This is a genomic window from Halomonas korlensis, from assembly GCF_900116705.1.
GTDB lineage: Bacteria > Pseudomonadota > Gammaproteobacteria > Pseudomonadales > Halomonadaceae > Halomonas > Halomonas korlensis.
Map to the genome: position 1 here is coordinate 513749 of NZ_FPBP01000001.1, position 57671 is coordinate 571419.

The 57671-nt window shown below is 61.9% G+C and carries 49 protein-coding genes and 1 other RNA gene (2 of these 50 running past the window's edge); 12 read left to right on the top strand and 38 right to left on the bottom strand.

Annotated features, from left to right (window positions below; translation table 11 throughout):
• The 8 genes from BM341_RS02320 to BM341_RS02355 form a co-directional block, all read right to left on the bottom strand.
• Window positions 1–334 carry the 5' portion of a metalloregulator ArsR/SmtB family transcription factor gene (locus BM341_RS02320; protein WP_089792493.1) on the bottom strand. 17 nt of this gene lie to the left of the window's left edge, so the window shows 334 of its 351 coding nt (coding positions 1–334); it begins with the start codon at window positions 332–334; its stop codon lies off the left edge, out of view.
• A 60-nt stretch (window positions 335–394) separates the two neighbouring features.
• Window positions 395–1627, bottom strand: a complete 1233-nt coding sequence (arsJ, locus tag BM341_RS02325) for an organoarsenical effux MFS transporter ArsJ (RefSeq protein WP_089792495.1) — start codon at window positions 1625–1627, stop codon at window positions 395–397.
• The gene (locus BM341_RS02330; RefSeq protein WP_089792496.1) at window positions 1620–2648 is read right to left on the bottom strand and encodes an ArsJ-associated glyceraldehyde-3-phosphate dehydrogenase; all 1029 of its coding nucleotides are present in this window, start codon (window positions 2646–2648) and stop codon (window positions 1620–1622) included. The genes arsJ and BM341_RS02330 overlap by 8 nt, the downstream gene beginning before the upstream one ends.
• A 137-nt stretch (window positions 2649–2785) precedes the next feature.
• Window positions 2786–3625, bottom strand: a complete 840-nt coding sequence (gene pstB / locus BM341_RS02335; RefSeq protein WP_089792710.1) for a phosphate ABC transporter ATP-binding protein PstB — start codon at window positions 3623–3625, stop codon at window positions 2786–2788.
• A gap of 79 nt (window positions 3626–3704) precedes the next feature.
• The gene (pstA, locus tag BM341_RS02340) at window positions 3705–4871 is read right to left on the bottom strand and encodes a phosphate ABC transporter permease PstA (RefSeq protein WP_089792499.1); all 1167 of its coding nucleotides are present in this window, start codon (window positions 4869–4871) and stop codon (window positions 3705–3707) included.
• A gap of 17 nt (window positions 4872–4888) precedes the next feature.
• Window positions 4889–6145, bottom strand: coding sequence for a phosphate ABC transporter permease subunit PstC (gene pstC / locus BM341_RS02345; RefSeq protein ID WP_089792712.1), 1257 nt, complete (start codon window positions 6143–6145; stop codon window positions 4889–4891).
• Between the two features lie 108 nt (window positions 6146–6253).
• The gene (locus BM341_RS02350; protein WP_089792501.1) at window positions 6254–7282 is read right to left on the bottom strand and encodes a substrate-binding domain-containing protein; all 1029 of its coding nucleotides are present in this window, start codon (window positions 7280–7282) and stop codon (window positions 6254–6256) included.
• Between the two features lie 119 nt (window positions 7283–7401).
• Window positions 7402–8586, bottom strand: coding sequence for a Bcr/CflA family multidrug efflux MFS transporter (locus tag BM341_RS02355; RefSeq protein WP_089792503.1), 1185 nt, complete (start codon window positions 8584–8586; stop codon window positions 7402–7404).
• 144 nt (window positions 8587–8730) lie between these two features.
• On the opposite strand from BM341_RS02355, the gene tal reads away from it, so the two are divergent.
• On the top strand, window positions 8731–9669 hold the full coding sequence (tal, locus tag BM341_RS02360; RefSeq protein WP_089792505.1) for a transaldolase: 939 nt from the start codon (window positions 8731–8733) through the stop codon (window positions 9667–9669).
• Window positions 9670–9719: 50 nt separating this feature from the next.
• Here the strand turns inward: tal and BM341_RS02365 are convergent, their stop codons facing one another.
• From BM341_RS02365 to BM341_RS02405, 9 genes are all read right to left on the bottom strand, one after another.
• The gene (locus BM341_RS02365) at window positions 9720–10229 is read right to left on the bottom strand and encodes an STAS domain-containing protein (RefSeq protein ID WP_089792507.1); all 510 of its coding nucleotides are present in this window, start codon (window positions 10227–10229) and stop codon (window positions 9720–9722) included.
• Window positions 10216–11409, bottom strand: a complete 1194-nt coding sequence (locus BM341_RS02370; protein WP_089792508.1) for a PP2C family protein-serine/threonine phosphatase — start codon at window positions 11407–11409, stop codon at window positions 10216–10218. Before BM341_RS02370 ends, BM341_RS02365 begins: the two co-directional genes overlap by 14 nt.
• Before the next feature lie 12 nt (window positions 11410–11421).
• Complete coding sequence (locus tag BM341_RS02375; protein ID WP_089792510.1) at window positions 11422–12183, bottom strand: MlaA family lipoprotein; 762 nt, start codon at window positions 12181–12183, stop codon at window positions 11422–11424.
• A 38-nt stretch (window positions 12184–12221) separates the two neighbouring features.
• On the bottom strand, window positions 12222–13343 hold the full coding sequence (locus BM341_RS02380; RefSeq protein WP_089792512.1) for a beta-ketoacyl-ACP synthase III: 1122 nt from the start codon (window positions 13341–13343) through the stop codon (window positions 12222–12224).
• Window positions 13340–17293 (bottom strand): ATP-dependent RNA helicase HrpA, encoded by a 3954-nt coding sequence (gene hrpA / locus BM341_RS02385; RefSeq protein WP_089792714.1) that lies wholly within the window; start codon window positions 17291–17293, stop codon window positions 13340–13342. Before hrpA ends, BM341_RS02380 begins: the two co-directional genes overlap by 4 nt.
• Before the next feature lie 311 nt (window positions 17294–17604).
• Window positions 17605–19281, bottom strand: a complete 1677-nt coding sequence (locus tag BM341_RS02390; protein WP_089792514.1) for an AMP-binding protein — start codon at window positions 19279–19281, stop codon at window positions 17605–17607.
• 68 nt (window positions 19282–19349) lie between these two features.
• A complete protein-coding gene (locus tag BM341_RS02395; RefSeq protein WP_089792515.1) occupies window positions 19350–20129 on the bottom strand; it encodes a class II glutamine amidotransferase in 780 nt (259 codons plus the stop codon).
• Entirely contained in the window at window positions 20122–22017 is a 1896-nt protein-coding gene (locus tag BM341_RS02400; RefSeq protein ID WP_175507775.1) for a VWA domain-containing protein, read from the bottom strand. The genes BM341_RS02395 and BM341_RS02400 overlap by 8 nt, the downstream gene beginning before the upstream one ends.
• Window positions 22018–22063: 46 nt before the next feature.
• Window positions 22064–22492, bottom strand: a complete 429-nt coding sequence (locus BM341_RS02405) for a hypothetical protein (RefSeq protein ID WP_089792519.1) — start codon at window positions 22490–22492, stop codon at window positions 22064–22066.
• 77 nt (window positions 22493–22569) lie between these two features.
• Between BM341_RS02405 and BM341_RS02410 the strand changes: the two genes are divergently transcribed.
• A complete protein-coding gene (locus BM341_RS02410; protein WP_089792521.1) occupies window positions 22570–24690 on the top strand; it encodes a S9 family peptidase in 2121 nt (706 codons plus the stop codon).
• A gap of 18 nt (window positions 24691–24708) precedes the next feature.
• On the opposite strand, the gene BM341_RS02415 is transcribed toward BM341_RS02410, so the two are convergent.
• The 7 genes from BM341_RS02415 to BM341_RS02445 all read right to left on the bottom strand — a co-directional run bounded on the left by BM341_RS02415 (window position 24709) and on the right by BM341_RS02445 (window position 31188).
• Window positions 24709–25158 carry a YcgN family cysteine cluster protein gene (locus tag BM341_RS02415; protein ID WP_089792523.1) on the bottom strand — a complete coding sequence of 150 codons (450 nt, stop codon included), beginning with the start codon at window positions 25156–25158 and terminating at the stop codon, window positions 24709–24711.
• Window positions 25159–25268: 110 nt separating this feature from the next.
• Window positions 25269–25580 carry a YcgL domain-containing protein gene (locus tag BM341_RS02420; RefSeq protein ID WP_089792525.1) on the bottom strand — a complete coding sequence of 104 codons (312 nt, stop codon included), beginning with the start codon at window positions 25578–25580 and terminating at the stop codon, window positions 25269–25271.
• Window positions 25580–26704: a ribonuclease D gene (gene rnd / locus BM341_RS02425; protein ID WP_089792527.1), complete on the bottom strand. Its 1125-nt coding sequence runs from the start codon at window positions 26702–26704 to the stop codon at window positions 25580–25582. The genes BM341_RS02420 and rnd overlap by 1 nt, the downstream gene beginning before the upstream one ends.
• A gap of 23 nt (window positions 26705–26727) precedes the next feature.
• The gene (gene recR, locus BM341_RS02430; RefSeq protein WP_089792528.1) at window positions 26728–27333 is read right to left on the bottom strand and encodes a recombination mediator RecR; all 606 of its coding nucleotides are present in this window, start codon (window positions 27331–27333) and stop codon (window positions 26728–26730) included.
• A gap of 21 nt (window positions 27334–27354) precedes the next feature.
• Window positions 27355–27681: a YbaB/EbfC family nucleoid-associated protein gene (locus BM341_RS02435; RefSeq protein WP_089792530.1), complete on the bottom strand. Its 327-nt coding sequence runs from the start codon at window positions 27679–27681 to the stop codon at window positions 27355–27357.
• An 89-nt stretch (window positions 27682–27770) separates the two neighbouring features.
• A complete protein-coding gene (gene dnaX, locus BM341_RS02440; RefSeq protein WP_089792532.1) occupies window positions 27771–29693 on the bottom strand; it encodes a DNA polymerase III subunit gamma/tau in 1923 nt (640 codons plus the stop codon).
• Between the two features lie 181 nt (window positions 29694–29874).
• On the bottom strand, window positions 29875–31188 hold the full coding sequence (locus BM341_RS02445; RefSeq protein ID WP_089792534.1) for a sensor domain-containing diguanylate cyclase: 1314 nt from the start codon (window positions 31186–31188) through the stop codon (window positions 29875–29877).
• A gap of 230 nt (window positions 31189–31418) precedes the next feature.
• Between BM341_RS02445 and BM341_RS02450 the strand changes: the two genes are divergently transcribed.
• Window positions 31419–32873 carry a DNA recombination protein RmuC gene (locus BM341_RS02450; protein WP_245784121.1) on the top strand — a complete coding sequence of 485 codons (1455 nt, stop codon included), beginning with the start codon at window positions 31419–31421 and terminating at the stop codon, window positions 32871–32873.
• An 11-nt stretch (window positions 32874–32884) separates the two neighbouring features.
• On the opposite strand, the gene ffs is transcribed toward BM341_RS02450, so the two are convergent.
• An RNA gene (gene ffs / locus BM341_RS02455) (signal recognition particle sRNA small type) lies at window positions 32885–32981 on the bottom strand.
• Window positions 32982–33190: 209 nt separating this feature from the next.
• Here ffs and BM341_RS02460 point away from each other — a divergent pair.
• Both BM341_RS02460 and BM341_RS02465 read left to right on the top strand, forming a co-directional pair.
• Window positions 33191–34414 (top strand): ATP-grasp domain-containing protein, encoded by a 1224-nt coding sequence (locus BM341_RS02460; RefSeq protein WP_089792539.1) that lies wholly within the window; start codon window positions 33191–33193, stop codon window positions 34412–34414.
• Between the two features lie 46 nt (window positions 34415–34460).
• Complete coding sequence (locus tag BM341_RS02465; RefSeq protein WP_089792541.1) at window positions 34461–36506, top strand: hypothetical protein; 2046 nt, start codon at window positions 34461–34463, stop codon at window positions 36504–36506.
• Between the two features lie 30 nt (window positions 36507–36536).
• On the opposite strand, the gene BM341_RS02470 is transcribed toward BM341_RS02465, so the two are convergent.
• Window positions 36537–37571: an AbrB family transcriptional regulator gene (locus tag BM341_RS02470; RefSeq protein ID WP_089792543.1), complete on the bottom strand. Its 1035-nt coding sequence runs from the start codon at window positions 37569–37571 to the stop codon at window positions 36537–36539.
• A 101-nt stretch (window positions 37572–37672) separates the two neighbouring features.
• On the opposite strand from BM341_RS02470, the gene BM341_RS02475 reads away from it, so the two are divergent.
• Complete coding sequence (locus BM341_RS02475; protein ID WP_089792545.1) at window positions 37673–38440, top strand: TlyA family RNA methyltransferase; 768 nt, start codon at window positions 37673–37675, stop codon at window positions 38438–38440.
• 8 nt (window positions 38441–38448) lie between these two features.
• On the opposite strand, the gene mscK is transcribed toward BM341_RS02475, so the two are convergent.
• Complete coding sequence (gene mscK / locus BM341_RS02480) at window positions 38449–41859, bottom strand: mechanosensitive channel MscK (protein ID WP_089792547.1); 3411 nt, start codon at window positions 41857–41859, stop codon at window positions 38449–38451.
• Between the two features lie 159 nt (window positions 41860–42018).
• Between mscK and BM341_RS02485 the strand changes: the two genes are divergently transcribed.
• The 5 genes from BM341_RS02485 (at window position 42019) to BM341_RS02505 (ending at window position 44770) form a co-directional block, all read left to right on the top strand.
• Window positions 42019–43080 (top strand): phospholipase A, encoded by a 1062-nt coding sequence (locus tag BM341_RS02485; RefSeq protein WP_089792550.1) that lies wholly within the window; start codon window positions 42019–42021, stop codon window positions 43078–43080.
• A 101-nt stretch (window positions 43081–43181) separates the two neighbouring features.
• The gene (locus tag BM341_RS02490) at window positions 43182–43514 is read left to right on the top strand and encodes an ElaB/YgaM/YqjD family protein (RefSeq protein ID WP_089792552.1); all 333 of its coding nucleotides are present in this window, start codon (window positions 43182–43184) and stop codon (window positions 43512–43514) included.
• Window positions 43514–43906: a phage holin family protein gene (locus BM341_RS02495; RefSeq protein ID WP_089792554.1), complete on the top strand. Its 393-nt coding sequence runs from the start codon at window positions 43514–43516 to the stop codon at window positions 43904–43906. Before BM341_RS02490 ends, BM341_RS02495 begins: the two co-directional genes overlap by 1 nt.
• Window positions 43896–44228 (top strand): YqjK-like family protein, encoded by a 333-nt coding sequence (locus BM341_RS02500; RefSeq protein ID WP_245784123.1) that lies wholly within the window; start codon window positions 43896–43898, stop codon window positions 44226–44228. Before BM341_RS02495 ends, BM341_RS02500 begins: the two co-directional genes overlap by 11 nt.
• An 86-nt stretch (window positions 44229–44314) precedes the next feature.
• A complete protein-coding gene (locus BM341_RS02505; protein ID WP_089792557.1) occupies window positions 44315–44770 on the top strand; it encodes a CopD family protein in 456 nt (151 codons plus the stop codon).
• Between the two features lie 181 nt (window positions 44771–44951).
• On the opposite strand, the gene BM341_RS02510 is transcribed toward BM341_RS02505, so the two are convergent.
• Window positions 44952–45488 (bottom strand): phasin family protein, encoded by a 537-nt coding sequence (locus BM341_RS02510; protein ID WP_089792559.1) that lies wholly within the window; start codon window positions 45486–45488, stop codon window positions 44952–44954.
• A gap of 340 nt (window positions 45489–45828) precedes the next feature.
• Window positions 45829–47010: a BaiN/RdsA family NAD(P)/FAD-dependent oxidoreductase gene (locus BM341_RS02515; protein ID WP_089792561.1), complete on the bottom strand. Its 1182-nt coding sequence runs from the start codon at window positions 47008–47010 to the stop codon at window positions 45829–45831.
• Window positions 47011–47391: 381 nt separating this feature from the next.
• On the opposite strand from BM341_RS02515, the gene BM341_RS02520 reads away from it, so the two are divergent.
• Entirely contained in the window at window positions 47392–48312 is a 921-nt protein-coding gene (locus BM341_RS02520) for a helix-turn-helix transcriptional regulator (RefSeq protein ID WP_089792563.1), read from the top strand.
• 26 nt (window positions 48313–48338) lie between these two features.
• On the opposite strand, the gene BM341_RS02525 is transcribed toward BM341_RS02520, so the two are convergent.
• The 9 genes from BM341_RS02525 to BM341_RS02565 all read right to left on the bottom strand — a co-directional run.
• Window positions 48339–49559, bottom strand: a complete 1221-nt coding sequence (locus BM341_RS02525; RefSeq protein WP_245784124.1) for a pilus assembly protein TadG-related protein — start codon at window positions 49557–49559, stop codon at window positions 48339–48341.
• Between the two features lie 68 nt (window positions 49560–49627).
• Window positions 49628–50083 (bottom strand): TadE/TadG family type IV pilus assembly protein, encoded by a 456-nt coding sequence (locus BM341_RS02530; protein ID WP_089792567.1) that lies wholly within the window; start codon window positions 50081–50083, stop codon window positions 49628–49630.
• A 25-nt stretch (window positions 50084–50108) separates the two neighbouring features.
• Complete coding sequence (locus BM341_RS02535) at window positions 50109–51053, bottom strand: tetratricopeptide repeat protein (RefSeq protein WP_089792570.1); 945 nt, start codon at window positions 51051–51053, stop codon at window positions 50109–50111.
• Window positions 51054–51114: 61 nt separating this feature from the next.
• A complete protein-coding gene (locus BM341_RS02540; RefSeq protein WP_089792573.1) occupies window positions 51115–52101 on the bottom strand; it encodes a type II secretion system F family protein in 987 nt (328 codons plus the stop codon).
• A 12-nt stretch (window positions 52102–52113) separates the two neighbouring features.
• Window positions 52114–53109 carry a type II secretion system F family protein gene (locus BM341_RS02545; protein WP_089792574.1) on the bottom strand — a complete coding sequence of 332 codons (996 nt, stop codon included), beginning with the start codon at window positions 53107–53109 and terminating at the stop codon, window positions 52114–52116.
• The gene (locus BM341_RS02550; protein WP_089792576.1) at window positions 53100–54479 is read right to left on the bottom strand and encodes a TadA family conjugal transfer-associated ATPase; all 1380 of its coding nucleotides are present in this window, start codon (window positions 54477–54479) and stop codon (window positions 53100–53102) included. The genes BM341_RS02545 and BM341_RS02550 overlap by 10 nt, the downstream gene beginning before the upstream one ends.
• 117 nt (window positions 54480–54596) lie before the next feature.
• Complete coding sequence (locus BM341_RS02555) at window positions 54597–55790, bottom strand: CpaE/TadZ family protein (protein WP_089792578.1); 1194 nt, start codon at window positions 55788–55790, stop codon at window positions 54597–54599.
• 100 nt (window positions 55791–55890) lie between these two features.
• The gene (locus BM341_RS02560) at window positions 55891–56220 is read right to left on the bottom strand and encodes a hypothetical protein (RefSeq protein WP_089792580.1); all 330 of its coding nucleotides are present in this window, start codon (window positions 56218–56220) and stop codon (window positions 55891–55893) included.
• A 25-nt stretch (window positions 56221–56245) separates the two neighbouring features.
• On the bottom strand, window positions 56246–57671 hold the 3' portion of the coding sequence (locus BM341_RS02565) for a type II and III secretion system protein family protein (protein WP_245784125.1). The gene runs 167 nt beyond the window's last position; the window shows 1426 of its 1593 coding nt (coding positions 168–1593); the start codon falls outside the window, past its right edge; it ends in the stop codon at window positions 56246–56248.

Consider the following 57671-nt stretch of genomic DNA (forward strand, 5'->3'; position numbering starts at 1 on the left):
GACGATCAGGCCGATTGCCCATGCCGGCCAGGCGGACCTGAAGGCTCGACAGGCGCTCGGTCTGGCCCTTGTCAGCAGCCAGCAACACATCGTTGACCCACTTTGGCACCGTGTCGGAGAGGCGATAGTAGACCCATTGGCCCTCACGACGATCGTTGAGCAAGCCGCAGTTGCGCAGTTGGGCCAAGTGACGAGACACCTTGGGCTGGGAGACCTCCAGAGCGTGGGTCAGCTCGCAGACGCAGAGCTCCCCCTCGTGCAGGATCAGCAGGGTCAGCAACAGGCGAGTCTCGTCACTCAGACACTTGAACAGGCGCAGCGGATCCAGCGACATCGGGTTTTCCTTGAACGGGTCTTGTGACCATTCTACGCAACTGTCCACCAGAGGCGAAGTTCAGGCCTTTGCCGTTACCTCCCGCGGCAGAGCCAGCGCCATCAGCGCACTCACGGCTACCAACGCCGAGGAGACCAGCAGGCAGGCGGCGAGGCCCTGGGCCATGTAGAGCCACCCCGACAACAGGGTACCCAACAGGCGCCCCATGGCGTTGGCCATGTAGTAGAAGCCAACGTCCATCGACACCCCATCGGTGCGCGCATAGTGGACGATCAGGTAGCTGTGCCAGCTCGAATTGATGGCGAACAGCACCCCGAAGACAAGCAGTCCTGCCACCAGCCAGCCCACCTCGGCCAGGGGTAATAACGCCAGCAGCGCCGGCAGGCCGGCAAGCGCCAGCGCCCAGAACACCGTGACGCCGCGCGCCCCACCCTTGATCAACCCCGTCAGGCGCGGCGCCTGGGTCTGGACGCCGCCGTAGCCGATCACCCAGATCGCCAGCAGTCCGCCGACTGTCCAGTGGCTCCAGCCGTGCTGGTCGTAGAGGAACACCGGCAAGGCGACCACGAACCACACGTCCCGCGAGGCGAACAGGCAGAGCCGCGCCGCCGACAGCACGTTGATCGCCCGCGACTTGGAGAACACCTCGGAGAACTTGGGCTTGACCTTCTGACGGCCTAAATCGGCCTTGAGCCGCCACATCGACAGTCCCAGCACCACCGCCAGCAACGCGGCCATGATCACCATCGCGCCACGAAAACCGATCAGCGTCAGCAGCACGCCGCCGAGGAAGAAGCCGGCGCCCTTCAGCGCATTCTTCGAGCCGGTGAGTATCGCCACCCAGCGGTAGAGCGCGCTCTGGGCACTGGCACTGTCCTTGGGCACCAGCACCTTGACCGCGCTCTTGGCGCTCATCTTGTTGAGGTCCTTGGCGATACCCGAGAGTGCCTGGGCGGCCATTACCCAGGGCACGGTCAACGCCGCAGATGGCACCATCAGCATCGCCAGGGCCAGGATTTGCAGCGCCAGGCCAGCGTTCATGGTGCGATTGAGGCCCAGCCTCGCGCCCAGCCAGCCGCCGACCAGATTGGTGACCACACCGAAAGCCTCGTAGAAGAGGAACAGCATGGCCACTTGCAACGGCGAGTAGCCGAGCTGGTGAAAGTGCAGCACCACCAGCATGCGCAGGGCGCCATCGGTGAGCGTGAAGGCCCAGTAGTTGCCGGTGATTAGCAGGTACTGGCGTACCTCGAAGGGCAGCCCCTTGAGACGGGCAACGAGCGATTCAACCACGCCCCACCTTCAGCGCCAGCTCGGCGGTGCGGTTGGCATAACCCCACTCGTTGTCGTACCAGGCATAGAGCTTGAGCTGGGTGCCGTTGATGACCATCGTCGAGAGCGCGTCGATGATCGAGCTGCGCGGGTCGGTGCGGTAGTCGATGGACACCAGCGGGCGCTCCTCATAGCCGAGGATGCCGGCGAGCTCGCCCTCGGCGGCGGCCTTGAGCGCCGCATTGACCTCCTCCACCGTCACCTCGCGCTCGAGCTCGAAGACCATATCGGTGAGCGAGGCGTTGGCCAGCGGCACGCGGACGGCATGACCGTTCAGCTTGCCGGTCAGCTCGGGAAAGATCGCCGTGATCGCCTTGGCCGAGCCGGTGGTGGTCGGAATCAGGCTCATCCCGCAGGCCCGCGATCGGCGTAAATCGGGTTTTCGGGGAGAGCTGGGGGCATCAAGGATGACTTGGGTGTTGGTGATGTCGTGCACCGTGGTCATCGAGCCGTGGCGAATCCCGTAGGTCTCGTGGATCACCTTGACCACCGGCGCCAGGCAGTTGGTGGTGCAGCTCGCCGCAGTGACGACGCGGTGCCGCACCGGATCGTACAAGTCGTCATTGACGCCTATCACCACATTGAGCACGTCTTCGTCCTTGAGAGGCGCGCTGACCACCACCCGCGCCACGCCCTGATCGAAATAAGACGCTAGCTGCGCGCTCTTCTTGACGGTGCCCGAAGCCTCGATCACCACGTCGCACTGCGCCCAGTCGCTGTCACCGAGGCCGCGATTGGCGCTGAAGGCGATCGCATGGCCATCGATCACAATGGCGTCACCCTCGGCACGGATACCCTGCCCCGGCGACCACCGGCCGTGCACCGAGTCGAACTCAAGCAGATGCGCAAAGGTGGCGGCATCGCCACCCGGATCGTTGACGCGTGTCAGTTCAACATCGCCAGCCTCGACGCGGGGCCAGAGGCTGCGCAGCGCCAGGCGGCCGATGCGCCCGAAGCCGTTGATGCCGATATGAAGGGCCATGGTGCTCTCCTGGTAGGCGTTTTTGATATCTGGGATCCCATATATACCCGGAGAGAAAGTCAATCCTGTGACAGCCATACAAGACGACGGGGAGGACAAGGCCTCCCCGTATACATCATTAGGCGCACAGATAGACCTCAGCCATAGCGTCCGGTGATGTAATCCTCGGCCTTCTTGGTATGCGGGTTGGAAAACATCGTCCGGGTGTCGTTGTACTCAATGATCTCGCCCAGATGGAAAAACGCCGTGTAGTCGGCCACGCGGGCGGCCTGCTGCATGTTGTGGGTCACGGTAATGATCGTGAACTGCTTCTTGAGCTTGTCCATCAGGTCTTCGATGGTCGCGGTGGAGATCGGGTCCAGCGCCGAGGTGGGCTCGTCCATCAGGATGACATCGGGCTGCACGGCGATCGCCCGCGCGATGCACAGGCGCTGCTGCTGGCCACCGGAAAGCGAGGTGCCCGGCTGGTGCAGCTTGTCCTTGACCTCGTTCCATAGGCCGGCCTCTCGCAGGGCATGCTCCACCAGTTCGTCCTGTTCGGCCTTGCGGCTGACCAGGTCGTGCATACGCGGGGCGTAGGCGACATTCTCGAAGATCGACTTGGGAAACGGGTTGGGCTTCTGGAAGACCATGCCCACGCGCTTGCGTAGCGCCACTTCGTCCATCTTGGCGGCATTGACATCGCGGCCGTCCATTTCGACCAGCCCCTCGAGCCGCACACCAGGAATCAGGTCGTTCATGCGATTGAGGCAACGCAGAAAGGTCGATTTCCCGCAGCCGGAAGGCCCAATCAGGGCCGTCACGTTCTTCTGGAAGATATCGATATTCAGCTTATTCAGTGCCTGGCTCTCGCCATACCAGAGGCTGAGGTCGCGGATGCGAATGCTCAGCTCATGGCCGGCATGGGGATTGCGGGTCACCGGCTGGCCGGCTTCTTGAGAGGAACTTTCATGGCGTGACCTTTCGTGACCTGACATGGGCGCGGGTCTCCGCTCGTCAACGTGCATGTTCATCAGTGGATATCCTTTATCGGTACGGTGACTGTCGGTGCAGTCGCTACCAGCGACGCTCGAATTTCTTGCGCAGGATCACCGCCGTGGCATTGAGAAAAATCAGGATCGACAGCAGCACCAGGATCCCGCCGGCGGTCTTCTCGACGAAGGCGCGCTCCGGCTCGCCCGCCCAGGTGAAGACCTGTGCCGGCAGCACCGTGGCCGCCTGGGTAAAGGACGCACTCACATCCGGAATGAAGGCCACCATGCCGACGATGATCAGCGGTGCGGTTTCGCCCATGGCCTGAGCCAGGCCGATGATCGACCCCGTCATGATCCCCGGCATGGCCAATGGCAACACATGGTCACGCACCACCTGCCAGCGCGAGCAGCCCACGCCGAAGGCGGCATGGCGGATCGAATCGGGTACGCTGCGCAATGCCGTGCGCGTGGCGATGATGATCACCGGCAGGGTCATCAGCGCCAATGTCATGCCACCCACCAGTGGGGATGAGCGCGGCACGCCGAAAAAATTGATGAATATCGCCAGGCCCAGCAGACCGAACAGGATCGAGGGTATCGCCGCCAGGTTGTTGATATTGATCTCGATGAGCTGCGTCAGACGATTGTCGGGCGCAAACTCCTCGAGGTAGAGCGCCGTCATCACCCCGATCGGAAAGGCGATCGCCAGCGTAACCAGCATGGTCAGGATGGTGCCCACGACCGCGGAAAGAATGCCCGCCCGCTCCGCCATCTTGGAATCGCCATTGGTAAAGAAGGTGGTATTGAACTTCAGCGCCACCTGGCCACTGTCGACGAGCTCGTCGATGGCGGCTTGCTCGGCCTCGTTCAGCTGATTACGGTGCCCCTTGAGGTACTGATCCACCTCGCTGTTGGCCAGCACCCAGCGCTGCTCGGTGGTGCCCAGCAAGTCGGGATTGTCGCGGATCATGCCCGGAATCAGACGCTCGAAGCTGCGGCTGACCAGGGGCGCGATCTCGCGATCCATCGCCGCTCGCCCCATCCGCTGGGCGTCCTCGTTGTAGTCGAGCTCGACCTGGACGTAGGCCTGCTGGAATGCCGGCAGCCCCTTGTTGAGCATATCGGCGAAGAAAAGCACCAGGAAAAGACCGGCCAGCCCCAGCGAGCCCATGGAGATCCACTTCAGCCGTGCCGACCTGCGGTGACGGCCCTTGAGCTGGGCGCTGATGTCGTCGAAGGATTGACTCATCTGCGGGTTCCTCGGCATTACAGGTTGTTGACGCGATATTTATCGCGAAAGCGACGAATCATGATGACCGACACCAGGTTGAGACTCAGCGTGACGGCGAACAATACCAGCCCCAGCGCGAAGGCCGAGAGCGTCTCGGCGCTTTCAAACTCAAGATCACCGGTCAAGGCGGCAACGATGCGCACCGTGACGGTGGTCATGTCTTCCAGCGGGTTGGCGGTCAGGTTGGGGCGCATGCCGGCCGCCATCACCACGATCATGGTTTCGCCCAACGCCCGCGACACCGCCAGCAGCGAGGCGGAGATGATTCCCGGCAACGCCGCCGGAATGACCACGTCGCGAATCGTCTCGCCCTTGGTCATGCCCAGCGCCAGGGAGCCCTGACGCATGCTGTCGGGAACCGAATTGATCACATCGTCGGAGAGCGACGAGATGAAGGGGATGATCATGATCCCCATGACCACTCCCGGCGCCACGGCGTTATTGAATGACGCATCAAGACCCAGAAAACCCGCCACGTTGACGATGATCGGCGCCACGGTGATCGCGGCAAAGAAGCCGTAGACCACGGTCGGAATGCCGGCCAGCACTTCCAGAGTTGGCTTGGCGAGGGTGCGCACGCGCGATGGCGCAAACTCGGACATGTAAATGGCCGACAGCAGCCCGATCGGAATCGCGACCAGCATGGCGATGCCGGTAATCATGAAGGTACCGGCGAACAGCGGCACCGAGCCGAACTGGGCAGCACTGCTCGCCTCGTCACCTCGACCGGCAGCGGCCAGGAAACTGGCGCCCGGATTCCACACCGTCCCGGTGATGAACTCCCAGAAGCTGTGCATCTGGAAAAAGCGCAAGGCCTCGAAGACGATGGAAAAAAGGATCCCGAACGTGGTGAAGATCGAGATCATGGCCGCAGCGACCAAGATCCAGCGAATCACTCGCTCGATGGCCTGGCGGGCATGGAAATCAGGGCGTACTTGCATCATGCCGACCAACAAGCCGGCTGCGGCGACCACCAGGCTCGCCGCCAGCAGATAAGGCGTGGGAATCTCGGCGCCCAGCATCAGCATCAGGAAGGCACCGACTGCGCTGACCACCAGCGCCGGGCCGGCCGTGGCGAGCACGGCAAACCAGGCGTACTGGTCGGGCTGGGCAACCATCGCGGTGCCTTCGGCACGCACGCGCGCTGCCTTGGCACGACCCAGGAAGAAGGCTACCAGACCCAGCAGCAGCACGGCGCCGCTGAATAGTGCAAGGAGTTGATTGGTCTGCATAGGATTCTCTTGATGAATGTCGATGGCAGCCGAGCTGCCGGAATGTGATTCGGCCGGCAGCCTGAAGCTGTCGGCCGAATCAGGCATCCCTGCCCGTCATGTCACGACCTACTGCAGATCGGAAGGCTGCAGGCTGGCGCGCTCCTCAACCTTGCGACGCGTCTCTTCACGCTCGGCTTCGGGCAGCGGAATCAGGCCGAGGTCCATCAGATAGCCCCCCTCACCGATCATGGTTTCGGAGACAAACATGTCGACATAGTCGTACAGCGGCGGTACCTCGTCAGCATGCTGATTCTTGACGTAGAACCACAGCGAACGGGCAATCGGATAATCACCGGCACTGATCGCCTCGACTTCGGGTTCGACGCCGTTAATGCTGGAGGCGATCAGCGTATTGGGGTTCTCGACCAGGAAAGAATAGCCGAAGATGCCGAAGGCGCCGGTATCTTCGCTGAGGCGCTGAACGATCAGGTTGTCGTTCTCGCCGGCATCGATGTAGACGCCGTCGGAGCGAATGTCAGTGTAGCCTTCGCCGCCGTAGGCCTCCATGTCCTCGGAAGGAACTTCCATGGCGAGTTCTTCGAAGGCGTCGCGGGTGCCGGAGGTGCTCGGCGGACCGTAGATGGAGATCTCGCGATCCGGCAGCTCTGAATCGATGTCGCTCCAGTTGGTGTAGGGGTTGTCGACCAGCTCGCCATCGACCGGTACCTGGGCGGCCACGGCCAGGAAGAGCTGCTCGAGGGTAAGATCCATCGCCTCGTTGGTGCTGGACTGGGCGAATACGATGCCATCGGAGCCGATCTTGACTTCGGTGACGTCGTTGACGCCGTTTTCTTCGCAGCGCTCGAGCTCGGAGGCCTTGATACGACGCGAGGCATTGGAGATGTCCGGGGTGCCTTCGCCAACGCCGTTACAGAACAGGCGAATGCCACCGCCTGAACCGGTCGACTCGATGACCGGGGTCGGATACTCGGTAATCGCGCCGAACTCCTCAGTCACATAGCTGGCGAACGGGTAGACGGTGCTGGAGCCCACGATGCGAATCTGATCGCGTGCCTGGGCAACACCGACGACGCCGATCACGGCGGCAGCAATGGCCGTGGTCTTTAACGTACGGCTCTTGAGGATGCGGTTCATGCGGGTCACTCCTGTCGATGAAAGGTGTCTGGCCTTCGCAGGACACACATTGCCGCAGGAAAGTGACAGCTTCATGACAGGCAAAACGAAATTCTCGTCTCCGGCATGACCGCCAACGATCAGTCGGTACTCGCCCGGCCCGCCAACCAACGCAGCCCGATATTACCGACCAGCGCCGTCGCCAGCATGGTCAGCACCATCGGCCAGGCGCTGTCGATCTCGAAGGCGCCGACCACCACCCCGGCGAGAGCACCACAGGTAAACTGGATGCTGCCCAGCAGCGCCGTAGCCGTGGCACTCATGTGGCTGAAATGCTCAAGTACCGAGGAGATGGCGTTGGGCGCAATGAGCCCGATCACGCCCATGAACAGCATGATCAACGGCACCACCGTGACCAGGCTGTCCTGCCCGGTCGCCACCAGGCCCACCAGGCAAAGCGCGGTGAGAAACTGCACGGCGAGGCCCAGCCGCATGTTCTGCTGGGGACTGCGGCGATGCAGCAGACGAATATTCAGGCGATTTGAGGCAGCCATGACCACCACATTGCCGCCGAACACCAGCGGATAGACAGCGGGCGACAAGCCGTAATATTCCAGATAGAGAAACGGTGAGGCCGTCACGAAGGCGAACATGCCGGCGAAGGCCGAGGCCACTGCACAGATGTACCCCATGGCCTCGCGATGTCTGAGGACGCTTGCATAGTTACGCAGGATCTGGCGCGGCGAGGCGACAGGCGAATCGGCTGGCCGCGTCTCGGGCATCCGGGTTCCCATCAGCCACATCAGAAAGGCGGCATAGACGGCGAGAAAGACGAAGATCAACCACCAATCGGCGAGGTAGAGCAGTCCGCTGCCCACGGCCGGTGCTACCAGGGGAGCGAGCATCATGATCATCGCCATCGTCGACATCACCCTGGCCGCTTCACGCCCCCTGAAACAGTCACGCACGATGGCCGCCGAGTTGACCACGCATGCCCCGCCGCCTAGGCCTTGCAGGAATCGCCATGTCCAGAGTTGATGCAGGCTCGTTACTTGAGTAATCGCCAGGCTGACCACCAGGAAGAACCCCAGCCCGATAAGGAGAACCGGCTTGCGGCCCAGGCGATCCGACAAGGGACCACCGGTCAACTGGCCGAGAGCGAAGCCTACCAGGAAGACGCTGATCGAGAGTTCAGTGTGATGCACGCTGGCCCCGACACTCTCGGCCAGCGCCGCCATGGCGGGCAGGTAGGCATCGATGGCAAAGGGCGCCAGCGCGGTATTGGCCGCCACCAGCAACGCGACGCGGCGGGCGTTCAGGGGCAAATGACCTCCTCGGCAAGCATTGTGACAGGGGACATTAGATAGGCCGCTAATTGTACGTCATTCCCCTTCGCCTGTCGGCGCCTATCGGCCGTCACCTGCCCTTGCTACCATCAACCCTTTCCCGCCAACGAGAAGAGCCTTTTCATGGAAGACGACCTGCTGTCCCAACTCAAGCAGATGACCACGGTGGTAGCCGACACCGGAGATATCGAGGCAATCCGTCGATTCCAGCCCACCGATGCCACGACCAACCCATCGCTGATCCTGCAGGCTGCCCAACAGGACACACGGCGCCAACGCCTCGCCGAGATCGCCCGTCAGGCCGCCGACATCGATGATGCCCTCGATGCCGTGGCCGTGGAGATCGGCAGCGAGATCAGTGCCTTGGTGCCGGGTTACGTCTCAACCGAAGTCAGCGCTCGGCTCTCCTTCGACACCGACGCGACCCTGGCACGTGCGCACTCGTTGATCGAGCGTTATGCCCGCCATGACGTGGCCCCCGAGCGTATCCTGATCAAGGTCGCCTCCACCTGGGAAGGCATTCGCGCTGCCCGCCAGCTCGAACGCGAAGGCATTCATACCAATCTTACCCTGCTGTTCGGCCTGACACAGGCGCGCGCCTGCGCCGATGCCGGGGTGACGCTGGTGTCGCCGTTCGTCGGGCGTATCCTCGACTGGTACAAGGCCCAGGAGCCTGAAGCCGACTTCAGCGGCGAACGCGATCCGGGGGTGCAGTCGGTGAAAGCCATCTACGAACACTACAAGGGGCACGGCTACCAGACCATCGTCATGGGGGCAAGCTTTCGCAACGCCGGCGAGATCGTGGCGCTGGCCGGGTGCGACCGACTGACCATTTCCCCCCAACTGTTGGGTGAACTGGCAGAGACTCGCGCGCCACTGACGCGTCAGCTGGTACCGCTTGACGCCGAAACGCGAGCGCCCGAACCCCAGGATGAAGGTGATTTCCGCTGGGCGATGAACGAGGACGCCATGGCGACCGAGAAGCTGGCCGAAGGCATCCGTAAATTCATGGCGGATCAGCGCAAGCTGGAAACCCTGCTGGGCACGTTGCGCAGAGAATGAGAAGAACCTAGCCTCTCCCCGTCAGTGCGACAATGCGTCAGGACGATGCGTCAGCGAGGGGGAGAGGCCACTTCCTGGGACTCGAGCATTTCGACCAACGGCTGAAATTCTTCGCGGTTGTGTTCGCTCATGCGCATGAGGATTCGATGGGCCTCCAGAATGCGCTGACGAAGCCCATCCTCATCGGCCGGAATCTCGTCCAGCACGCTCAGCTCGCTGGGTTCGGTGATCGGCGCTTCCACCAGCGTGAAATAACGGGAAAACCCCATGACATCCAGCATCCGCTGGACATCGGGGTTATCGGCAACGATGGTCGGCGGCTGTTCCAGCCTACCCTGCACTGCCATCGCAACTTTGGCGAGAAAGCCAAGGGCGGTGGAATCCACATTAGTGGTCTTGCGCAAGTCGATCATCACCGCCTTGAGCCCCGGCACGTCGGCGAGTCGCTTGGCCTGATTATCCAGCGTGGCAGACAGGGTCAAGCGCACGTCACCGCAGAGTCGAAGCACGAAGACGCCAGAATCGAACGCAGCTTTTATACGGCCTTCATGAATTTGCATCGCCAAATCCGCTTAACATCATGATCGTCAGATCGTCGGGGAGTTTTTCACGCCCCGAACCACTCTCGGCGACACTTTCATCGTCATCAGAGAGATCCTCAAGGAGCAAGTTACTACGCAGGTCTTCCAGTGTTTCACTGTCCAGTACCCGCGTCTCGAGCTCCTTGAGGCGCTTGTCGAGCGTCTCGCCCGGCAAGCATTCCAATATTCCATCCGAACACAACCAAAGTCGAAAGTTCTTGGGCAACTCACACCCCAGCTCGGGATAGGTAACACCGGGGAACAACCCCACCGGCATCCCCTCACCTGGCAGCGAATGAACCGTACCGTTTGCCACCATCATCGGCATGGGTAGCTGCGCGCCAAGCGAATAGTGAAGATAGCGACGTTGCTGGTCAATTACCCCGACGAAAAGGGTGGCATGCTTGCCGATACCTGTATCGATCAGTTCGCGGTTAAGCTCTCCCAGCCAGTGGGGCGCCAACGTCTCGGGGCGGCTGCCATCCCATTCGTTCTGCCATCGGTTGGAGAGGTATTTCAGCAGCACGGTCACGAAGGCCGATGACGCTCCATGGCCCGACACATCGGCAAAATAAAACAGCGTATAGCGCTCATTGAAGCGCTGAAAGTCCAGAAAGTCACCGGAAAGATACAATGAGGGAGCCAGCCAATAGTCGCAGGTGATCTGACCCACGGTCTGCGGCCGTGGTGGTAGCAGCTTGCGCTGTATCTGACCGCCGGCTTGCTGATCAAGGCGAAGCATCGCCAGGTGCGTCTCCAGGTTGTCGTTCAGCTCGGCCAGGTGTTCCCGATCACGCGCCCGCTCCAGGGCTAGCTCGCGTAGTTCGATGGCCTTGTGGATCATCCGCCGCAGCAAGTGGCCATGACGCAACGGTTCGACAATGTAATCCACCAGGCCCGCATCCACGGCCTTCAACAGGTCGGTATCGAGTCGATCATCACTGACTACCAATGTCGGCAAGCGAAGGGCCAAGGTTGCCCAGTCGCGGCTCGGTACCGCCCTGACGTGCGCGACCACCAAGGCGGTTTCCGCCGGCAACTCCTCGACATTGTCAACGGCGAAGACGGCCAGGCCATCTCCGGCAATGGTCTCGGCCAACGCATCCCTGTCCCTACCAGGAAAATCGATCACACCGATCAGCTGCTTGGAAGGCTGCATTCCGTCATTGCCTCATTCGTCGAAGGCATCATCGAAATCGGAATCATCGAAATCAAAGTCTTCTCCGGCGAAGGGATCATCACCCTGTTCGCCGTCGCTGACTTCGAAGCGACGTTGCTGCAGCCAGGTATCGCGGATGAAGCTGTAGCGGTCCCCGCGAATCAACGCTTCCTGATCCAGCAAGCCGGCACGAGCATCAATGATCCGCAGCGCTGTCAGGGCGAGGCGCACCGAATCATCTTCCACGTAGGTCAACGGATAGGTATACATGTCGACCGGCAGACCTGCCGTGTCACGCACCGTGCTCGGACCCAGCAGCGGCAACACCAGGTACGGGCCGGACTCAAGGCCCCAAGCCCCCAAAGTCTGTCCGAAATCTTCATCGCGACCGGTAATGTCCATGCGGGTGGCGACGTCCCATAGCCCGACGATCCCCACGGTGCTGTTGATCAGAAATCGCGAGGTGGCAACGCCGGCGTTGCCGGGCTTGCCCTGAAGTACGCTGTTCAACGCGGTACGAATCTCACCGAGATTGGAAAAGAAGTTACCTACCCCGGTCTCGACCGGGGCCGGCGTGATGAAGCGATAGCCACGTGCCACCGGCTTGAGGGCATAGCGGTCCAGGGTGTCATTGAACACGAAGACCTTGCGGTTGAAGCCTTCCCAGGGGTCATCGGGATGGCGCTCTTCCACCTGCCCGCTTGTCGCACAACCGCTCAATAATGACAGGGCCAGCACACCCGGCACGGTGATTCGTAGAAGACGATGTTTCATGGGCTTTCCTGTCTGACTGCGGAACGGAATCATGATACTCATTGGCGACGCAGCACAACGCTGCCGGCACTGTAGCCCGCGCCGAAGGAACAGACCACCCCGAGCGCGCCGGGGCGCAGGTCGTGTCGATGTAGATGCAGGGCGATGATCGACCCTGCCGAACTGGTGTTGGCGTAGCGGTCGAGAATGATCGGTGCCTTGTCGGGAGGAGGGTCCGCCCCCAGCACGCGCCGCGCGATCAGATCGTTCATGTGACGGTTGGCCTGATGCAGCCACAGCCGCGACAGGTCCGCCCCCTGAATTTCCAGGCTCGCCAGATGCCCGTCGATCAATGAGGCCACCAGCGGGCAGACCTCCTTGAAGACACGCCGCCCTTCCTGCACGAACAGCTTGTCGCTTGCCAGCGGGTCGGTGTCGGTGACCCGGTTCAAAAAACCAGTATTATTACGAATGGCATTGGAAAAGCGAGTCACCAGGCGGGTACCAAGGATCTCGAAGCGGCTCTCGGCAGTCGCGATGGCGGCATTTTCCAGAACTACGGCGGTACAGGCATCACCAAAGATGAAATGACTGTCGCGATCGCGGAAATTCAGGTGCGCCGAGCAGATTTCCGGACTGACCACCAAGGCCCGTTTCACGCTGCCACAGCGGATGGCATTGGCGGCAGCATCGATGGCGAAGGTCGCCGAGGAGCAGGCGACGTTCATGTCGAAGGCGTAGCCACCGGCACCCAGCGCCGCCTGCAGCTCGACGGCCACTGCCGGGTAGGCGCGCTCAAGATTCGAGCAACCAACAATCACCAGCTCGATGTCAGCCGCCTGCACCCCTGCAGCCTCGAGGGCCTGTGACGCGGCCTTCATGCCCATCTCGCACTGAATCGAAGGTTCGTCATTGGAGCGCTGCGGAAGTCTGGGGCGCATGCGCTCAGGGTCGAGAATGCCCTCGGCATCGAGTACGTAACGATTATGGATGCCCGACGCCTTGACGATGAAGTCCGTGCTGGAAGGCGCGATGGCCTCCCGCTCGCCAGCGGTGATAGCGGCGCCGTGGCGCGCATTCTCGGCGTCGGCCCAAGCATTGAACGAGGCGACCAGCGTGTCATTGTCGATGGCATGCTCGGGCGTAAACAGCCCCGTCCCGGTGATGGCTACCTTGATCATGCCGTCCTCCTCGTGATGTCCGCCCAGTGTTTCTCCAGCCGCTTGGTGGATACCGGCATTCGCGTGCCCAGCTGCTGGGCGAACAGCGAGACGCGCAGCTCCTGGATCCACCAGCCGAACTCGACCAGCGCCGGGTCCTCCACCTCGCCGCGCCGCTCACTGGCGCGTCGTGCGTCGAGACGTGCTTCCAGCGCCTGGATTTCCTGCATGTGCATCTGGTCGCGCATGCGCTCGCGGGGTGCCTTCTCCAGGCGAATCAGCGCCGCTTCCATGTAGCGCGGGTATTCCTCCAGCCATTCTCCGGCACGAGCGACGAAACCGGGGTATACCAGGCGCTGCATCTGGGCCTTGAGATCACTGTACACCAACGTCAACGCCAGGTTCAGGTTGCCCTTCAGCGCCTTGGTCACCGCCAGGTGGCCCTTGAGCGCGGCCTCGAGATGGGTGACCAGTGATTCGGCGCGCGGTCGCAAATCACCCTGCGTGTCGGCGAGGCGACGCTCCAGTTCGACACGCGAGCGCGGCAGGGGATCCACGGCTACGACCTGTCGAAATACCGCATCCACCACATCCTCGACGAGCTGACGCTTGCTGCCCACCTTGGCGAACAGCAAGGCGCAGGTCGAAAGCCCCGCGAGGCGTTCGATGGCGCGGACCTGGTCACTCTGCTGCGCCATCGCGGCGCGCACCACGCCCTGGCGATGCGCCTCGCGCGCCTTGTCGGGATGGTCGAACAACTCGACGCGGAAGGCTTCACCGGCAGGCACCAGTGCCGGGAAGGCCTCCACGCGGATGCCGGCCTGAGTAGTCACGCGGGATTCAGGCAATGGCGTCTCGGGCAGGGTAGCGATCTCGCTCGCGCCACTGGCCTCCTGCGCCAGGGCGCGGGCGCCCTCGCCCGCCGCCTGTTCGAACTGTCGCTCCAGCTCGCGGACGTCACGTCCCTGCCCCAGCGTCTTGCCCCGATGGTCCACCACGCGCAGGTTCATCACCAGATGCGGTTCGAGCTGGTCGAGACGCCAGTCGTCGGGATGCAGGCGTACCCCGGTGCGACGCCGCAGGAATTCACCAAGCGCCTCGGTGAGCGGCACGTCATCGGGCGTCATGGCCTCGAGTGCGGCATCGACCCAGTCGGGAATCGGCACGACCTGGCGACGAATCGCCTTGGGCAACGACTTCATCAGCGCAATACACTTCTCGCGCAACAACCCCGGTACCAACCACTCCAGGCGCGCCAGCGGCAGCTGGGGCAGCATTGCGGCAGGCACAGTGAGCGTCACGCCGTCATCGATGGCGCCGAGCTCGAAGTGATAGCTGAGCGGATAGCGCACCCCATTCAGGTTGAGCTCATCGGGGTAGTCGGTTTCGGTGATCTCCCCTGCTTCGCGAGCCAAAAGGGCCGCCCGGTCGAACTTGAGGATGTCGGGGTTCTCACGCTCGGCCTTGCGTCGCCAGGCCTCGAAGCCTTTGCCGTTGACGATATCGGCGGGGATACGCTCATCGTAAAAAGCGAACAGGGTATCTTCGTCGACCAGGATGTCGCGCTTGCGGGCACGGTCCTCGAGGTCCTCGACTTCCTCGATGAGCGCGCGGTTATGCGCAAAGAATTCACCCTTGGTACGGAATTCGCCCTCGACCAGCGCCCGACGGATGAACAGCTCCCGCGACTCCTGCGGCGCGATGGGCCCATAGTGCACCTTGCGCCCGACGATGATCGGCAGGCCGAACAGGGTGACCTGTTCACTCGCCACTACCTGAGCGCGCTTCATCTCCCAATGCGGCTCGGCGTAGGAGCGCTTCACCAGATGCCCGGCGATCGGCTCGATCCACGACGGGTCGATCCTTGCCACCGTGCGGGCGAAAAGCTTGGAGGTTTCTACCAGCTCGACGGCCATCAGCCATTTCGGCGCTTTCCTGGCCAGCCCCGAGCCCGGATGGATCACGAACTTGCGGTTACGCGCGCCCAGGTATTCACGGTTTTCGAGCAGGGTCCCCAGGTGCGAGAGCAGCCCGGTGAGCAGCGCCTTGTGAAGTTGTACGGCGCTCTCGCGACGCTGCGTAGCGAGTGCTGCCGCATCTCGCTCGCCTTGTTCACCGTCGCCGAGCTGCGGGGATGGCGACGGCGGCGGCACCTCGATCTCCATCTCGCGCAGTAACTGGCGTAGCTGGCGAAAAGTATCGTGCCACTCGCGCAGGCGCAGGTAATTGAGGTAATGGTCCTTGCACCAACGACGCAGGCGATTGCCGGAAAGCTCCTCACGGGCGGCCTCGAAGCCGTTCCAGAGGTTGAGCAGCGCCACGAAGTCGGAGTCCGGGTCGTGCCAGCGGCGGTGGGCCTGGTCGGCCGCTTCCCGCTTGTCGGAGGGCCGGTCACGCGGGTCCTGTACCGCCAAGGCCGAGACAACGATCAACACCTCGCGAAGCCCGCCCTGGTCGGCGCCGGCAAGCACCATTCGTGCCAGCCGGGGATCGATGGGCAGCCTTGCCAACTTGCGTCCGGTAGGGGTCAGGCGGTTGTCCGCATCCACCGCCCCGAGTTCGAACAGCAGGCGAAAGCCATCGGTCACGAAGCGTGAATCCGGCGGGTCGACGAAGGGAAACGCCTCGATGTCACCAAGCTTCAGCGACAGCATCGACAGGATGACCGAGGCCAGGTTGGTGCGGCGAATCTCCGGGTCGGTGAATTCGGGCCGGGAGAGAAAATCCTCTTCATCGTAAAGGCGAATACACACGCCTTCGGCCACCCGGCCGCAGCGGCCCTTGCGCTGGTCGGCGCTGGCCTGGCTGATCGGCTCCACCGGAAGGCGCTGGATCTTGGTCTTGTAACTGTAGCGGCTGATGCGCACCAGGCCAGGATCGATCACGTAGCGGATCCCCGGCACCGTCAACGACGTCTCGGCCACGTTGGTGGACAACACAATGCGTCGACCGGCATGCGGCGCGAAGACGCGATTCTGCTCGGCATTGGAGAGTCGGGCATAGAGCGGAAGGATTTCGGTGCCCTTGAGGTCGGCGCGGCGCAGGGTATCGGCGGCCTCGCGGATCTCCCGCTCCCCTGGCAGGAACACCAGAATGTCACGCGGTCCATGGAACCAGCGCTTCTCGCGCTCGATAGCCTCGACTTCTTCCACCGCCCGGAGAATCCCCTCCTGAAGGGTGCGATCCTCCTCGTCATCGGCTTCTCGTACCAAAGGCCGATAGCGCGTCTCGACCGGATAGGTGCGCCCGGAGACCTCCACCACCGGCGCCGGGCGCGGCGTACCATCGGGCCCTGGCAGGGCGAAATGCGCGGCGAAGCGCTCCACATCGATGGTCGCCGAGGTGATGATCACCTTGAGATCCGGGCGGCGTGCCGTCAGTCGCTTGAGATAACCCAGCAGGAAGTCAATGTTGAGGCTGCGTTCGTGAGCCTCGTCGATAATGATCGTTTCGTAGCGAGTCAGGTCAGGGTCATGGCGGGTCTCGGCCAGCAGGATGCCATCGGTCATCAGCTTGACCAGGGTGTCGTCGCCGGTCTGGTCGGTAAAACGCACCTGGTAGCCCACCTGGCCGCCCAGGGGCACCTGCATTTCCTCGGCCAGCCGCGTAGCCACCGAACGTGCCGCCAGGCGGCGCGGCTGGGTATGCCCGATCAACCCGCGACGCCCCAGCCCCAGCTCCAGGCAGAGCTTGGGCAACTGGGTCGTCTTGCCGGAGCCGGTCTCCCCCGCCACCACTACGACTTGATGCTCACGCAATGCATCGAGAATGTCGGCACGCCGCTCGGCTACCGGCAATGCCTCGGGGTACGCCAGGGTTACCGGGATGGCTGCACGTCGTTCCGCAATTTCCCGTGAGCGCTGAAATGCCCCGCTGAGTTGGGCGAGGCCTCGATCCACCGGCTTATTTTCCTTCAGCCGCCGGGAGAGGCCTCGCAGACGCTTCTCGAGCGTCAAGCGATCACGCAGCATGGTGCCGTCGAGTTCCAGGCGCAGCGCCTGAAGTGCCTCGGCACCCGATAGATGGGGACGTTCATGTGGTCGAATGGCGGTCGTCACGTCAGGTTCGAGGACTCCAAAAAGTGAAGAATAAGATGAAAATGCGTAAGGCAGCGAAGAGGGGGTGAATCCTGACTAGCGACAGCCAACCAATAAAACCCCATCGCCCGCCCCGGGGTGCCGGGACGGGCGATGTATTGTAGCGCCGCCAGGCGTTTGGCGCCTAATTACCCTCATTGATCCTGCTGATAGGTACCCTTGGCCCAGGCTATGGCGACGCGCACTCAGCTACCGGCGTTCCCCGTGGACTCATCGCGCAACTGCCGTCGCAGCACCTTGCCCACATTGGTCTTGGGCAGCTCACTGCGAAATTCAACGAGCTTCGGCACCTTGTAGCCGGCGAGTTCCTTCTTGCACCAGGCGCGAATCGCCTCGGCATCGAGCGTCTCGTCCCTGGCCACCACGAAAAGCTTGATCGACTCGCCATTCGTCTCGTCCGGCACGCCGACCGCCGCCGACTCGACGACTCCCGGGTGGGCCGCTACCACGTCCTCGATCTCATTGGGATAGACGTTGAACCCCGACACCAGGATCATGTCCTTCTTGCGATCGACGATGCGGATATAACCATCTTCCTGCAGCACGGCGATATCGCCGGTACGCAACCAGTCATCGGCATCAAGGGTCTGGGCGGTGTCTTCCTCTCGATTCCAGTAGCCCTTCATCACCTGCGGTCCCTTGACGCAAAGCTCACCGGGCTCCCCAAACGCCACATCCTGGCCTTCGGCGTCCACCGCCTTGACCGAGGTGCCGGCTACCGGCTTGCCGATGGTGCCGAGCTGGATGGCCTCGACGGGATTGAAACTCACGATGGGTGAAGTCTCGGTTAGCCCGTAACCCTCGGCGATGGCGCAGCCCGTGACCTCTTCCCAGCGCTGCGCTACCGCCTTGGTCAGGGCCATGCCGCCGGAAATGGTGAGATGAAGCGCCGAAAAATCGAGACGGCGAAAGTCCTCGCGATTACACAGGGCGTTGAACAGGGTGTTCAGACCAATGAAGCCAGTGAATCGAAGCTTGGCGAGCTGCTTGACGAAGCCATCGAGATCGCGGGGATTGGTGATCAGCACCGAATGGTTGCCGGTTTCCATCATGAACAGGCAATTCACCGTGAAGGTGTAGATATGGTAGACCGGCAACGGCGCGATGATGGTTTCCGCCCCATCGGTAAGGGCCGGTCCGATGGCCTGGCGCGCCTGGAGCATATTGGCCACCAGGTTGCGATGAGTGAGCATGGTGCCCTTGGCAAGCCCGGTGGTACCACCGGTGTACTGCAGGGCGGCGACCTGCTCTGCCTGCCACTGCGCCTCGCGATGCACGCGCGCGGCGCCGCGCTTGAGTGTCGCTCGAAATGATGTCGCGCCGGGCAGCGAGTAGGCCGGCACCAGCTTCTTCACGTACTTGACCACGGCATTGATCAGCTGGCGTTTCACAAAGGGATGCAAGTCGCCAAGCGCGGTGACCACCACATGCTCGATCTCGGTACGCTCGACGATCCGCTCGAGCTTGTCGGCCATGTTCGCCAGGATAATGATCGCGCGTGCACCGGAATCCTTGAACTGGTGGGCCATCTCGCGATCGGTGTAGAGCGGATTGGTGTTCACGACTACCAGGCCGGCACGCAGGGCGCCGAAAACCGCTACGGGAAACTGCAGCACGTTGGGCAGTTGAATGGCAATGCGATCCCCGGGCTGCAGGCTGGTGTCGTGCTGAAGCCAGGAGGCAAAGTTCGCGGAGAGACGGTCGAGTTCGGTATAGCTGATCGTCTGGCCCATGCAACTGAAGGCCGGCTTGTTGCCGAAGCGCTCGACCGAGGCGTGGAAGACATCCATTACCGAGGTATAGTGATCCAGCCCTTCCAGTTCAGGACCGGTGAGTACCGGGGCGTTGGCGTGCTGGCTCATGGGGTCATCTCCTCGGTCTCGTCGGTGCCGCGACGTTATTATTCTGCTGCTGCACACAGATTTAAAACTTACGTTTTAAATCTCGCATAAATCTCGCCTTGCCGCCAGACCAGCAGTTCGCCGGGCGTCATGCGTACCCAATCCTCGTTATCGGTCAAAGGCTCGGTGGCCAGTACCGACACCACGTCATCGGGCGTGGTGTGCTCGGCAAAATTCACTTTCAGCTCGGCATCCGACAGGCTGGCACGCCCGAAGGGGGCCCGGCGGGTGATATGCGCCAGCTTGGTGGAACAGAACGTGTAAAGGTATTCGCCATCGGCCAGCAGGAGATTGAAGACACCAAGTTCCCGCAACTGCTCGCAGAGGCGATGCAGCAGTCGCCACAGCCCTTCACGATCGCCCGGGGGGTCAGGAAAGGCCCGCCTGAGTTCCCCCATCAGCCAGCAGAAGGCGTGTTCGCTGTCGGTATCGCCTACCGGCTGGTAAACACCGAGCGGCAGCGTCTGCCATCCGGTGAGCTGGCCATTGTGCGCATAACACCAGGGCTGGCCCCACATCTCCCTGACGAAGGGATGGGTATTGGCCAGGCGGACACCCCCCACATTGGCCTGGCGGATATGGCTGATGACGATCTCCGACTTGATCGGGTAGTCGCGGATCAAGCGAGCGATGGGGGATTCCACCGAAGGGTGCGGGTCGCGAAACTCGCGATAGCCGCCCTCCTCGTAGAAAGCGATCCCCCAACCATCGCGATGGGGTCCGGTCCCGCCGCCCCGATGCAGGAAGCCGGAGAAGCTGAAGCAGATATCGGTGGGCACATTAGCACTCATGCCCAACAGCTCACACATAGGGCTCCTCCCGGTGGGAACCAGGACGTGACTTCGATACCGCGCGTGACCGTGACGCTGGACGCGAGCCTTTTCGGGGCTGCGAATCGAGTCCGGAAACCGGCCGAGTCCGACGCCTTAGCCGCATGGCGACCCCGGCTGCCAGCAACACGAGGACCCCTATCAGGGCTGCCATCCGCCACCACGGGTCCTGTTTGCCCTGTTCCGCCACGTGCTCGAGCCCAGGCCAGCCTTCCTCCCACAACGCCCAGGCACGGCGCGGCAGCTCGTTGACGATAGCCACGAAGCGGTCGGCAGCATTATCCGACGATGCGCCGGGGTCTTCGGCTGACGCCTCTTCTTCGAGGCGCTCGGCCGCGAGTGTCGGCCCGATCTCGTTCGCCAGGTCGATACCGACCCGGGCCTCGGGATTGAGCAACAGGCGTGGCAGGCGAATCTCTTGAGTTTCACCGTCGAGGGTGATTCGAGCGGTCACCAACAGCGGCAGACGGACATTGTCGTCTATTTCCGGTAACGGCAGGTGCCAGCGATTCGGACCCACCGCCTCGGCTTGCAGCGTCTGCCCTTGAAGCTCGGCGGAAAGCTCGGTGTTATTGCGGTCGAGGCGCGGATGCTCGGCCACCAGCAGCACTCGGTTGGCGCCTGGCTGATGTGCCAGGCCGATGGCTGGCAGGACATTTACCGCCTGGATACGTTGGCGGTGAAAGTTCTCGCCTTCGGCACGAATCACCAACTTGGAGTTGCCGGTAAGGGCTGGTGGTGGCAGTACCCCAGCGAAACGGCCGTCGCGCGGCTGAAGCTGGATGGCGGTCTGCACGTCGCCCTGCGAGTCGTGCAGCTCCATGAACACGTCAAGCTTTTCGGCAGACTCGTTAGCGGGCTCGCCATCGCGCTCGAGCCAGGCCTGGACGGGCACTTCGAACCCCAGGTAGAGCGTGGTCGGCAAATCATTGGTGCGCAATGCCAGCGGCGAACTCACAGTGATACGACTCTCCCCCCCCGTCTGGCCTTCGAGGCGCCACTCGCCGGGCTGCGGATCAGGGACACGAATCAGGTCAAAGCGCGGCTCCACCTGCCAGCGCATCTCGTCGGCGTGCTGCTCGGCGCGATAGGTGGTGCCGTCAGGCGCCACCAGGGTGATAGGCTCATCATCGGGTTCGTGAAAGAGCAGCGCCGAAAAGGACTCGACATCGGGATCGATGGTGAAGCGCCCGTCGATCAGCGGGACCTGATCGGCGGGAAAAATGCGCTCGAAGATATCCAGGAAGGCGCCGAGCAAACTCTCGGGGGAACCCACCGTGGTCGACAGCCCCCCCGTCAATTGGGAAACCCGCTCCATCAGCGCCAGATCGACCTGGTCGGAGAAGGCCACCGCGTGAACGACTACCCCTTGCTCGGCAAACGACGGGGCCAGCTCCTCGACAAGACGTTGGCGAGACTGGTTATCGATCTCGGGCTTGGCACCGCGTGAAGACGGCAGGTCGATCACGCCGTCGGTCAGCAGCACCAGGTGGCGCCACCCGTTGGCCTGAGCCGTTGCCGCCTCGCGCAGGGCGGCCTCGATATCGGTATGCGGCTGGTTGGATTGCAAGGCCGGCGACAATGCCAGCGCCTCGTCGCGCCAGCCGGCATCCACGCGGCCCAGCGGCAAGGGATTATCGACCTGTTCGCCGAAGGTCCAGACCCCCGCACTGACGCCCCAGGGCAGCAGGGAAACCAGCAGCTCCATGGCGCTGGTGCTGAGCTGCTCGGGATCGTTCTCTCGCATGCTGCCCGAGACATCGATGATTACCCGCACATCGGGGCGCTCCTCGATGGCCTGGGCATGCCCTGCCTGAGCCGCGAGACACAACGCCAGGCCTACCGTCCCTAGTATGAGGCATCGCACGTATTGTCTGCCTTGCCCTAGCATCCACCCAGCCATCCAAGGCTCCTTAACCGATCATCGGCTCGCGTCGCTTGCCAGTCCGCTCAGGCGAGGCGTTCCGGTCTGGCGCCCGCGTGTCGTGCCTGTGGTCGACTCGGCGTCCCCGCCACCAGACAGCAACGCCTGCCGCGCCTCCGGCCAAGGCACCTACCATCACCAGTATGGCTGCCGGCACCATCGACGCAGCGTTGCGTTCCAGCATGGCAACCCCTGCCACCATCACCGCCGGGGCGAAGCCGGTGTAGTATTCCCCTTCCTCGAGCAGTGGCAGGCGAAAACGCGACGGCATCCACATCACGCCGGCCACCATCCAGGTAATGATTAACCGCGGCAGGCGGGGCAGGAAGGCCAATCCCAGGTAGCCCGCCCCCAGCACCACCAGAGACAGGACGATGTATGTCAGCCATAGTAGGGCCATCGAATCCGAGAGCAGCATCGATACCTCGCAACAGGAGCCGTCAGTCACGCTCCTCATGAATATTGATTTACACTGAGTATGGTACATCCCGCGACATGAAAGCACAGCCGCCCCGTCACAACTCTTCCCTGCCTTCCACCTCTCCGGTGGCCCGTTTCCGTCGCCCTGAAGACGGCGACTGGCACTGGCTGGAACAGCGCGACGACCCTGAGGTCACGGCCTTTCTCGAGGCCGCCAATCGCGAATTCGCCGACTGGTTCGCCCCTCTGGAGGGCCTGGTCGAGCGGCTCTATCATGGCCATCTGGCCCGTCGGGAGCTCGCCGTCCACGGCCTGCGCACTCCGCTGGACCATTACACCGTCTGGAGTGAAATAGCCACGCATGCCGATTATCCGCTGTGGTGGCGACACCCCAACGGCCAGGAAGACGCTGCCGAGTGTTTTCTGGACCTCGAGGAGCGTTCCAGGGCACAGGACTTCTTCGAGATCGGCGACATGGCCCTCTCCCCCGACGAAGAGTGGCTGGCCTGGACGGAAGACACCCGTGGCGATGAAACCTTCACGCTCTATCTGAAGCGCTTGCCCGCAGGCGAGCCCGTGATGCTTCTCGACGAGATCGGCCCCGAACTCACCTGGGCCGAGGACGGGTACACCCTGCTTTTCACTCGCTACGACACGACCCAACGCCCCGACAGCATCTGGCGCCTGCCGCTTGCCATTGGGGGCGTCTTCCCGCCGGCCGCCGACGAACCGGTGCTGATACTGCGCGAGGACGACCCGGAATTCTGGGTCGGCTTCGGCAAGACCCGATCGCGAGAGTGGCTGATACTCGAGAGCGCCTCGAAAGATACCAGCGAATGCCACCTGCTGCCGGCCCGCTCCCCGGCCTCGCCGCCGCGCCTTTTCCGGGCCCGTGAGCGCGGCGTCGAGGTCGGTGTCGACCACCGGCCAGGGCACTTCTATGTGCTGCATAACCGCAACGCGCCGCACTTTTGTCTCGAGGTCGTGGATGAGTGGCGCATTACGGAGTTTTCCGCCCTTGACGCAGATCCCAGCGTGCATTGGCGACCGCTCATTGCGCATCGAAAGGACGCCACGCTGGAAGGCATCGACGCTTTCGCCTGGGGTCTAGTCGTTACCGAACGCGATCATCAGGAGGCCCAGGTCCACGTCAGGGTCATCGAGCTCGATGGTGCATTGAGCATTCACCGCGACGAACGCCTGCCGCTGCCGGAAACGCCATGCAGCCTGTCACTGGGAGATTTGCCGCATTTCGACACGCGCTGCCTGCACCTGCGCGAGGAATCCTTCACCCTGCCGGTGAGCTGGATCACGCACGATCTCGACAGCGGCGAACGTCGCCTGCTCAAGCAGCAGGCGCTCCATGGCGACCTCACCCCCGACCACTTGGTGTGTGAACGGCTCTGGGCGATTGCTCACGACGGCGAGCGCATCCCTGTCTCGGTGGTCATGCGCGCCGACCTGGCCGGACATCCCCTGCCGACGCTGCTCTACGGCTACGGCGCCTATGGCGAAGTATTGGACCCCTGGTTCTCGATCGCGCGCCTGGAACTGCTGGCGCGCGGCGTGGCATTTGCCGTGGCGCATGTACGCGGCGGCGGCGACCGCGGCGAGCCCTGGTATTTGGCCGGCAAGCTCGAGCACAAGGAAAACAGCTTTCGTGACTTTCTGGCCGCCCGCAACGCCCTGGTCGAAGCCGGCATCAGTGATGGTGATCGCATTACGGCCTATGGCGCCAGCGCTGGCGGCCTGCTGGTGGGCGCCAGCCTCAACCTGGCCCCCGAGGCCTTCTGTGCCGCGGTGCTCGACGTTCCATTCGTCGACGTCCTGCGCACCATGGAGAACCCCGACCTGCCCCTGACCACCGCCGAATACACGGAATGGGGCAACCCGGACGATCCCGGCGCCAGGAAACGGATCCGCGATTATTCTCCGCTGGACAATCTTTCAGCGCAGCCCTGGCCGACGGTGTTCCTGCAGGGCAGCTGGCACGACACCCGTGTGCCGTATTGGGAACCGGCCAAGCTCTACGCGCGACTCACCGAACTCGGCACGGCTCGCGGCCCGGTGATGCTGCGCACCGACATGGCGGCCGGGCACGGTGGCGCCTCCGGGCGCTTCAAGGCCTGGCACGACAACGCCCGACAGGATGCCTATATCCTCTGGTCGCTGGGGGTAGAGTCTCGCGACGAATAACGTCAGCTTTCGCAGGCGTCAGCCATCGATCGGCAAAATGGCAATGATATGGTCCTCGAGCTGCTCCTCGGGGACCTCACGTTGGGAGACGGCAAAGCTGCGCACGCTGATACCCTTGCGGTGCATGCGCTCGGGACCGCCGGCGATCAACGGGTGCCAGCCGGCAAGCTTTCTACCCTCGGCGATGCGCCGGTAGGCGCAGGAACGCGGCAACCAGCGAAATTCCTCGACACGCTGCGGGGAGAGCTGGGTGCAATCCGGCACCTTGTCGAACCGGTTGGCGTAGTCGCCGCATCGGCAACTACCGATGTCCAGCAGCTCACAGGCCACGTTGAGCACCGCCAGATCACCGCTCTGCTCGTCCTGAAATTTCAGCAGGCAGCACTGGCCGCAACCATCGCAGAGCGCCTCCCACTCCTGCGAGGTAAGCTCGTCGAGGTCGAAACGCTCCCAGAACCGGTCTCTCATGGTCTCTCCTGCGCTACGCGGGCGCGGCTGGGCACCGGGCGCGATTCAGCGAGTTTCGCGCGGCACCGGGCGCGATTTAGTGAGTTTCGCGCGGCACCGGGCGCGATAAACTAGTAACGCGCCTGTGTCGGCATATTGTAAAGGTCGAGCAGATAGTCGTCCTTGGCCGGCGGCATCTGCAGGTAGTATCCCTTCTCGCGGATGGCCGCCATGACGTCCGCCGCCTTCGCCCGGCCCAGCGTCTTGTCCGGGGTGAGGATCAGTGTCATGGCCGGAAGCGGCCTGCCGAAGTGCTCGAGCAATGACTCGGGCACATTCACCAGCCCCTGGCGCTTGTCGACATAAAGGTAAAGGCCTTCCTTGCGCGGGCTCTTGAAGACCTCGCACAACAGCTTGTCGCCGCGCATCCGGTCATCGCTCATCAAGACACCGCCTCCAGCGCCGACACCATGTCGGCGTTGAGCCGCTCGCCTCGCCAGCCACCGGGCAACGGCAGCGCGTCTTCACCAAGATTCGCCATTACCAGCGCCTCGACGTCCCGGCGTCGCAGCAGCACTTCCGGGGCCAGACCGAGATCCTCGGCCTCGGCATTCACCACTCGCTTTACGGCCTTGACGCGTTTCTTGAACTCAGGCGCCAGGGGCGATGGCAGGGCGGGAGGCAATTGCTCCTCGTCAGCATGCCGTGCCTCGCGTACCAGGCGCAGCAGCTCATCGCCCTCCCGCTTGATCAAGGCCGGCTTGAGATCCTCGACCTGGGCCAGCTCGTAGCGATTCTCGGGGAGTTTTTCGGCGATGGCGTACAGCAGCCGGTCGTTGATCAGCCAGCCCCTGGGTAGATCGCGGCGCCGCGCCTCGCCTTCCCGCCAGATAGTGAGCCGTCGAAACGCCTCGATCTGACGCGGCGACAGGCGCCACAGTTGACGATGGCGCAAATACCACTGGCCATCGGCCGCCTCGCTACGCGTCGCCTGGGCGACCAGTTCGCCACAGTCGGCCTCGAGCCAGTCCATGCGCTGCAGCTGCTCGAGCCGCTCACGCTGGCGATGCCAGACCTCCAGCAGATAGACCACATCCAGGGCGGCGTACTGTTTCTGGGTCTCGCTAAGGGGACGCAACAGCCAATTGGAGCGCGTCTCGTCCTTGGGCAGGGTTTCGCCGACCCAGAATTCCACCAGCTTCTGGTAGCCCATGGAAGGCACTTCCCCGAGCAGGGACTGTGCGACCTGGGTATCGATCAGCGGCGCCATCGCGACCCCTGCCCAGTGGGCAAAGACTTCGAGATCCTCGCTCGAGGCATGCAGCAGCTTGACGGGGCCCGAGGCCAGCAAGCGACGAAACGCCTCGGTGCAGTCGACGGCCTGCGGGTCGACCAGATAGGCCGGTCCATCGGCGGCAAACTGGATCAGTGCCGGTACTGGATGGAAGGTATTCTCGCGGAAGAACTCGGTATCCAGGGCGATGACGTCGGCACCGGCCACTTCCATGCAAGCCGCGTCCAGGGCCTCGGCGGTGTCGATCCAGCGAATCTCGGGGGTCAAGGGCATAAGGGGTCCGGCAAAAAAGGAAATCAGTCGCTCTGAAACGGCAAGCGACCGTTGAAGGCACGGCTCAGCGTACCGCCGTCGACGTACTCGAGCTCGCCCCCCATGGGGACACCATACGCCAGCCGCGAGAGTTTCACGCCCAGGGGAGCGAGCTGGGTTGCAATGTAGTGGGCGGTCGCCTCGCCTTCAACGGTCGGGTTGGTAGCCAGGATCAACTCCTCGACGCCCCCTTCGGCGACGCGTGTCTCGAGCTGGTCGAGCCCGATATCTTCCGGGCCGATGCCGTCAAGCGGGGAAAGATGGCCATGCAGCACGAAGTAACGCCCGCGATAACCGCCGGCGTCCTCGATGGCCAGCTGATCGGCGGGAGATTCCACCACACAGAGCACGGCATCGTCACGCCGTGCACTTTCGCACAATGTGCAGATGTCCTGCTCGGTTAGGGTTCGGCAGCGACGACAATACCCGACTTCCTCGACCGCCATCGCCAACACGTCAGCCAGGCGCTTGCCGCCCTCACGATCGCGCTCGAGCAGATGCATGGCCATGCGCTGCGCGGTCTTGGGTCCTACACCCGGCAACACTCGCAGCGACTCCATCAACCGATCCACCAGGGGGGAAAAGCTCATTGGCGTCCCATGTCAGGCAACCTAGAACGGCAACTTGAAGCCGGGCGGCAGGTTCAGGCCAGCGGTCGCCTCTTCCATCTTCTCCTTGGAACTGGCCTCGACCTTACGTACGGCATCATTGACGGCGGCAGCCAGCAAGTCCTCGAGCAGCTCCTTGTCCTCTTCCATGACGCTGGGGTCAATATCGACCTTGCTGACATCGTGACGGCCATTCATGGTGACCTTGATCATGCCGGCCCCCGCCTCGCCCAGCACTTCGGCCTTGGCGACCTCTTCCTGGACGCGCTGCATCTTCTCCTGCATTTCCTGGGCCTGTTTCATCAGGTTACCCATTCCACCTTTCATCATGGCGGATTCCTCTCTGGTTGATGTGATATTGCGCGAGCGCGTGAACCTGCTCGTCATAGCCGCTAGCGGGTCAACCATCGGTACAAAGGCTAGGCCTGGGCGTCGACCGGCTTGACGGTGGATTGTATCAGGCGTGCCCCAAAGGTCTTCTGCAATTCTTGGATATGCGGGTCGCAAGTCAGGGCTTCAACTGCCTCGGCCAATCGCTGGGCGGCAAGTCGGTCGGCTTGCTGCTTGGGAGTCTCGACCGACTCGGGCAGCGGCCCCACCTCGACGACCAGGCGACGCTCGAAACCCAGCGAGGACAAGGCCTGCTCCATGCGCTGTAGATGGACATCCGCCTGCATCGCCGCAAGCGATGGGTCGAGGCGCAACCATAGCCGCTCGCCATCGTCCTGTTCGACCACACAGTTGGCCGCAAGGTTTCGGGTCAAACCGCCAAGGCCCAGCGAATCGAAACGCGCCAACCAGTCTTTATGCGTGATCCGCCCGGCCGCCTCGGCTACCGGGGCAGCCGTAGGCGGGGCGGGCTCCGGCTGGGGCGAGGGTGTCGGCTCACAGGCCATAGGCTGCGCAGCCACGGTCTCAGGCTCGACAGGCTCCGGTGATGCCGCTGCCTCCTCGGGCGGCTCTTCTGCGATCCTTTCTTCTTTCATGACCTGCTCGGCCATCGACGCGTCGCGACCGGCCGTGGCGTTTGTCATCGGGGCGCCGGTCGGCTCGCTGTCGAGCCACGGGGGGGGGGCTTCGGCGGGCGGAGGGGGTTGAGCAGGGGCTGGTTCGATCGACGACGGCATAGCCGAACCTGCCGGCTCGGGCGCCTGCGTCATGCTCGGGTTATGACTCTCGACTCCATCACGTTCGGGTGCACCACTGAGCGGCAGCGGGGTCTTCGGCGGCTGGGGCACCCCCTGGGGGCGAAAGGCCAGCATGCGCAGCAGCGTCATTTCCAGGGCCGCGCGCAAATCCGGCGCATGCTCCATGTCGCCGCGCCCCTGGATACCGATCTGGTAATAGAGTTGGACATCCTCCGCGGTAAAGCGGCTGGCCAATGACAACAGCGTCTCGCGGTCGCCGTGGGCGTTATCCAGGGCATCGGGCACCATCTGCGCGACGGCCAGGCGGTGCAGCATGCCGGTGACATCGTCGAGCACCGCGGCGAAATCCGGCCCCTGCTCGGCCAGTTGGCCGACTTCCGCCAATACGCGGGCGGCATTGACCTCGGCCATCGCCTCCATCAGGGCCAGCACGTGTCGATGATCCAGCGTGCCCAGCATGGCGGCCACGTCGGCGTGGCGCACCTCACCTTGGCCGAAGGCGATGGCCTGGTCGGTCAGGCTCATGGCATCGCGCATGGAGCCTTCGGCGGCCTTGCCCAGCAGCCAGAGGGCGCTTTCGTCGAAATCGACCCCTTCGGACCCAAGCACGGCGGTCAGATGGCCGACGATCCGTTCGGGCGGCATGTGCTTGAGGGTGAACTGCAGGCAGCGGGACAGCACTGTGGGCGGCAATTTCTGCGGGTCAGTGGTCGCCAGCAGGAACTTCACGTGCGGGGGCGGCTCCTCGAGTGTCTTGAGCAGCGCATTGAAACTGTGGGTGGAGAGCATGTGCACCTCGTCGATGAGGTACACCTTGTAGCGCCCCTGGGTGGGAGCGTACTGCACGTTGTCCAGCAGTTCGCGCGTGTCTTCCACCTTGGTGCGCGATGCGGCATCCACCTCGATGAGATCGACGAAGCGCCCCTCATCGATGGAACGACAACTGTCGCACTGGCCACACGGCGTCGAGGTTACGCCATCGTCGCCCCGCCCGTTCGCCGTGCAGTTGAGGCATTTCGCCAGAATGCGCGCCAGGGTCGTCTTGCCGACGCCACGAGTGCCGGTGAACAGGTAGGCGTGATGCAACCGCCCCTGGTCGAGCGCATTGACCAGCGCCCGACGAACATGATCCTGGCCGACCAGTTCATGAAAGGTACGCGGTCGCCACTTGCGGGCCAGAACCTGGTAGCTCATGCAGCGCGGATCCTTGCAGTTGAACGAACAGCAGTGGGAGGGAAGGCGGCCCGAAATCGACGGGCTGCCCCGACATCAATCGACTGATCCGATATTGATGGCTGAAGATACCCGTTCATTCTAGCGACTGGGGCAAGCCCCGGAAAGCCGGCATTCCGCCACCGGCACGCTGCGGCGTCAGTCATTCGCGACAGACACGATTGCGACCCGACATCTTGGCCTGGTAAAGCGCCTTGTCGGCCTGCGCCCATATCAAGTGAAATCTTGCACAACCGGGTGAGACCGTGGACACGCCCGCGCTGAGGGTGGCGTGAAAGAGGCGACCCTCCTCATCGTCGAAGGTCATGGCGGCAAAGTCCTGGCGCAGCGTTTCGGCGATGCGCTCGGCGCCGTCACCCAGGGTCGAAGGCAGAATCAGCAGAAATTCCTCTCCGCCGGTGCGTCCGGCGATATCAGTGGCACGCAGGCGTTTCTCGAAGATACTGGCCAACGCCTTGAGAACGCGATCGCCCACCATGTGGCCTCGCACATCATTGACCTGCTTGAAATAATCCAGGTCGATCACGACGAGTGAGAAAGGGGTACCGTAACGATGGAAACGCGCGAGTTCTTCTTCCAGGCAGTGTATGAGATGACGTCGGTTATAAAGCCCGGTGAGCGCATCGGTTACCGACTGCTGGCGTAATTCCTGCTCCAGCCGTTTACGCTCCTCGATCGTCGTGATCAAACCGTGCCACAAGGTGCCGCCATCGCTGGTGCGCTCGGGAATCGCCCGACCCTCGACCCACAGCCAGCGGCCACCGCTATAGGCACGGTACTCGCAGACCCAGTTGTCCAGCGTCTCGGCAGACTGCTGAATGGTTCGCAAGACTTCATCGAGGTCATCATGATGGATGGCGGCAAAGACGATGGACGCATCGCGCTGGACCTCCTCAGGGGTCACGCCATAAAAGTCGTAAACTCGCTCGCTGATGAACGGGAAGTGGAACCGACCCTCGGCGTCCAGCAGAAAGGTATGAATGACGCCAGGGACCGAGCGCGCCAGTTTCTCCCAACGCAGGCGCTGCTCGTATCGCTCGGTGATGTCCTCAAGGATGCCCATCAGGCGCTGCGGTGCATGCCCGTATCGATCAGAGGAAGGCTCGCTGCGTTGATGCACCCATATCCAGGTTCCGTCATCGCGGCGCAGGCGGTACTTCTGATCAAAATGAGCCGGTGTCGCACCCGGCGAGTCGAGGCTGTTATTCTCGACGTGCGTGACAGCCGCTGCAAAAACGTCGCGCTCCTCCGGGTGCACACGCTCGGTCAAGGAGCGGACACTCAAGCATCCGGTGTAATCGATGGGTAATCCGATGATCTTGATGACTTGCTCGTCGCCGCGAAAGGCGCCCTGGGCAATGTCCCACTCCCACACACCGACCCCGGTCAGTGATACGACCGTTTTGAGGGCACGCGTGATCGTGAGGTGATCTGCATTCCCTGAGTCATTTTCCATTAGTGTCGGACCCCAGCTCAGGTTCGCAGCCTATAAGTGTGGCTTGTTGGCAATATCACCACCATGTCCCGACATGGCGAGCGAATCAACGGCGAACCGCCTGGCCGCATTCCGTCGCCAGAGCACGCGACCGGCTCAATGCTTGACGGTAGTACAAATTCTCGCTTGTCGCTTGATTAGCCGATTCACACAGGATGACAATCGCGACTCATGACGAAACGGAGCCCACGATGACGCTGACGCCCCCCTTGATGGCCGCTCTTTCGGCACTGGTTGCGTTCATTCTCGCCTATGCACTGGCCAGCGTCCTTGGCGGACGTCGACGCGACACCGAACGCCGTCGCCATCAAGCCATGGTAGCGGAACAGCGCGAAGCATTGGCGACCCTCGCCGCCCAGCACGACAATGCCTGCGACACCCGCGACCGTTATGAGCACTGGTGGCGAGAGGAGAAAACCGCTCGGGAACGGGACGCCAAGGATCTGTCGGACTTGCAGTCCCGCCATGCCGAGCTTATGACGACCCTTGAACAGAAACAGCAACATTTCACCGCACAGCTCAACTGGGTTCGTGAAAACCGTGACCAGCTCAAGCAGGAATTCGAGAACCTCGCCAACGAAATCCTCGAGCGCAAGGGCAAGGCATTTTCCGAATTGTCACAGAAGAATATCAGCGGGCTCTTGCAACCCATCCAGACCGAGATGAAGGGCTTTCGCGAAAAGGTCGAATCGATTCATCGCTTCGACATCGAGCAGCGCGCCAGCCTGCGTACGGAGCTCGTGCAACTGCAAAACCTCAACCGTGAAATCACCGACCAGGCCAGCAAGCTCACCCAAGCCCTCCAAGGGCAGAAGAAGCTACAGGGCAACTGGGGTGAGCTGATGTTGGAGAATGTGCTGGAAGGCGCTGGCTTGCGACTCGGTCACGACTATACCCGTGAGCAGAGCTTCAACACCGACGAGGGTCGCCGCCGTCCCGATGCCGTGGTCTACCTTCCCCAGCAAAAGCACCTGGTGATCGATGCCAAGACCTCGCTCTCGGCCTATGTCCGCTACGTCAACGCAGATGACGACGAATCCCGCCATCGGTCTCTGGCCGAGCACGCCCGGGCGGTAGGCGCGCGCATCAACGAGCTTGCCGACAAGCATTACTACGACCTCCCGGGACTGAACTCTCCCGAAGTGGTCGTGATGTTCATCCCCATCGAGTCGGCTTATGTCGAAGCACTGAAATTCGACACGACGCTCTACCAGCGAGCCATCGAGCAAAATGTGCTGGTCGCCACGCCCACTACCCTGCTGACCAGCCTGAACATCGTGCGCCAGCTGTGGCGCTTCGAGGACCAGAGCCGGCACAGTGCCGAGCTGGCGCGGCGCGCCGAAAAGTTCTATAACAAGCTACGATTGTTCCTGGAAAGCATGCAGGACGTCGGTCAAAAGATCGACGGCGCGCGCGAGAGCTACGACCAAGCCATGAATCGATTGATCAGCGGCCGTGGCAATCTGATCAAGCAAACGGCGGAGTTCAGTGAACTTGGTGTTGCCGTCAAGAAGGAATTGCCGGCGGAACTGGTCGATCGCGCCAGGCTGGAACTGTCTGCCGAACGAGCGTCGACCGCTGCAACGTCCTCTGACGAGGCGAGGGAGAAGGCAGGGATAGCGAGAAGGCGAGAATCGAGGGCTTGAAATGGAGGCGGCCCCGCCAGCCACATCCCGGCACACGCGTCCACCACTACCGTTGCTCCCTTCCGGGCCTGGCGGGGTTTGCGGTCTAGCGTTGCGGGAGGACCAACAGGGCCACCATCGAAGACGCTTTGAGCGTCACTGCTCAGCAAGACGCCTATTGTCTGCCGAGCGGTGCGCACTATAGCAATGCTCGTGACGAACAACAAGAACCACTCACCTCATTCTTGCGGCGCAGAGGGCCGAGGATGAGAGTCGCTGCACCTTCGTGTATGGTGACGAATCAACAATAAACGTTCACCCACCAGGAGAGGCACATCATGAAGAAGGATCCAAACAAGGGTTATATCGCCCTGTTAGGCTGGAGCCTGAATGCCATCGAAGCTGCCGAAAACTTTGATCGCCGCTATGTCGTCGTAGCGCCTGAGTGGGCAGAAGAATACTGTCAGAAGCACGATATTCCCTATGTCCCCTGGAATTTCGAGCGCCTCAACGATCGCTCCATGGAAATTGCCGAAACCCTGCAGAAGATGGGCGTCGACGTTGCCATCCCGCTCTATGAAGAAACCGTAGAATGGGCCGGCGCCGTCAACTCGCTGCTGCTCGACAGCCCGCGCATTTATGGCCAGTCGCTGCTGATGCGCGACAAGGCGCTGATGAAGCGTCGCGCTCAGCTTGGTGGCATTCGCGTGGGCATTTTCGAAGAAGCCCACGACAAGGAAGACGTCGTCCGCTTCCTGAAGCGGGTCAATCAGACACTGTTGAAGCTGGATGGCGACCCCAACGACCCCATCCACCTCAAGGCCTTCGACAAGGCAGGCTGTCTGGGCCACCGAGTCATCCGCACGCCGGATGAGGTCGATACCATTCCCGAGGAAGAATTCCCGGTACTGATGGAATCGCACCTCGATGGCTGGGAGTTCGCCGTCGAGGCCTGGATTCACAACGGCAAGATCGCCTTCCTGAATATTTCCGAGTACGTGACCCTGGGCTATTCCGTCTTCGTGCCCGCATCGCCGGAACTCGAGAAGTATCGCCCGCAGATCGTTGCCCAGATCGAGAAACTGATCAAGGCATTCGATATCGACTTCGGTCTGATCCATCCCGAATACTTCGTGACCAGCGACAACGAGATGTACTTCGGCGAAGTCGCCTATCGTCCGCCCGGTTTCAAGGTGTTCGAACTGCTGGAGCGGGTCTACGGCTTCAATGCCTACCAGGCCACCATGCTGGTATTTGATCCCAAGACGACCGAAGAAGAGGTCAAGGCCTTCTTCCCGAAGGAAATTGTCGATGCCAACGGCTATGCCGGCTGCTTCGGCGTGTATCCGCGACGTCGTGTGGTCAGCAAGCTGGAGATTCCCGAGGAAGTCGAGGATCACCCCTACTTCGAGTCGCATGAGCTCAACGCGCCGGCCGAAGAGACCGTCACCAAGCGTACCGCCTTCGGTACCCACTGGGGCCTTATCTACTTCAAGGGCGAGGATGCCCACACCCTGCGCGACCTGTTGAAACACCAGGAAGAACTTGATTTTTATGTATAAACAAGGGGCCATCAAGCTGATGGCCACCTGAGGAAAAGGAGTCGGCGTGACAACGTACGGACCCACGCAAGACGCCAATGAAACCCCGGCAGGCAACGACAAGCTCGTGGGTCTGCTGGCCAAACTCGACGAAGCCACCACGCTTCTCACGAACTCTCGCGAGTTTGCCAAACCGGCAAAACTCCCGCGGGTGTTCGATACCGCTCGACGTGTCTTGCTACAGGAAGGCGGTGCCGCCGCCATCGAAGCACGCGCTCAGGCCCTGGAAGAAGCCGGTGTGTTTGTCGGCTCCGACTGGGAAACCCCTCAGTACCTGGTCCCCTCCCTGACGACACATTCGCTCAAGAGCACCGACACCAACACCGTGGTGATCGAAGTGCTCAGTGAACTGCGCCTGTTGGCGGTGGCCAAGGGCGATTATCTGCATCCGCTGATATCATCCGAACAGGCCCATCACTATCTCACTCAGGTATTGGCGCTTAACCTGTCGCTGTTGTTTGGTACGCCGAGCGAGGCCGAGCGCGAATCGCAGGGCCGCCTGGCGCAGATTCCTCGCCATCTGTTTCATCACCTGGCCGACCGGATCGGCTACGAACACATCATCGATCGGCTGATTGACGAGATCTGGCGAATCCTGCAACAGCGCCCGATTCTGGTTGAGCCGGTCAAACAGATGATTACCCAGATCGCCATCTGCCAGGCCAACCCCGAGATCGACCTGGGTGTCAGCGGCCAGGGGGCCGACCGTCTGGTCAGCTCCCTTTTTGGTCCTACCCAGGCATGTCGGGAGGATCCTGGCGTTGAGGTCTATCGCGAACGCCTCGTGAGCATGGATAGCTCGGCACTGCAGAGCGAAGCCACCGGTTTTGCCCGTGCCATGCACGACACTGGCCTGGTATCGCCCTACCACACGGTGCTGCTGCGCCATCTGCTCGACCACAGCGACCATCTGCTGTCCGAGGCGCTGGGGCTCTCCTCGACCGGCCGTGACTGCCTGCTCTGCTACCACGAGCTGGTCCATGCGCTGATACGGGCCGGCGTCCATCCGACCACCCCCCAAGCGGTCTATGGGCTGACGCTGACGCTCGAGCGCGGCATTCTCTATCAGCCGCCCGTGGCACCGGCGATGTGGCGCCAACTGGGGTTGAGCCTCAGCGAGTGGTCGAAGGCACGCTTGAATCTGGCCTTTGGTGATTCCGTTTCGCCCCGCGCCCGCCTGGTGGAAGGCGTGCTCTGCGTCCTGGGTCTTCCGCTCGGCGTCGGCCAGGGCAACAACCCCACCTGTCAGTCGGCCCGCGCCCTTTCGATGTGGGCCTACAACGATCCGGACTATCTGCTGCAGATGGTGGCCTGGGCGGCGCGTGATGACGATATCATCATGCACTTCGAGGGCATGCCGCTTTCCTCCATGGCCAGCCTGTCCGGCGTCGCCACGGAACTCCCCATGGACCTAGATCCGGTATCGCTGATCGTCGTCCCGCACCTGGATCGTATCTATGCCGAGATGGTCAGGCGCTGCATCGGCCGCGAAGGCGACCCGCACCGCTGGGTCAATCCTGAATTCCACGGCTGGTGGTCGGGACGCGGCTTTCGCATCAATGTCGACGTCGCCACCGGCCAACTGGACGAGCTCGATGCGTTTTTGCGCCACTTCTACGCCAGCTATCATCCCTACTACAACGGCAACCAGCCGCTGATCCATCCGCAACCCGCGGGCATTGCGGTCACCGACAGCGCGGCTCGCTTCATCGGCTGGCACGCCATTACGATACTGCGTGTGTCACTGGATCCTGACGATGTGATGCGGGTGTACTTCTTCAATCCCAACAATGACAGCGGTCAGGATTGGGGCGATGGCATTCAGGTCAGCACCGCACGTCATGGCGAACGCTTCGGCGAATCCTCGCTCCCCTTCGAGGAGTTTGCCTCACGGCTCTATATCTTCCATTACGATCCGCTTGAGCGCGGTGAACTTGCCGAGATTACCCAACAAGAACTCGACCGCGTGATCGGCCATATCCATCGCAGCTGGGGAGCCAACCGGATTCCGCCCACGAACCTGCAAGCCTCGATGGGTCCGGAAGGCGCTTGATCGATCCCGGCGGCGGCTGCCGCCGGAGCCTCAATCGGCACCTACGGGATAACGATGCCGTAGCCAGCGCGCCCAGAGGGGCGCAAAGAGCATGAGCGCAACCATGCGCAGCAAATGGTGAAAGACCACGAATACCGGATCGACGCCCAGCGCCACGGCCAGTATCGCCATCTCGCCAATCCCTCCCGGGGCAAGCGCCAACAGCGCCACATCCCGCGGCACGCCCACCCAGTGATGGATGAGTTCGGCGAAGCCCGCCAACACCACCAAGGCCAGTAACGTGGCCACCGTGGCCATGCCCAGATAACGTCCCAGACGACCTTTCGACATCCCGCGAAACCGCGAGCCGATAGCGCTGCCCAGCACCCAGAGCATCAGGTTCATGCCCCAAGCGGGGAGTTCGAGGCTGGCGATATCAAAGCCCGAGAGCAGTGCTGCAAAGATCAGTGGCGCCAGCAGTGCTGGCGTGGGCAATCTTACACGGCGACCGAGGGGCAACAGTAGCGGCAAGGCCAATAACATCCACGGTGCCGCAAGGGTGCTCGGGCTCGCCATCGCCTGACCCCTGGGTCCCTCGAAGACCCAGAACAGCGGTGGCAGTATCAAAACCACCAACACCACCCGCAATGACTGCGCCACCGCGATGCGCCGCGGGTCGCCCCCGCAACTCTCACCCATCAGGATCATTGCCGTCATCGCACCGGGCGCCGAGGCAAACCAGGCGCTCACCGGATCGAAACCGCAACGACGGTACCAGGCCGCGGCAATCGCCGTTGAGGCCGCCACCCCGGTCAGCAGCAAGGCCGCCGACAAGGGCCAATCGGCCACTCGCTGGGCCAGATCGGGCGTGACCTGGCTGCCCAACACCAGGCCCAGCACCCCGAGAAACGCTTCACGCAGCCGCTCAGGCACCGCGACTTGCATGCCCCTGGCCGACATCGCGATATTGGCGACCAGAGGCCCCAGCATCCAGGCCAGCGGCAGCCCCAGGAAATGAAACAGCACCCCACCGACCGCCCCGACACCAAGCGACCTCGCCAGCGCGACTCGAGTAGTCTGCTTCATATTCCACTGCACTTTCTGCTGCACTCGCGACGCCTTCGTTACTCGGCTAAACAATCCATTATGTCATAATGCCGTCCGCGCCACTCGCCTCAGGATCCGTCATGCCACGCCTCGATCAGCTCCTCGTCGCACAGGGCCTGGCCCGCTCACGCACACGGGCCCAGCGGTTGATCCGCCATGGCCGGGTGAGCCTGGCCGATGGCCATCGCGTGCTGACCAAGCCGGGAGAAAAGCTGGCGGACGACACCCGGCTACGGGTCGTCGAGGACCCGGAAGATCGCTATGTATCACGCGCCGGGCTCAAGCTCGAGGCGTTGCTCGAAGACATCGGCCTGCGTCTGGATGACATGCAGGTACTGGACGTGGGGCAATCCACCGGGGGCTTCACCGATTGCGCGCTGCGCTACGGCGCACGTCATGTGATCGGGGTGGAGGTCGGTCATGGGCAACTCGACCCGCAACTTCGATGCGATCCGCGGGTAACCTGCATGGAGGGCATGAATGCCCGCACCATGGCCACCGATCCTCGCCTTCTCGACACCCTGTCACGCCATGGGGCGAGCGCGCCCGACCTCGCCGTCATGGATGTCTCTTTCATTTCCCAGACGCTGATCCTGCCGGAGCTGGCTGCCTTGTTGTCTCCTGGCGGCGCGCTGCTGAGTCTGGTGAAACCGCAGTTCGAAGTCGGCCCCAGCGGCGTGAATGCCCGCGGCCTGGTCACCCAACCGACCCGTCGCCACCGTGAAGTGGCGCAGCGAATTCACCGTTGCTGTGAGGAAAACGGCCTGAGCATCCAGCACTGGCAACCCAGCCCGCTGCTCGGTGGCGACGGCAACCAGGAATTCCTGCTTTACGCTCGACGCGAATAAGTCGGCGCTCAGCGCGAAGCGTCACCGGCCTCTACCTCGCCGGGATCGCCCTTGGCACCCGGGGGCGGATGCACAGGCCGGGGCATCGGCGCGTTTGGATCACTCTCTACCTTCTTCGCTTTGCCATCCGCACGGTGCAACCAGACGTCGAGCTGGTTAAAGGCGATATCGACATCATGGTCGGCAAACAGCTCACCGACCCGGCAATTTATCTCATCGGTGGCAAACAGCCGGTCGCCCAGGCTGTTGACGAAGATGCGCAGCTCGAATTTCAGCGTGCTGTCGCCGTAGCTCATGAAGAACACCTGGGGCTCGGGGTCGGCCAGCACGCGGGGATTCTCGTCAGCCGCCCGGCGCAACAGCTGATGGACCAGACGATGATCCGAGCCGTAGGAGACACCATACGTCAGTACGACACGCGTCACCGTATCGGAGAGCGACCAGTTGATCAGCTGGTCGGTCACGAAGGTCTTGTTGGGAATGATGATCTCCTTGCGATCGAAATCGGTCACCGTGGTCGCGCGGATACGGATCTTGCTTACCGTCCCCGTCAGGTTGCCAAGCGTGATGGTGTCGCCGATACGCACCGGTCGCTCGAAGAGAATGATCAACCCCGACACGAAATTGGCGAAGATCTCCTGCAGGCCGAAGCCCAGACCGACCCCCAGGGCCGCCACCAGCCACTGCAACTTGTTCCAGGAAATCCCCAGCGTGGAGAGCCCCAATACCAGCCCAGTACCGAGGATCGTATAGGAAAGCAGTGATGTGATGGCATAGGCACTACCTTGCTTGAGCTCGAGGCGTGACAGCACCATCACCTCGAGCAGGCCCGGCAGATTGCGTGCCAGCATCAACGTCAAGGCAATGATCAGGAGTGACGTGAAGATATCCGCCACCGACAAGGTATCGGTGATCAACTCGCTGCCTTCGCCTTCGCCACCGCCCCAGAGCGCCACGCCCTCAAGATACGCCAGCACCGAAAGAAGATCCGCCCAGACCAGATAGAGCAGCAAGACCATGCCGATCAGCAACAGCAGTTTCGACAGACGCAAGGACTGCTGGTTGATCTGCTCCATGTCCAACGGTGGCTCCTCTATCACCTCCAGGCCGCCATCGGCCCCTTCCTGCGCCTGGACGCGACGCCTGGCGAGCGCACGCTTGAAGGCCAACCGCCGCGCGGCGACAGCCAGCCCCCGCACCACTGCAGCTTCTACCAGTATCCACAGCCCCAGCAGGTAGAGGGTGATGACAAAATGCTCCACCAGACTCAGTGCCGTGTACTCGTAGCCGAAAATGATCAGGCCAGCCAAGGCGAGCGGCACCAGTGCGATGACCAGCCCCAGGACCAGCCTGAACAGCTTGATGCCGAAGAAAGGGGTGTGGGCAAGGATAAGCCTTGCCAGCAGCACGCACATGGCTACCAGCCCCACAAGCAGCACGCCCAAGGCCACGGGTCGCTGATTCAGGCTGATGTCGCCGTCACGTGCCAAAATCGACACCAGCAGCACTGGCACCAGCGCCACACCCAACCATTGCAGCAACCAGCGCAAGCGACGCACATAACCTGCCGGCCAATGGAAATGCTTGGTCGCCACGCCATCGGGCACCAGCAGCCGACGCGCCCAGGCGATGACCGCCCAGGCGGCAGCCAGGTGCCAGCAGGCCTGGCCAAGCTTGATCGCAATGCCTTGCCCTCCCGCCACGAATGCCACGCCCAGCCCCGCCAACACCAGGGGTCCATGTAGCGCCAGCAATGCGTTCAATACGATCGCCTGCGGTGTGTGGGCCTGACTATCGCTGCGTAACCGGCCAATCTGATCATGCAGCACCGCCAGACGTCGCTTGATACGCCCGCGGCTCCATAACAACAGCCCCGACACCACCAGGAAGGGCAGGCCGAAAAGCGCCTCAGGACGCGGGACCCGCCAATTCATCGGCAGGGCCCCGCGCCATTCGCCTTGTTGCCATTCATTGGCAAGCAAGGAAGGCAGCTGACCCAGCCAGGACAGGCCCAGCGGCCGACGATTGGCGACCCAGAACAGCTGCTCATCGATGGTGGCTCGCAACTCGTGAGAATTTTCCAACACTTGCTGCTGATTGAGCTGCAGCTCAATCGCCACGCTCAACAAATTGCCATAGGTCTGCTCGAGCTGATCAACCAGTTCCCGGCGCGACTGGTAAAGGCGTGCCAGGGAAGCCACCAACTCGGGGGTAGCCTCCATGTCGGCCTCACGCAGCCGCTCTCGTGCTAACTGCTCACCCTGGCGTAAGGCGTCTCGCTGGCCGGCCAGGTCGAACTGGCGCAGACGCTGGTCGGCAATTTCGTCCTGAAGACCTCGGCGAGCCTCCACCTGGGGCAGCGCCCTACGCTGTTCGCGAAGTATGCGCGACAACAACAGGCTGCCCCGAATCGCACGAATCTGTTCGTTGAGGCTGCGCTGGAGCTGGCGGACCTTTTCGAGTTGACTGCGCACCAGCAGGCTCTCGCGGACCAGATCATTGCTGTGATCGCTGGCTTTCAACAGCTCAAGGCTGAGCTCGCGATTGGTTCGAAGAGCCTGCTCGAGCACGGGATGGCCGGCGGCGATCATCGGATCGTTGCGTGCCGCATCCGCGATAGCCTGCTCCGCGACCAGACGCCGCTTGCGGTCAATGACGCTTTGCAGAACCCCTAGCGTCATGCGCTGTCGCGCCACCTGGTGGGTCAGCAGATCACGTTGCTGCTGAGCCAGTTCGCGCAATTGGGTATTGGTCGCCAGTTCTCGCTGATGAAGGCGCAGCTGCAGCTCCGCCAGATGTCGCGAGACACGCAGCTCCAGCAACCGGGCATCGTTTTCGTTAAGCGCGGTGGGCTCGAGATTGTCCAAGGCGCGACGAGCCTGCTCGGAGGCCTGCATTGCCTCGGCAATGGCTCGCTGAGCGCGTTCCGGCAGCGTCTGGGCTGCCAACAACTGTGCGTTGACCTCAGCCAACCGATCCTGCCGCTGCTGGAGTTCAGCCTCTGCTTCCTGTTGACGCGCCTCCAGTTGCTTCAGCGGCAAGTCATCGAGGTCGGTCGCGGAAATCAGGGCATCGCCGTCTTCTTCCGCAACGCGCTCACGCTCCAGACGCAATACCTGTTCCGGCGCCCGTTCGACACGCTGGTTGAGGTTGGCGAGGCGCTCCTCGGCCTGGGAGATCTGCTCCAGCATCGAAAGCACGGCCTGGAGTGCCTGGATGTCCTGCAGTACGGCGTCAGTGGGCGTTTCTCCCTCCTCGGGCTGTAACTCGGCCAGACGTTGCGCCACTTGCTCACGCTCGGGCAGCGATTCGTCGGCCACCGCCAGGCCGGCCGTCCCGACGATCAATGCCAGCCAGAGAAACAGGTAGCCAGCAATACGCGCGACCCGCCGCCCGAATGAGGGTAATATACATCGCATTATTTTCATCAACCTTCCTGGCGGTTTCGGCCGTATGAGGACCTGCCGATTCTCGGCTTACCGGAGTCGCAAGACAATGCATCAGCGGTTCGACCAGTTGACTTGGTTGTACGGAATGGTAGAAACGTCGTTCATACGCCGCATGGGGTCGTCAATCCAATGAATGTGACACGCTCATTCCCCCTGTTCGCCCTCTCGCTGGCCCTCGGGGCGCAGCCATTGGCAGCGCAGGCACAAGAGCCACCGCTCTCCGATGCAGAACGTGCCGCGATTCAGTCACGCATCGAAACGCTCAATAATGAGCTCGAGTCGCTGCGTCGCCAGCTGAGCGAGGAACAACGGGGCACCGACCCGGCCTCCGTTAAAGTCGCGCCTGCCTCACAGGTATCAGACGTCTCACCCGCCCCTGAAGAGGAGCTGGCCAGTGTTCAGGAACGCCGTGAGCTTGAACGGGAATCCGCCAATAACCCCTTCTCGATCACGACTCACCGGCGCAATTATCTGCTGCCGCTTACCTATAACCTCAATCCCAACGACAAGGGCTTCAGCTCCGGCGACCCCGATCGTGCCGAGGTCAAGTTTCAATTCAGCGCCAAGTTCAATCTGGTCGACGACCTCTTCGGCGACGCAGGAGGGGATCTGTACTTCGCTTACACTCAGCGCAGCTGGTGGCAAGCCTACAACGCCGATTCCTCCTCGCCTTTTCGCGAGACGAACTACGAGCCGGAAGTCTTTATCGACTTCGATACCCGATGGTCACTGCTGGGCTGGACCAACATCTACAATCGGCTGGGCCTCAGTCACCAGTCCAACGGGCGTTCCAGCGAACAGTCACGCAGCTGGAATCGAGTCACCCTGCAGTCGACTTTCCTGAACGATGACTGGGCAGTGACAGTGGCACCGCACTGGCGGATACCCGAGTCCGAGGATGAAGACGACAATCCCGATATCCATCATTACATGGGCTATGGTGACGTCACGGTGGCGCATCGCTTCAATACCGACCAGGAAGTCAGCATGCTGGTGCGGGGCAGCCCCCGCGACGGCAACATGGGAGCCCAGCTCGACTATTCCTGGCCCCTGTTCGGCAATGTGCGCGGACATGTGCAGTATTATTCAGGCTACGGCGACAGCCTGATCGATTACGATCATCGTACCCAGCGTCTCGGCATCGGCTTCAGCCTCAATCCGCTGTTTTCCGGTAACGGTCTCGACCAGTGAAGGTCTCTCATCGGAAAGTCTATTACTGAAGAGAAAGCGCATTGAACTCACCCCCGCTGCTGCTATGCTGAGCGTGTCATTCACCATCCAAGGAAGACCCCATGGCTAACCGCCTGCCCCATGCCAGTGAATCTACCAAACAATTAAGAGAAGACCTGCAACACCTCACGCAGACCGTCGAAGAACTCGTGAATGCCACTGCCGACGACTCCCGGAGTAACATCAAGGAGTTGCGTAGCCGGGCCGAGACTCATCTGAAGAATACCCGTGCGCGTCTCGAAGCTCGTGGCGAGCGGCTTTATGGTGAAGCACGCGAAACCGTTACCGAGCAGGCCGATGTGCTGGACGATTACGTTCACAAGAACCCCTGGACCAGCATCGGTGTCGGCACCGGGGTAGGTGTCCTTATCGGTATGCTCATCGGGCGGCGCTGATGGCATCGAGCCTGGGCCCGACGCAACGCCTGTTCACTGCCGGCAAGCGCTTGCTGAACAGTCTGCTGGCTACCGGCGAGACGCGTCTGCGCCTCGCGGTACTGGAACTCGAAGAAGAACGTGCGCGGCTCGTGACGCTGCTGTTGCTGGCCGGATTGAGCTTGATACTGCTGATGCTGGGTCTGGGCGCGTTGACCACGCTGATCATCGTGATCTTCTGGGAAAGCCATCGCCTGACGGCCATCGCGGTCAGCGCGGTGGTACTGCTGCTCAGCGGCGCCGGCGTGGCGGCTTGGGTGATGCAACTGGCGCGTCGTCGTACGCTGCTGGCCAGCACACTGGCTCACCTGGCAACCGACCGCGAGCTGTTGGAGTATCGGCGTGATACCTAGAGTGAAGGCGAGTCGCCCCCCTGTTATCACCAACGACGTACCCATCAGCCGTGCCGAGCGCAAGGCACGGCTGGAGGCCAGTATCGAACAGCAACGCATCGACATCCTGGTGGAAGCGAGCCGCTGGAAAGACGCGAGTCGTCCTCTGGACGATGCATGGCGAGGACTGATGCGTTTCAAGGGCCCGCTTTATGCAGTTGGGGGGTTCCTGCTGCTTCGTGGGTCGCGTAAACCCGGCGCGCTGGCGCGCCTCACCCACCGCGTGGAGGGCGGCGTCATCCTGTTCAATCGTGCACGTCACTTGCTGCGCATGCTTGATTGATGCCGTGCCTGTTTTGCTAGCCGTGCTTCTTTCTCTAACTAAGCCCAAATGACCCATTACAGCCATCGTGCTGACAGGAGCCCGCCATGGCCATTGCTCTCACCCTGCACCTGCTCGCTGCACTCATCTGGGTCGGTGGGATGTTTTTCGCCTGGCTGATTCTCAGGCCGGTTGCCGCGACATTGCTCGAGCCGCCCACCAGACTGACGCTGTGGCTTGGGGTATTCCGGCGTTTCTTCCCCTGGGTATGGGGCACCATTCTCATTCTGCTCGTCAGCGGGTTCTGGATGCTCTTCGGGGTCTTTGGCGGGATGGCCGGCGCCGGTTGGCATGTCCACCTGATGCTGGTCACCGGTCTCGTCATGATGGCGATCTTTCTGCACATCTGGTTTGCCCCCTACTCGCGTCTGGGACGCGCCGTGGGTAAGGAAGACTGGGCAGCAGGCGCCAAGCAGCTCGGGCAGATACGCCAGCTTATCGGGCTCAACCTGATCCTTGGGCTCGTCACCGTGGCAGTGGCCTCAGGCGGGCGTTTTCTCTGATTCAGCTTGTCGCTTTCACTACGCCCTTCTCACGACTCGACGTTGCCCCCTGCCCCACCAAGGCTGAAACATTCAGCGGCACACTGATAGTAAAAATAGGTAAAAACAGGGCAGCAAAAGGGCCGCCTCCCTGGGGAAGGCGGCCCTGCAAGCGTCGAGCCGTGTCAACGAGTCACTTGTCTTAGCTGCTGGTCGACTTCTTGCTCTTGTCGGTCTGCCGCTGACTTTTCTGTGACGCATCGTCAGCTTCTTCCTGGCCCTTCTGGAGGGTACTCTCTACCTCTTCCTGGCCCTTCTGGAAGTTTTCCTGAAGCTGCTTCTGGCCCTTCTGCATGTTCTCTTCGAGCTGCTTGCGGCCCAGCTGCATGTTCTCCATCGTCAGCTGCTGAGTCTCCTTCAGGTATTCCTGGCTCAAGGAACGGATCCTGTCGGCATCTTCCTTCAAACGCTCGCTCATTTCCCGGACAGCCTGCTGCTGCTGCTCGATCACCTGCCGGAAACTTTCGGAATCTCTGACTTCAAGCCAGGAGCGAGATTGCGCCAGGCTGGTATCGGCAAACGCACGAACGGCATCGAACTGTGCCGAAAACAGTTGTTCAAAATAATCTGTGGTCAGTGCCCCGTAGGCACGCACCGGCTCGACGATGGAATTTTCGAACTGCTCGGTGGCTCGCTCAGTCGCCTGATTGGCGTCTGTCTTGGTCCTTTCAGCGCTCATCTAACCTCTCCTTGTCGTGTAGCAACTCAAGTAAAGTAACTACATTAGTGAACTAATCACACAGTGAAGTCACTACTAAAGCAAAATGTACTAACAGCATGCATCACCTCAAGAGGGCTGATGCTATCCGAGCCAACAATGTAGTAGAAGTATGAACCCCAAGCTGGCAACGCCATTCTTACTCATCGAAGCGATACCTGCCACTACACTAACTAAAGTATAATCGTTCGCCACCATTCTGTCCGTGCGGTACCACACCCAAATGCTGCATAACAGCAAATATTTCGTTATATAGAGAGAACAAAGACTTCTTCAAGCCGCAGCGCAGTCATATTGATTGCTAGAACGACTCCCCGCACGCGACCCCCGATGCCCAGGCCCATTGAAAGTTGTGTCCGCCGAGCTCGCCGGTAACGTCCAGCACTTCACCAATGAAACGCAACTGGGGCAGCGACACGACTTCAAAGGTCCGCGATGAGATCGCTCGCGTATCGATCCCTCCCATCGTGACTTCGGCGGTTCGCCACCCTTCCGTTCCGGCAGGTTTGAGCCGCCAGGCTTTCAGCCGCTCGGCCCATTCTGAAAGCGCATGATTGGAGCGTTCGGCCAGCATGCCGTCGGCTCCGTACCACTCGATCAATGCCTGGGCGAGCCTCTTGGGCAACTGCTCGGCAAGCCAGCCCGAGAGGCGGCGCCTGGGCGTTTGGCGACGCGCCGCTGTCAGCGCCTGGTAGGCATCGATACCGGGCAACAGGTTGATGATAAGCTCATCGCCTGGCATCCAGACGCTGGAGATCTGCAGCATCGCCGGCCCCGATAGCCCGCGATGGGTAAACAGCATCGGCTCGTGATAGCAGCGATTTCGGCAGCTCACGCTGACATCACAACTGACACCCGCCAGGTCCGCCACGCGCGACTTCCACTGCGAGGTAAGGGTGAAGGGCACCAGAGCCGGACGAGTCTCGGTGACCTCCAACCCGAACTGACGGGCGATGCCATAGCCGAAGCCGCTGGCGCCCATCGAAGGAATCGACAGGCCACCGGTCGCCACCACGACGGCCCCGGTATCGATGCGTCCCGATGATGTCACCAGGCGCATGCCCTCACCCGCCGGCTCGATGCCCTCCACCACCGTCTTGAGACGTATATCGACACCGGCCCACTGACATTCGGTCAACAGTACATTCAGCAACGCCTTGGCCGAATCCGCACAGAAGAGCTGACCGGGCGCCTTTTCCACATAGTCGACGCCGTGACGCTCGACCAGCTCGACGAAGTGCTCCGGCCGATAGCGCTTGAGCGCCGAGATAGCGAAATGGGGATTGGCCGAGAAAAAATTCGCCGGCTCAGTGGCCAGGTTAGTGAAGTTACAGCGCCCTCCTCCCGACATCAGGATCTTCTTGCCGGCCTTGTTTGCGTGATCCAGCACCAGCACACGCCGGCCCGCATAGCCGGCCGTCAGCGCGCACATCAGGCCGGCCGCACCAGCGCCGATCACCACGACATCGGGTTGGGAGGTCATGCTTCGTCACCATCGAGGTTTTCGGGGAAAAGCGGCAGGAAGTCTATCAGAACGATGAGGGGCGTCCATCGCAGTACCAGTCATCGTAGCACGGTAGTGCGCTCATCTTTTTAACTCTCATATTTAGAACCGTCATCTTTTAACTTTCGCGAACAGCAGTGGTGCATTTCGAAAGCATTACGAAAAACTCATATTAATGAATGCTTTTTCTCAGACATTCCGAGCGATACGCCTTGCCAGAAAATAACAAGTATGCCTACTATAACATATAGACAATTAAGCAAATTTAATGTTACTAGTGCCATCACGACTAACAATAACCATATATAAAACAATAAGTTGGTTAACACCAGTACGCAAGGAACCGTGAGGGGAGGTCAGATGCAACACCATGATTATGTCTTGGTTGTCGTCAGGAACCTTCAGCAGGCTAATGACGATGACTATGTGAAAGTCTTGCGAAAACAGGGCTATAGGGTTGAGGTAGTGCCGGCCGGCGAGGACCCCATCCCTATCATGTTGGCACGCCCGCCTATCGCAGCGTGCTTCCAGTTCGACTATCCGGACCTGCAGGGGCTAACCGACTTGCGCCATGCCAAGCAACGTGTCGCCTCGGTGCCTATGCTGATGATCACCCAGGCGCACTCCGAGCATCTTGCCGTCTGGGCTTTTCGCTGCCGTGTCTGGGATTACTTCGTTCACCCCATCGATATGCCACGCTTTCTTGCCGTGCTGGAATCACTGCGCCACACCAAGCTGTCGGGCAATCCATCCCCCTCGCCCAACGGCCACCCCGAACCGATCAGCTCGCTGGATAGCCAGAATGCGATCCCTCACGAAGCGCGCCTGCGCTGCCCCCCGCCGGAAAGCGGTCAGGCGCATATCGACCGTGCCATTACCTTCATCGACAAGAACCTGCATCGCAAGATCGCCCAGTCGGAGGTCGCTGACAGCTGTCACCTCAGCACCTTCCAGTTCAGCCGCCTGTTCAAGCGTCTAACCGGCAGCACCTTTCAGGATTACGTCTTGCACCGCCGCATCACCGAGGCCAAACGGCTGCTCGCCAACCCCAGGGTGTCGATCACCGACGTCTGCTTTACGGTGGGCTTCAGCGACCTGTCCTATTTTACCCGCACCTTTCAGCGCTATGTGGGACAGCCACCCTCGCGCTACCGGGTAGGCATGACCGAAGCGACTTTTTCGCCATCGGCTCCGCCAGAGACTGCCCCTAAGAATGACGACATAAAATCCGTAGCACGCGCCGAAATTCCTGAACCCGACACCTCCCCCTATCGATCCTGAGGGAATTGGCCAGGAAGGCCGATTCGCTAATCCACCAGTACCGGGATACGCGCCAGGATCCCGAAGTTCTCGCCACCGGTCTGCCCCTTGGGCTCATGATAGGAACAGCTCGGCAAGAAGTAGATAGACTTGTCATGCCACTCCGCTAACTGGCCGTCCGATTCCCGCAGGTTGAACTCATCGACGAACGAGCTCCAGCGATTCAAACCGCTCGGGTCATTGCTGGTCCAAGTCCCCGGTGACGGGCTATCGGTATCTTCCGAAGGGATCGCCATCTGGGTGGGGGCTCCGGGGTTCTTGTCAGTGGGAAGGTTGTCGATCTGGCTGACTGGAGAAGCCGTTATCCACACGACATTGAGCTCTACCGCCCCAACCAGTGGGTTCTTGGGGGAAACGCCCCCTTCGCAATCGATCACCGGTAACGCCATGCTCCACGGTTCCTGCTGGTTGGTCTTCTCCACCCAACAATCATAAAGCAGCTTGTAGGCTGTCTCAGCCTGACCATTGATAGTGGAGATGTCCTCACCAAAACGCATCTCCTCGGGATTACCATCACCGCAGACCAAATCCTTAAGATCGCTGGCGCTACTCGCCCCGCTATCGTCGTGTTCAAAGTTGGTCCAACCGCCAGTCTGGTCGCCCTCGGGGATAAAACGCCCCACGTCACAGGAATATTCCTCGCCATCTTGGAGAGCCTGTTTGCACATGGCGATCGGCTGGTCGGTATCCTCCGGCCTCAGCGCCCCGGCAAAGCCGATATAGGCCACCGCTCTCGACTGGACCTCGTAGCCATCGAAGCCGAATATCTGCCCGAAGAAGGCCTCCACCTTTGTCTGCTCCCGAGCGGTGACCACTTCCACCGCATTGATGAAGTCGATGTCCAGATCCAGTTCCTGAGTCGTCCTGTTGAACAGGTCCACTGGATATGGTGAATCGTTGGGGGTAAAAGTACGCGTGCTGAAGCTCCAATGACCCCGTAATGCACTGACCACTTCCACCGCGCTTTTCTGGCTGTCATTGGCCTGGGCCGCGTCGGTGGCTACCTTGTTGGCGCTATCGATGGTGGGGTCGGCAATACCGTCATTGACGCTGCTGCCGTCCTCCAGGTACAGCATTCGGGCACCGGCCAGCGCCCCGGCATCAGCAGCGTTCTGCAGCTCGTTTCGGGCCACATAAAGATTACCGCCATCCACTGCCAGGGCCGTAAAGCCAAGCAACACAAACAGAGAGACTGCAAACAGCACCATGGAGACACCGCGCTGACCGCGAGGTGAGCCGAAACGGCTCCGGGAATTGGCAAGAGATAGTTTCATGGTCATTCCGCCCGCATCACTGTGATGGATGAGAGATTCAGCACGCCGCCGAGATCACCGATAAAGCCCGGTAACACCAGGTACTGATAGGGATAGTCGACAGTGACGGTGACATCGCTGCCCGGCGACATGGCCTCATCAGAGCGCTCGATGGCGATATCCATCTGGGCTTCTCCGCCCAACGAGATCAAATACTGCTCGGCATAATCTCGGACTGCCTGCTCGATGGCAGCATCCTCAGCCGCTAGGTCACGGGTTCCCAAGCTCTCGATAGGAGGACGAAAAAGAATCCCGGTCCGCGCCCCCTCGCGGCTAGCATTGGTCAGCGTAGCCTTGTCGAACAGGGCGACACTGAATTCGATGATGCCGAACAGCAGGATAAACAGCAGGGTCGCTGAAATGGCGAACTCAACGACTTCCGCTCCTTTCTGCCTGTGCAACGAACGCCCCATTTTCATGGTGATATCTCCTTATGTGCCAAGCTTAATTGGCTACTGGACCGCCCTGGCGGCGCATCATGTTGTCCAGGCTGCGCGCGTTCTCGCTGGCCGTGACGTAATAGGCCGGCGACAGCCGCATGGCTTCCTGGTAAAGGCTCATTGCCTGCTCGAAGCGCCCTTCCAGCATCGAGATATAACCAATGTCGTTGTAAGCCTTGGCACGATCGCCATTTCGCCCCACCGCCTCGACGGCGAACTCATAATCACCTTCGCGGGCATAGACCAGTCCCAGGTTGCGCCAGGCCAGCTCATAACGCGGATTGGCACTGACCGCCTCGCGCAATGACGCGCGCGCCCCCGACCAATCACCGGCCAGGTACCGCGAGTAGCCCAGATTATTGAGCACGCGCGGCATGCCGGGGCTGACTGACAGGGCGCGCCGGAAATGCTCGGAGGCCTCGTCATGCTTGCCCTGCATATCGGCAATCACCCCCAGCGCATTGTGGGCCTGCCACGGCGCGTCGCCGCGCGCCGCGATGGGCCGCAACTGCTGCTCGGCCTCGTCGTGCTTGCGCTGCTGCAGCAGCACGATGCCAAGCCCCGTCCCGGCGCCGCTGTGTCGCGGCTCGAGATCCAGCGCCCAGCGATAGGCCAGGCTGGCCAGCTCATGGTTCTCGCGACCATGGTGGATCGTGCCGATGCGGTATAGCGGCTCCGCCTGGGGGCGTTTCTCAAGCTTCAGGCCGCGCAGGTATTCGAACAGCGCCCTGTCATCATCGCCGGAACGAATGGCCGCCTCGCCGTTCTGGTAGGCCTCGGCAGGCGATACGACAGGGAAGGCCGTGCTGTAGGCAGCATTGGAGCCGCCATCGTCGAGGACGCCGTAGTCATTGCCAGCGCTATTTCGCGAGTTGCTGGCACAGCCGCCCAGCACCACGACACACAGAACAACGGCGAATACTTTGGTAGTGCGATGTAGATGGGTCATGACGGTTTCTCCCTGGTACCTTGTTTTGTAATTCGTTATTCGTCTTACGTTTGCGTTGTTCTCAGCGGCCGGCAAAAGCCGCCATCACGCCAAGCAGTGCTGGCCCCAGAGCTACAACGAGAAAGCTGGGCATAATGCAAAAGATCAGCGGGAACAGCATTTTGGTACTGACCTTGGCCGCCATCTCCTCGGCTTTCTGGGTGCGCTTGTCGCGCAGCTCCACGGCATAAAGGCGAAGAGTTGTGGCGATGCTGGTGCCAAAGCGCATGCTCTGCAGTAGCGTCGTCACCAGCCCGCCAATATCCTCGACCCCGGTACGCTCTTCCAGGTCGCGCAGCGCCGCCTTGTGGTCCATGCCGGCACGGGTCTGCATGCTGAACATGTTCAGTTCGTCGGCCAAATCCGGATGACTGATTTCAAGATCCTGTGCCACGCGCTGAATAGCAGCCCCCAGACCTAACCCTGCCTCGGTGCATACCACCAGCAGATCCAGCGCATCCGGCAAGCCGCGACTTACCTGACGAGTACGGTGGCGTACCGCTTTGTCCAACCAGAAGCTCGGCAGCAGGTAACCTGCGATCGCCAAAAAAACCAGCAGGAGGATGCTGGTGCTGAAAGGCACCCGCACGAAGGGCAGCACCACTATCATCAGCAAGGGCGGCACTACCATAAGCACCAACCGGCTGCCATAGAAAACGTTCAGCGCCCCGGGTGAGCGCTTTCCGGCGCGCCGCAGTCGCTGCGCAATGCGATTCCTTGCGTCCTCTTCGGTGGGGATCAAGCGCTCGCCCATCGGCCCTAGCCACTGGCCGAGACCTGATCCCGAAGCCTTTGCTGCCCCGCCACCATCCGAAGCAGCGACAGCTTCAGCCTCCAGGCCACGCAAGCGTCGCCGCAAGGGGTCTGACAGGCCCACGACCAGCAACAGCAGGGCGATCATCAAGGCGAAGATGGTCAGGCCCAGCAGCACCGAGAAGCCAAGCTGGACCTTTTGCGGATCGGCGATCCACTCGTCGAGCAATGCCATTAAAGGGAGTAGTGCGTCCATATCAGGGCCTCTTCATACGTCAATGCGGATCACCCATCGCAGCCACAAAATTCCTACAACTATCATCGCAAACGACGCCATGACGATTTGTCGGCCGAGCGGATCCTCGGTGAGCATGGGAATGAAATTAGGGTTGGCAAGCGTCAGCACCCCAGCGAGCGCGAACGGCAGCAGCGAGAGGATCCAGCCGGCCATCTTTCCCTCGGCAGTGAGCGTGCGCAGCTTGCGATTAAAGCGGAACCGATCGCGGATGACCGCGGCCAGGCCATCGATCAGCTCGGCCAGATTGCCGCCGGTCTCCTTCTGGAGCAGCACCGAGGTCACGAACACCATCACCGTGACACTCTCCACCCGCTCGAGCAGTCCGTTCATGGCAGTGCGTAAATCACCGCCATAATTGATCTCCATGAAGGTGATGCGAAACTCCCCGGCGACCGGCTCGGCCATCTCGTCGGCGACCAAGCGCATGGCATCGCTGAACGGGTGCCCGGCGCGCAGCGCCCGCGACATCACGATCAGCGCATCGGGGAGTTGCTCCTCGAACTTGGCCAGGCGCTGGCTGCGTGCCCTCAGCAGGCGTATGAAAGGGAAAGCCAAAATCGCCAGCCCGAGCAGAATCCCGAACATCGGATTCGGCAGCAGGTGGAATCCCGTGAACCCTGCAATGCCCCCCAGGCATACCGCGTACAGCACGACGCGGTAGGCCGGCGTCTCCTTGCCCGCCTGTTCGACCAGGCGCTCGAGGCGCTGCATGCCCGGCAGTGATTCCAGCGTCCGCTCCAGCGGGCCGAGGTCGCGCAGGTACTTTTTCCTGACCAACGACACCTGCTGCGGGCCCTGCTCGCGCGAGATCGCATGCATGCGCTTCTTGAGCCGCTTGCGCGACTGACGGTTCTCCCCGAACGCCGGCACGATGAAGCTCTGCATCAGCAGGAAGGCGGCGATGAACACCATGCCGATGAAGATCGCCCCATCGGAGAGCTCGGGAAGCAAGCGGCTCAGCTCCATGACCGCCGGCCCCCACCGATCTGGAATACCTCGAGGCCCGGCGCCATGCCGCGGCGCTTCAGGTGATCGTAGAAGCCCGGCACCACGCCGGTCGCGGCATACTCGCCGATGACGTTGCCCTGCTCGTCGACCCCGTTGCGCTCGAAGCGGAAGATCTCCGACATGGTGATGATGTCGCCTTCTTGGCCGTTGATTTCCTGGACGCTGACCAGCCGGCGCTTGCCATCCTCCAGGCGCTCGACCTGCAGCACGACGTTGATGGCCGAGGCGATCTGGGCGCGCAGCGCCTTGGCGGGCAACTGGAAGCCGCTCATGGCCACCATGCTCTCGATCCGCGTCAGCGCATCACGCGGCGTATTGGCGTGGATGGTAGTCAGCGAGCCGTCGTGGCCGGTGTTCATCGCCTGCAGCATGTCGAAGGCTTCGCTGCCGCGCACCTCACCGATGATGATGCGATCCGGGCGCATGCGCAGGCTGTTGCGGACCAGATCGCGCTGGGTCACTTCGCCCCGCGACTCGATATTTGGCGGCCGGGTTTCCAGACGCACCACATGGGGCTGCTGCAGCTGAAGCTCCGCCGAGTCCTCGATGGTGACGATGCGCTCGCGATGCGGAATGAAACCCGAGAGGATATTCAGCATCGTCGTCTTGCCGGCGCCGGTTCCTCCCGACACCAGCACGTTGAGTCGTGACTTGACCACCGCCTCCAGCAGCTGAGCGATTTCGGCATTCAGCGAACCGGTCTCGATGAGGTTATCGACGGTCAGGCAATCGACCGCAAAACGCCGGATCGACAGCATGGGGCCGTCGATGGCCAATGGCGGCACGATGGCGTTGACGCGTGAGCCGTCCTTGAGTCGAGCATCGACCATCGGCGAGGATTCATCGATGCGCCGCCCTACCCCCGAGACGATGCGGTCGATGATGGTCATCAGGTGACGGTCGCTGTCGAAGCGCAAGGTGGTCTGTTCCAGCTTGCCGTTGCGCTCGACGAAGATCGGCGTCGTGCCGTTGACCAGGATGTCCGAGACTGTCTTGTCGGCCAGCAGAGCTTCCAGCGGCCCCAGGCCCAGCACTTCATCCTGCAGCTCGGTGACGATGCGCTGGCGCACGGCGGCATTGAACGGCAGTGCCTCTTCGCCCATCAGCGATTCGCAGACCTGCTGGATCTGCAGCCGCGCCTCTCGTTCATCGAGACTGCCCAGCAATGACAGGTCCAGCACCTTGACCAGCTTGCGGAACAGCGCCTGCTTGCACTCCTGCTCGGTGCGCGTGAGCGCTTCACCGCCGCTGCGTGAGGCCTTGAGTCCCCAGGAAGCGCGGGGCATTTCCGCGCTGCCTTCACCGCCCAGTCTTTCGCGTAAGCTCATCGCCCTGTCTCCCTAACCGCTGTTGTTTGGAGCAATTGTTCGGTTCAACCAGAATTGCCTGGTGAGTTATAAAATGAGTTATAAATGCCGTCATTCATGCCGTTACCAGGACCGTTACTAGTGCCGTGCCCAGCGCAGCAGCGGCCATTTTTTCTTTGTGCGCTCGGGCGTGGTTGACGAGTGGCTGTCGCTATCCAGCGATCTGGCCAGCGCCCCAAGCTGGCGGGTCACCGGCGCCTTGCGCGCCAGGTCACGCAGCGGACTGCCCACGTTGATGCTGTGGGTGACCCGGCGAAAATCGTTGGGCAGCGTCAGCACCGGCACCCCCGGAAGCGTCTCGCGGATATCCGAGAGACCCACCGCATTGCGCTTGTCGTAACGGTTGACGACGATGGTCAGCCGCGTGGCCGTCAGCCGCAGTTCGTGGCGCAGGATGTCGCGCAGGCGACGCGCATCGCGAAGGTGCGCGACACTCTGCTCCATCACCATCAGGACGTGATCGGAGCGCTCGAGCACCGTGGCGGTGGGCCCGCTGATCCAGCGCGGCAGGTCGATGACGACATCGTCGTAGACTCGGCCGAGGACTTGGATCAATTGATCGATGCGCGACTCCGGCACCTCGGCGATGGTCACCATGTCCTCGGGAGACGACGCCAGCAGGTCCAGCCCGCTCTCGTGGCTCTGCACATAGCCTTCCAGCGCCATCTCATCCAGGCTATCGGCGGCCTCCAGGGCCCGCACCAGGCCGTTTTCGGGGGTCAGGTTGAGATACAGCGGCAGCGAGCCGAACTGCACATCCAGATCGATCAGCATCGTGCGTCGGGCGCGGCAGGCCAGGATATGCGCCAGGTTGGCCGCCACCACGCTGGCCCCCGAGCCGCCCTTGGCATTGATCACCGCCGTCAGCCGCGCCGACTTGCGCTGGGGGTCGGCGACCCGGTCGCGGGTCAGCTGACGGATGAACTGGGTGATCTCGCCATCGTCGATGGGCGGCGAGAAGAAATCGCGAGCCCCGGCGCGCATCGCCAGGCGAATCAAGTCGACATTGCCCTTGGGCCCCACCACCAGCAGCGTCGGGCGCTCGCTGGCCGCTCGCTCGCAGAGCGCCGTCAGCTCGGCCTCCCAATGGTCGCTGACCAGCAACACCAGGGCGTCGGGCAGCGGCGTGACGTCATGCAAGGGATCGGCATGACCATTGACGATCACCTTGGTGGTGACGTCGATGTCGCCCTGGCTACGCAAAAGCGTCTCCAGGAAGCCAAGCTCGTCGCGGGCACGTCCCGCCAGCAGTAAGTTGAGTCGATAACGCATGCCGTTTTTCCTACCTGTGTGTTGCCGGGCTACTGCTAATTGGAAGGCGCAGGGATCGCCGCTTATCGCGTCTGGCCAGGTGGTCGTCATGGGATGAGCGTCATGGCAAGACGGAGCCCATGCTGCCGCGCTGGGCGTCGCTCGCCGACTTTCGATACGCGCGCATGGCCTCGGCCGCCTTGTCACCACTCATCGGCGTCACCTCATCGCCGGGGCGATAGGTCTGCAGCTCTTTCATGTGGCGTACGCTGTCGCCGTAGGGCGGCAGGTCAGCGCCCGGCTGCGCGGCGCAGCCCATCAGCAGGGCGCTGCCTGCGGCCAGCACGCTCAGCCGTATCGATGCGCGTAGCCCGGTGGTTGCAGGTGTGCGATGTGAGGCATGTTGAGAGGCGCATTGCGAGGCGCGCAAAACATCAGAAAAGCGAATCATGAGGTGATCTCCCGAAGCGTCAGCATTAGAGGTCATGGCCGAAGCGGCCTTCCGTACCGCCGTCGTCCCGGCTGGTCATCAGTTCCAGCTCGACACCGGACGCGCGGCGCGGCGCCGGCGAGCCATCGGTGCCTTGACCCGTCGAGCGCCCAAGCAGGTAGAACTCGACATCGCTGGGCGCTACGAAAGAGCCGGTCGGCAGCCGCACCTGCTCGCTGTCGTAGGAACGCGCCAGGCGGGGCGTGACGAAGATCACCAGCTCGGTCTGCTCCTTGACGAATTCCTGGCTGCGGAACATCGCCCCCAGCACCGGCAAATCGCCAAGCCCGGGGAACTTCGAGACGTTCTCGCGCAGGCTCTCGTTGAGCATGCCGGCGATGGCGATGGTCTGGCCGCTGGCAAGCTCCACGGTCGAGCTGGCGCTGCGCGTGGACAGTGCCGGCACCAGGAATTGGGCGTTTGACTGGCTACCGACGCCGATCTGCAGGCTGTTGGCCGTCACCAGATCAGAGACCGAGACATCGACCTGGAGATTGATGGCGCCGGAATTCAGCACCACCGGCAGGAAACGCAAGCCGACGCCGAACTCCTTGTGGTCGATGGTGATCTGCCCATCGCCCTGGGGTACCGGGATCGGGAATTCGCCCCCCGCCAGGAATTGCGCCTGCTGGCCGGTCAGGGTGGTCAGGTTGGGCTCGGCGAGGATCTTGGCGATACCTTCACGGTTGGCGGCATCCAGTACCAGGTTGAGCAGATAGTCGCCCCGCTGGTAACTGGCGAATATCCCGGTGTCCTCGATGGAGCCCATGTTGGGCGCGAACTCGCTGACGACCGGCCCGACGGGCGTTCCCCCGCCAAAGACGGGAACTCGTCCGCCGCCATCAATGCCTGTGAATTCGGCATCCGGAAAACTCGCGCCGCCCACCGCACCACCGAGGCGCAGCGCCGAAGAGCCGACGTTGAAGACATTGAAGTTGGCTTCCAATTTCTTGACCAGTGAGCGCGAGACCTCGGCGACCTTGACGTCGAGCATGACCTGCTGGGCGCCACCAACCTCCATCAGATTGAGCACCGTCTCGTCCTCTCCTTCGCCGCCTCCCTCACCGGGCATGGCGAAACGGCTCGCCAGGCGCAGCGCCGTGTCCATGCGTTCGGGGCTCGACACCTCGCCGCTGAGCACGATGCTGCCCTGCGCCGACTGCACCTGGATGTTCTCGTCGGGCAGCATGTCGTGCAGCTGCTGCTTGAGGGCATCGAGATCGTGGGTCACCGCGACGTTGAGCACGCCCTGCACCCGCTCTTGCTCATCCCACAACACCACATTGGTGGTGCCCAGCGACTTGCCCAGCACGTAGATCTGCTTTGAATCCATCACCACGATGTCGGCGATGTCGGGATTGCCCACCGATACCACGCGCACCGAGCGGGGAAACTCCAGCACCTGCGACTTG

Excerpts from the sequence above, each read along its gene's own strand:
- BM341_RS02330 (WP_089792496.1), bottom strand. The coding sequence starts at position 2,648 with ATGGCCCTTCATATCGGCATCAACGGCTTCGGGCGCATCGGCCGCCTG.
- pstB (WP_089792710.1), bottom strand. The coding sequence starts at position 3,625 with ATGTCAGGTCACGAAAGGTCACGCCATGAAAGTTCCTCTCAAGAAGCC.
- pstA (WP_089792499.1), bottom strand. The coding sequence starts at position 4,871 with ATGAGTCAATCCTTCGACGACATCAGCGCCCAGCTCAAGGGCCGTCAC.
- pstC (WP_089792712.1), bottom strand. The coding sequence starts at position 6,145 with ATGCAGACCAATCAACTCCTTGCACTATTCAGCGGCGCCGTGCTGCTG.
- BM341_RS02350 (WP_089792501.1), bottom strand. The coding sequence starts at position 7,282 with ATGAACCGCATCCTCAAGAGCCGTACGTTAAAGACCACGGCCATTGCT.
- tal (WP_089792505.1), top strand. The coding sequence starts at position 8,731 with ATGGAAGACGACCTGCTGTCCCAACTCAAGCAGATGACCACGGTGGTA.
- BM341_RS02365 (WP_089792507.1), bottom strand. The coding sequence starts at position 10,229 with ATGCAAATTCATGAAGGCCGTATAAAAGCTGCGTTCGATTCTGGCGTC.
- BM341_RS02370 (WP_089792508.1), bottom strand. The coding sequence starts at position 11,409 with ATGCAGCCTTCCAAGCAGCTGATCGGTGTGATCGATTTTCCTGGTAGG.
- BM341_RS02375 (WP_089792510.1), bottom strand. The coding sequence starts at position 12,183 with ATGAAACATCGTCTTCTACGAATCACCGTGCCGGGTGTGCTGGCCCTG.
- BM341_RS02380 (WP_089792512.1), bottom strand. The coding sequence starts at position 13,343 with ATGATCAAGGTAGCCATCACCGGGACGGGGCTGTTTACGCCCGAGCAT.
- hrpA (WP_089792714.1), bottom strand. The coding sequence starts at position 17,293 with ATGCTGCGTGATCGCTTGACGCTCGAGAAGCGTCTGCGAGGCCTCTCC.
- BM341_RS02390 (WP_089792514.1), bottom strand. The coding sequence starts at position 19,281 with ATGAGCCAGCACGCCAACGCCCCGGTACTCACCGGTCCTGAACTGGAA.
- BM341_RS02395 (WP_089792515.1), bottom strand. The coding sequence starts at position 20,129 with ATGTGTGAGCTGTTGGGCATGAGTGCTAATGTGCCCACCGATATCTGC.
- BM341_RS02405 (WP_089792519.1), bottom strand. The coding sequence starts at position 22,492 with ATGCTGCTCTCGGATTCGATGGCCCTACTATGGCTGACATACATCGTC.
- BM341_RS02410 (WP_089792521.1), top strand. The coding sequence starts at position 22,570 with ATGAAAGCACAGCCGCCCCGTCACAACTCTTCCCTGCCTTCCACCTCT.
- BM341_RS02415 (WP_089792523.1), bottom strand. The coding sequence starts at position 25,158 with ATGAGAGACCGGTTCTGGGAGCGTTTCGACCTCGACGAGCTTACCTCG.
- BM341_RS02420 (WP_089792525.1), bottom strand. The coding sequence starts at position 25,580 with ATGAGCGATGACCGGATGCGCGGCGACAAGCTGTTGTGCGAGGTCTTC.
- rnd (WP_089792527.1), bottom strand. The coding sequence starts at position 26,704 with ATGCCCTTGACCCCCGAGATTCGCTGGATCGACACCGCCGAGGCCCTG.
- recR (WP_089792528.1), bottom strand. The coding sequence starts at position 27,333 with ATGAGCTTTTCCCCCCTGGTGGATCGGTTGATGGAGTCGCTGCGAGTG.
- BM341_RS02435 (WP_089792530.1), bottom strand. The coding sequence starts at position 27,681 with ATGATGAAAGGTGGAATGGGTAACCTGATGAAACAGGCCCAGGAAATG.
- dnaX (WP_089792532.1), bottom strand. The coding sequence starts at position 29,693 with ATGAGCTACCAGGTTCTGGCCCGCAAGTGGCGACCGCGTACCTTTCAT.
- BM341_RS02445 (WP_089792534.1), bottom strand. The coding sequence starts at position 31,188 with ATGGAAAATGACTCAGGGAATGCAGATCACCTCACGATCACGCGTGCC.
- BM341_RS02450 (WP_245784121.1), top strand. The coding sequence starts at position 31,419 with ATGACGCTGACGCCCCCCTTGATGGCCGCTCTTTCGGCACTGGTTGCG.
- BM341_RS02460 (WP_089792539.1), top strand. The coding sequence starts at position 33,191 with ATGAAGAAGGATCCAAACAAGGGTTATATCGCCCTGTTAGGCTGGAGC.
- BM341_RS02470 (WP_089792543.1), bottom strand. The coding sequence starts at position 37,571 with ATGAAGCAGACTACTCGAGTCGCGCTGGCGAGGTCGCTTGGTGTCGGG.
- BM341_RS02475 (WP_089792545.1), top strand. The coding sequence starts at position 37,673 with ATGCCACGCCTCGATCAGCTCCTCGTCGCACAGGGCCTGGCCCGCTCA.
- mscK (WP_089792547.1), bottom strand. The coding sequence starts at position 41,859 with ATGCGATGTATATTACCCTCATTCGGGCGGCGGGTCGCGCGTATTGCT.
- BM341_RS02485 (WP_089792550.1), top strand. The coding sequence starts at position 42,019 with ATGAATGTGACACGCTCATTCCCCCTGTTCGCCCTCTCGCTGGCCCTC.
- BM341_RS02490 (WP_089792552.1), top strand. The coding sequence starts at position 43,182 with ATGGCTAACCGCCTGCCCCATGCCAGTGAATCTACCAAACAATTAAGA.
- BM341_RS02495 (WP_089792554.1), top strand. The coding sequence starts at position 43,514 with ATGGCATCGAGCCTGGGCCCGACGCAACGCCTGTTCACTGCCGGCAAG.
- BM341_RS02505 (WP_089792557.1), top strand. The coding sequence starts at position 44,315 with ATGGCCATTGCTCTCACCCTGCACCTGCTCGCTGCACTCATCTGGGTC.
- BM341_RS02510 (WP_089792559.1), bottom strand. The coding sequence starts at position 45,488 with ATGAGCGCTGAAAGGACCAAGACAGACGCCAATCAGGCGACTGAGCGA.
- BM341_RS02515 (WP_089792561.1), bottom strand. The coding sequence starts at position 47,010 with ATGACCTCCCAACCCGATGTCGTGGTGATCGGCGCTGGTGCGGCCGGC.
- BM341_RS02520 (WP_089792563.1), top strand. The coding sequence starts at position 47,392 with ATGCAACACCATGATTATGTCTTGGTTGTCGTCAGGAACCTTCAGCAG.
- BM341_RS02525 (WP_245784124.1), bottom strand. The coding sequence starts at position 49,559 with ATGGTGCTGTTTGCAGTCTCTCTGTTTGTGTTGCTTGGCTTTACGGCC.
- BM341_RS02530 (WP_089792567.1), bottom strand. The coding sequence starts at position 50,083 with ATGAAAATGGGGCGTTCGTTGCACAGGCAGAAAGGAGCGGAAGTCGTT.
- BM341_RS02535 (WP_089792570.1), bottom strand. The coding sequence starts at position 51,053 with ATGACCCATCTACATCGCACTACCAAAGTATTCGCCGTTGTTCTGTGT.
- BM341_RS02540 (WP_089792573.1), bottom strand. The coding sequence starts at position 52,101 with ATGGACGCACTACTCCCTTTAATGGCATTGCTCGACGAGTGGATCGCC.
- BM341_RS02545 (WP_089792574.1), bottom strand. The coding sequence starts at position 53,109 with ATGGAGCTGAGCCGCTTGCTTCCCGAGCTCTCCGATGGGGCGATCTTC.
- BM341_RS02550 (WP_089792576.1), bottom strand. The coding sequence starts at position 54,479 with ATGAGCTTACGCGAAAGACTGGGCGGTGAAGGCAGCGCGGAAATGCCC.
- BM341_RS02555 (WP_089792578.1), bottom strand. The coding sequence starts at position 55,790 with ATGCGTTATCGACTCAACTTACTGCTGGCGGGACGTGCCCGCGACGAG.
- BM341_RS02560 (WP_089792580.1), bottom strand. The coding sequence starts at position 56,220 with ATGATTCGCTTTTCTGATGTTTTGCGCGCCTCGCAATGCGCCTCTCAA.